The sequence below is a fragment of the Vibrio sp. SCSIO 43132 genome (assembly GCF_019904195.1).
Taxonomy (GTDB): domain Bacteria; phylum Pseudomonadota; class Gammaproteobacteria; order Enterobacterales; family Vibrionaceae; genus Vibrio; species Vibrio nigripulchritudo.
This window is the reverse complement of record NZ_CP063199.1, coordinates 1,153,429-1,211,099: the sequence shown is the minus strand read 5'-3', so window position 1 is coordinate 1,211,099 and position 57,671 is coordinate 1,153,429. Positions and strand designations below refer to the sequence as shown.

Sequence of the window (57,671 nt, the reverse complement as noted above, 5' to 3'; positions counted from 1 at the left end):
ATTGCTACAGGTGTCATTTATTACTTCTAATAAGTAAACCTGTAGAAACCACAATGGTGACGACATTCTGTCGTTGGTCTAGGGTTTGTTGCCCCCAAACAGGGCTTGCAAACCCAATTTTTAAGGAGGAAATCTATGCGTAAAATAACCATTTTGACCATCTTTGTGTCTCTGACACTGGTACTGACAGGTTGCAGCCGATTTCCTCAGGACAACATCTTAGATTTTCTGCCCGTATCCGCACCTTCTCTGGAAAAAGTTATTCCTGCGTTTCAGGGGGAATGGTTTGGAAACATGATGAAAAGCGAAGCGGGTGAAGACGAACATGTCACTTATCACATTTCATCGGGCAGTCTAGCAAAAGAAGTCACCAAAAACGTGGTGACCAAAGTAAGCGTATTTATGGTTACAGCGCGATTACCTGCACCACAGAAGCAGCAAGAGCGCATACAAATGCTTATTCACGAATTGCGCGAATAACTCGAGTCTTACTACGGAAAAGTTCGATACCCAAGTCTTCATAGAGGCTTGGGTATTTTTTATTTAGGTTCTTCCCTGCCAGACACTTTTTATTTATCGCTATTGCCGCTAAAATTTGCCCCCAATTTGCGTCTTTGAGTTTGACATGACATATCAGTGCCCCCTTTGCCAAAACGATTTGGAGTTGAATCAACGAACCTATCGCTGCGAGAACAACCACCAGTTTGATGTCGCGAAAGAAGGCTACGTTAACCTGATGCCAGCGCATCATAAACGCTCCAAAGATCCTGGTGATAACAAAGAAATGACGCAGGCACGCAGGCGCTTTCTTGATAGCGGGCACTATCAGGTTTTACGAGAGTCTGTCGCCCAAACGTGCAGCCACTGGGTAAACAGCTCACAAGGGCAACTATTGGATATAGGCTGCGGAGAGGGTTATTACACCGATTTAGTTGAAAAACATCTGGCGGATAAACTTTCTGAACCTCGTGTTTTCGGTTTAGACATTTCCAAAGTCGCCATTCGTTATGCTGCTAAACGTTATACAAATTGTCAGTTCAGTGTCGCTTCCAGCCACCGCCTTCCGTTTAGCGACGAGTCTTTAGATGCGGTGCTAAGAATCTATGCCCCATGTAAAGCAGAAGAGCTAAGCCGAGTTATCAGCGATAAAGGCGTGTTGATTACGGTTACTCCAGCAGCGCGGCATCTCTTTCAGTTGAGACAGGGGATTTACGAGGAAGTCAGGCTGCATGACGAATCACCCGAAATACTGGAAGGCTTTACCCTTGCCGACGAGAAAAAAATTCATTACACCATGCCTCTAAAGGGCGGTGACGCTCTGGATTTGCTGCAGATGACACCATTCGCGTGGAAAGCAACAGACGAATTCCGACAAACGCTGTCTGCCTCAGAGTGTTTTGACTGTGAAGCCGACTTTATGATTCGTGTTTATCAAAAAGGTTAAGGACTGCTGACCTTTTATTTATTACCCCTAATTCCCCGAATTTTGAAGGGTTAGAAAGTCAGCAATTTATGATAAAGTCTGAACATACTGTATATCGTCACTGAACATTATTTTGAGCGTAACGGACCCTTCACTCAATCGGATTGAGAAACTGCTTAGCTATATTCATAGCAATGTTGACCTGCCTTTGACCTTGGAAGATTTATCCAAACAAAGCTGCTGGTCTCGCTGGCAGTTACAAAGGGTTTTCCATTCAAAAACCGGGCTCAACGTAGCGCAATATGTGCGAGAAATTAAGCTCAGTCTGGCCGCAGAACAGGTATTGAGCTCTCAGGATCGAGTGGTCGATATTGCGTTAGCCTTTGGCTTCAATTCAGAAATCAGTTTCTCCCGCGCCTTTAAACAGCATTTTGGTCTCAGCCCCAGAGCCTACCGTCAACAAGGGAACCGTAATGGCATCAAGATCCCCTTGGTTCGACCCAGCGCCTCTGCTCCGAAGTTTCAACCTGATAGCGACTATTTCCAAATCCGGATTGAGCATCGACAAGCCTCTACCCTATATGGCATTAAGCAACCCATAAAAGGGCTGTTTGCTGAAACCCCAGATTTCAAGCAAAAGGTTCCTGAGATATGGGAAAACCTACACACGAATAACAAAGAAGTTCGTGGTTTATCTCCACAGCTCGGTGTCATTGATGTCACTCATAGCGTCTTGGGAGAAGAAGGGCTTGAATACTGGGCAGGGCTGGATTCCGAAACTCTTAGCCAGCGCACGAAAGACAAACTCACACCACTCCTTATTCCAGAACACGACTACGCCGTGCTTCCGGTGCATGGACCTATCGATAGACTGAGCGATTTAGTCGAGTGGTTTATTCTTTTCTGGTTACCCGATTCCGGGTATCAGGGTGTCGATGGGTATGAGATTGAACTTTACGATCACCGCTTTAATGCAATCAGTGACACATCTTATATGGAATACTGGTTCCCCATCCTTAAAGATTATTGAGCACTGACTCAATAAAATGAGAGTTGCACCAAATTGTTAATTTTCACTTCAGCGAAATCTATATGATTCTCACCTGATAATCATTATCATTTGTGTTCACAATAATAAGGCATACGTTTAGCGACTAACGTTAACGAACCCGAGCCCCCCTATTGTAGGGCTTCTCTCGCTCCTCCTTGATAAAACGACGTGGACACTTGGCTGATTTAAGGACATAGCTGAGGTATCAATGAACCGTACAACCCACAATCCGACGTTGCGCCGCTCTCTTATTGCGCTTGCTGTTGCTGCGACTTTTTCTTATACCCCCTTTGCCGTGGCGGACACTGAGGAAACTGAAACCATTGAAGTGTTTGGTAAAACGTATCGAAATACGGCAACTAAAACCGTATTAGAGCCAGAAGAAACGCCACAAACACTGAATGTGATTGAAAGCGAACAACTTGAACAACGCGGCAACAAGTCAGTGATGCAGGCTTTGCGTTACGCTCCAGGCGTTTCGACTGAAAACAAAGGTGGCGCTGTTGTGCTTTCTAACTGGGTCAACATCCGTGGTTTCAGCTCTTCTGACAACTACTACGATGGCTTGATGCTGCCAATGCTTCCGGGTTGGAACGTTCAGCCACAAATCGACCCTGCTGCTATTGAACGTTTAGAAATTTTCAAAGGACCTACTTCCGTTCTTTACGGAACGATGCCTCCAGGCGGTATGGTGAACGTGATCGCCAAAGCACCACAACTGGATAAGAGCACTAAAGTTAATCTGGCAACCGGCTCCAATAGCCTGATGGAAGCGTCTATCGATACAACAGGTGCGCTGGCAGACAACGTTGCTTACCGTCTTGTTGCCCTGGGCAGAAAATCTGATACACAAATCGATCATGTGAAAGAAGAGCGATACGTATTTGCCCCTTCCATTGACTGGTATGTTTCGGACAAAACCTTCATTAATTTCAACCTTTACTACCAGAACGATCCGGCACTGGGTCATAACGTCACGATTCCTTTGGAAGGGATTACCGCTACGGATTCAGAAAAGAAAATCGACCGTTCTACCTACGCTGGTGATGTAAATTACAACACCTTAAAACGCGATTTCTGGTTGGCAGGTTACAAGTTTAATCACGAATTCAATAACAACTGGACCTTCTTACAGAACTTCCGCTACATGGATGCGAAGCTATACCAAGAAGGGACGGCGAGTGGTGCATTTGATTCTGCTACAGGAAACCTAGCTCGTACCGCCTACAGCACAGATGAAAAGTCTAAAGGGCTAAGCATTGATAACCAGCTTGCTGGATTTGTCGATGTTGGTGATTCCCAGCATTACCTGCTGTTTGGCGTTGATTATCGCGAAGTTACAGGAACGGCTATCTACGAAGCATTTGGTGGCGTACCTGGTATTAACCTTTATTCGCCAAACAACAACCTGGCTAACCCGAGTTCATTTGTGAAAACATGGTCACAAACTCAGGATGTCACCATGAAACAGCTGGGTGGTTACTTCCAGGATCAAGTTCTCTGGAACAACTGGGTATTTATCGCCGGCGGACGCTTTGATGATGTGAAATCAGATACCAGCCTAACGACGATTATTGCGCCTAAACCAGTTGCTACAGAAAACAAAGCTTCCAAATTTTCCTATCGCGTGGGGGCAATGTATCAGTTTGATAATGGCATTTCGCCATTCCTAAACTTTGCAACAAGCTTTGAACCAAACGCAAAACAAGACAAAGACGGAGATTTCCTAGAACCAGAAACTGGCGAACAAGTGGAAGCTGGGCTTAAGTACTCTTCAGCAGATGGTTTAGCTACCGCTTCAGCAGCACTATTCGACATTAAGAAGAAAAACGTTGGTGTACGTAAAGACGGCGCATCACCTTACACGGCTATTGGTGAAGTACGTTCTCGTGGTCTTGAGTTAGAAGCCCGTACCATGCTGTCTGACAACCTAGATGTCATTGCTAACTACACCTACACAGACATTGAAACGACCAAAGACAACAACCCTGCTAACGTAGGTCAGGTACCTGTATTCGTACCAAAAGATGCCGCTAACCTATGGTCTAACTACTACGTTAACGAAGGCGCTATGCAAGGTCTGCGCGTAGGTGGTGGCGTTCGTTACGTGGGTGAAACTGTTCTGAACGATACCAACGACCGTAACACTGGCAAGGTAGCGGGTTACACCCTTGTTGATATGTCTCTGGGCTACGACCTAAGCCAGTTCAGCGATTCATTACAAGGCGCATCTGCAAACTTTGTCGCCAACAACCTGTTTAACACGGAATACTACACCTGTTGGAACGAGAGTTACTGCTGGTATGGGCAAGAAAGAACTGTGGAGTTGAATGTTAAATTCGAACTTTAATCTAACCCACTAAATAAAAGCAGGTGGTGCTTATGCATCTCCTGCTTTTGGTGTTTTTGAAAAGGACTGATAACTGGCGTGCAAGATACATTTCACCAACAACTGTTTAGTGCCTGCGAGCAAATTTCACCATACCTTGCAGGACACATACACCAACCAGATGAGAAAATGCTGCGTTACAAGCACAGTAATGAGGCATTTTTCGAACAGCTCTATTCCAGCCTAAAAACCGCACACCCTGAAGCCGGGAATGGCTACTGGCTGGCTCGCTGTTGGGATCTGGCAACCTGGCAACCTTTGTATATTGCGTTCATTAGTGTATACGGGTTCAAAACACTGCCTGATTTTCATGAATTTGGTCAATCGCAAATGGGCACTTTCATTGCTGGTTTCTGCTTCGCCTCCTCTTCTCACAGGCATGGTGAAATCACCGAGCTCGTGCCACACGCCGCAGAACAATTGAGCCAGCTTTTTGAATCCTATCGAGTTCAACTGGACGAACAGTACCGTTGCAGACCAGGGTTTGTGAAACACTTATTGGCTGATGCCATCATCAATTGCTGTCTGAAGCTCAAAGCCTTTGATCCTTCACTTTCTCTGGATGACGTTCGAAACAATGCGGCTATGTGGCTCAGCGCATTTCAGTTGCCCTTAGCTCAAATCGCCAATATTCGAGAAAGTAACAATCAAGAAGACAACGGCATGATTTCTTATGTCAGAAAAAGCTGCTGTCTGGTGTACAAAACAACGCAAGGCACCTTGTGTGAAGACTGCCCTAGACTCAAAAACTAACCGTTAACTCTATGTATAAACTTAACGAAATCAAAGTCATCAGAGATGACAAAATCATACTGGACATTGATAGCCTGACTATTGACCCCAAAGGTTTCACCGTAATTCTGGGTCACAATGGATCAGGAAAATCGACCTTGGTTAATTTGCTGGCAAAACAGTTTGCACCGGAGCATGGTGAAATTGAACTCAATGGTCAGCCAATTAGCACATTTTCAGCCAAAGCACTGGCAAAAGAAGTCGCCTATCTGCCTCAAAAGCTGCCTGAAGTGGCTGGCTTAAACGTCAAAGAGCTGGTTCGCTTGGGGCGCTACCCTTGGCGGGGTGTCTTTGGTCAATGGAACAGTGAAGACAACCAAATTATTGAATCTGCGATGATGCAGACGCAAGTGGATATTATGAGCTTTGAGCTCGCTGATCAGCTGTCTGGAGGTGAAAAGCAACGCGCCTGGATAGCCATGTTACTTGCCCAGCAATCCAACTTTCTGATTCTGGATGAGCCCACTTCAGCGCTAGATGTTCAGCATCAATATCAAGTGATGAGTCTGCTCAAGCAGCTAAATCAGGAGTCCGGCAAAGGGGTACTGGTTATCCTCCATGACCTCAATTTGGCGTTGCGATTCGCCAGCCATGTCATCGCCCTAAAGCAAGGAAAAGTGTTGTTTCAGGGGGAGCATTCACTTCTTTTGGATGAACAACGTTTGTCTGCACTTTACAACACCCCCGTATCACTTATCGATCACCCAAAACACAACCACAAGGTAGCCATCGTATGTTAAGGAATGCACTGATTGCCCTACTCTTTTTTACTGTTCAGGTCAGCGCTGAAATCAAAGTTCAGGATAGCCGTGGAGAACGAACCCTGCCGGAAGTACCTGTAAGAGTGGCAGCTCTCAACTGGGATATCGCTGAACAGGTCTTAGAACTGGGTGTCACCCCCGTCGCAATGCCAGATATCTCTGAGTACAACAATTGGGTAGTAAAGCCTGCTGTGCCTGAATCTGTCGAAGATATTGGCACGCGTATGGAGCCGAACATGGCGCGGCTTGAACAGCTTAAACCTGACGTCATCATTATTGGTTCACCGCAGGTCGATCTGACTGAGCGGCTCGAGAAAATTGCTCCCGTACTTTATTACCATACCTACAAGCAAGAGCCGGGTAATGTTGAACGCTCTATCAAGCATTTCCACCAAATGGGTCACGCGCTCGGTAAGGCTGATGTTGCCAAACAAAAAGTCGAGGCAATGTACACCAAAATAGAGGCAATGAAAGCCAAACTCGACAAGCACTACCCAGAGACAAAACCCAAAGTCGCTGCATTTAGGTTTGCCAGTACAACAACCATTTACCTTTACGGTGACAATTCCAGTACACAAGAAGCACTCAGCCTGCTTGGTTTTGAAATGGCACTCCCTCAGCCAAGCACACAATGGGGCGTAACACAGAAACGAGTGAAAGAACTGTATGGTATCGGGGATGGTCTGGCGCTGTATTTCAAACCCTTTAATCAAGAAGCGGAGCTGGAAAAGTCAGTAATGTGGAACGCGATGCCATTTGTAAAAAATAACAAAGTACACTCGGTGGAACCTGTTTGGAACTATGGTGGGGCGATGTCTCTGCTTCACGTAGCCGACGCTTTGACCAACAGCCTGCTTGAGCTTGCACCAGATTCAGGTGAATAAATGGCTGCAATACGCTTAAGTTTTTTATTCATCCCACTGATCGCAGTTTCAGGCTACGTTGGCAGTGAGCTGACTCTCGGTCATCAATGGGGGATTGTATTCCAGTTGATGACATCGGGATTTGAACCTGCTGAGTTTGAGGAAATTCTGTTTGCCGAGGCGCACCTTACCAGAATCCTGATTGCCTTAATGGTAGGCGGTGTTCTGGGGCTGGTGGGAAGCCTGTTGCAACAGCTCACTCAAAACCCACTGGTGTCTCCTCTCACATTGGGTACTTCTTCCGGTGCCTGGCTGGCTCTGATCATCGCTGGTGTCTGGCTTCCGCCTACCACTGCCTTTGCCTCGATCCTCATTCCATTTATCGGGGCCATGATCAGTCTGGGAGTGGTTATCGCCATCGTCGGCTTAAAAGATCTATCGGGGCTAAGGGTCGTACTGGCTGGTATGGCGGTGAATATCTTATTTGGCGCTATCGCAACAGGTATTGCTCTGTTCAACAACGAATACGCTAAAGATCTGTTTATATGGGGTGCGGGCGATCTGGCTCAAAATGGTTGGCAGCAAGTTGAGTGGCTGTACCCTCAACTCTTGTTGGCACTGGTTTTAATCGTCGTTTCCCCAAGGATTCTGGCATTACTGCGGCTGGGCCAAACTAACGCTGCTGCCAGAGGGCTTAGCCTGATTCCTGCGTTTGCATGTTTGCTTATTCTTGGTCTTTGGCTCGTTTCTTCTGCCATCGCAACGGTAGGAATCATCAGTTTTATTGGATTGATTGCCCCAAATATCGCCCGATATGCGGGGGCAAGAACACCTAAAGCCGAACTTTGGTCCAGTATGGTGATGGGAGCCTGCCTGCTGCTGGCGACTGATACATTAACGGTGGCCATCAATCAGGTCTCTATCAGTGTTATTCCATCAGGTACCGTCACCGCTTTCATTGGTGCTCCGGTCTTAATTTGGTTTGCTCGAAACAAATTGAAAGTTCAGGAGCAAATGAGCCTGTCGCTGCCAGAAACATCCCTAAACTTCCGTTCAAATACGTTAGTTATCGCGGCTCTCACGACTCTTATCATGGTTGTTTTAAGCGCGTTTGTTTATAACACTGGGCACGTTTCGGGCTGGACGATTCAAATGCCTACCGAATTTGTCTGGGAGCAACAATATCCAAGAATGCTGACAGCATTTAGCGCCGGATTTGGCTTGGCGATCGCTGGTGTCGTACTTCAGCGGATTATCTATAACCCGCTGGCAAGCCCTGACATTTTGGGTATTTCGGCAGGTGCCAGCCTGTTTCTGGTGGTTGGCATGATGTTGCTTGGTACGTCACTGTTTGAACTGCAGTTTTCTCTGGCTTTGGCTGGCTGTTTAGCTGTTCTGGCGGTACTGCTTTTATTGGGTCGACGACACCAATATTCACCGGGGATGCTGATACTCACAGGTATCGCTTTAACTGCACTGATTGAGTCACTTATCCACTTTATTCTTGCCCAAGGGAACGAAACCGCTTACCTGCTTCTGACCTGGCTGTCTGGCTCTACTTACCGAGTGGAAGCTAACTCTGCCATTGCTCTCTTTGGTTGTACTCTAGTGTTCTCTGGACTGGCTTTGTCGTTACACCGATGGTTAACCCTGATTTCTGGAGGAAGAGGTTTTGCACAAGCGCGAGGGCTTAATGTTCCTTCAAAGTTTAAGATTCTTTTGATCCTCGTTGCCATGCTTTGTGCTGCGGTAACCGCCACCATGGGTCCTGTATCCTTTATCGGGCTGCTTGCGCCACACGTTGCGGTAATGCTGGGAGCAAAGCGCGCCAAAGATCAAATGCTGGTAGCAGGCTTTACAGGCGCGTCATTGCTGATGTTTGCCGACTGGCTGGGTCAGAATGTGGTCTATCCCGGACAAGTATCAGCCGGTATTGTGGTCTCTATCATCGGCGGTTCTTATTTCTTAATTCTACTCATGCGGAGTAAAGTGTCCCGATAGCTCGAACTAGCCCTTAGTGAAAACAATTCTCATTCATTGAATTTCATTCAGGGCTAGAATACACTGCGAGCTCTTTCGGAGGACCCTATGAAAAAAACAATTCCACTCTCTATGCTTCTTCTTGCAGGCTGTTCTGCTGTGCCTTCTACAGAGAACTCATCGTCTGCAATAAATACCTTCTATGATTATCAAATTTACGCCTCCGGAAAATCCAAAGCGCTTCACGATCTTGTCGAGGAATTATCTTCTGCGGATGTGGTTCTGGTCGGTGAGTGGCATGGTCATTCTGCAACCCACCGTTTTCAGACAGACTTATTAGCTGCACTCAACCAATCGGGTCTGCCCACTGCTCTGGCGATGGAGCAGTTTTCACGAGATGTGCAACCAGTGGTCAATGATTACCTTAATGGAGAAATTGGTGAGCAAACCCTTATCAAACAAGGTAACGCATGGCCAAACTACACCAGCGACTACCGCCCTCTTGTCGAATTTGCGCACACTAATGATTTGGATGTGATTGCAGCCAACGCCCCGAAAAACACAGTGAAATGTATTGGTCGAAAAGGCTTATCCTGGACGGAGCACTTAAGCGAAGAAGACCGCGGTTTTATTGCCAAAAACATCGATACCAGCGATTCGCCATACAAGCAGAAATTTATGGCATCCATGCACCATGGAAAGCCTGAGCAAACCGCAAATCAGTACGCGGCACAAGTTACCTGGGATGAAACCATGGCAGAGAGTATTGTTCAGTACCTTGGTCAGAATCAGGGTAAAAAAGTACTGCTCACCGCGGGTAAATTTCACGTAACCGAAGGCTTAGGGACGGCACATTCTATCAAGCGTCGAAACCCAGACTTAAATGTAGTTGTCATCGACCCTGTGACTGAAATTTCAGAAAGTGCTATCGGATACCAAGTACTGGTCTCAGAGCTTCCGCCTCGTTACATCAAGCAAGAAAACCGCATGAAAGCTTACCACCAGTTAGGTAAGCGAAATGCTGGCTTGAATTGCGACATCAAGTAAATCCCTCTCCTCAGAACTGGACTGATTTTTGCTAGCTTCTTGACCATTGTGTACAAGAAGCTATCAAATTCGGCAGAAAAAACAGTCAAGGTTTTCTAACCTTTGCCGATAGAGTATTCAGGACATATTGAGGAGTACAATATGACTTCGATTGGATCAGAGCCAGTGCGAGTCACGCCAGCCACTGCAACCACCAGCAGCACGAATGCTAAAGCGACCGATGAAGCCGTCGCGAATTCTGCCGTCAAAGTGGAACAGAACAAAGTGACCTTGTCTGCTGAAGGCAAGGCTCTGCTGGCAGCATTACAACAAATCGAGAAAGAAGGCGTAGCTGTAGGCGATAAGAGCGTCGGTGATAAAGTCGAATCGTTCGCCCATGGCGCACTAGGGATGGATCACCCAGACAAGTTTAAAGAAGAAGACGATACCTCCTATTCCGCGGGGCAATATTTGTCCGCAGCGGCAACACTTGGCGGCATCATTGCGCTTTTGATTTAGCTTTTCGCCATAAACCTATAATCAAAACCCTATTTTTTAGTAATATTTTAACTTTTTGATTTTTAATAAGTTAATTAAATTCAAAAAAATAGGGTTTTTGCCGTAATCCTTGCATCACCCCTTTCCTATCAGTCGTTCCAGCGCTATGCTCTACCCTTTACTGCCGTATAGGCAGCTTAGAAATTTTTGATTTGCTACCGAAATAATGTTCATTTCTTTACTGCCGTATAGGCAGCTTAGAAATTGATTGAGTCGAACTCTCGCCAAAATAACGTCTTTACTGCCGTATAGGCAGCTTAGAAACACAATTACGCGGGGTTTGTGGCGGGCAAAATCTTTACTGCCGTATAGGCAGCTTAGAAAAACAAAGAAGAGAAAATAATGGATACTTTAGGCTTTACTGCCGTATAGGCAGCTTAGAAAAATTTATCCAGACGCTCATTGGTCGCGCGCATCTTTACTGCCGTATAGGCAGCTTAGAAACGTATCGAGCAGCTTTGGAACGCTGAACCAAACTTTACTGCCGTATAGGCAGCTTAGAAATAATGCTTGTGTTGAGCTTAAGTGTTCCCCCGCTTTACTGCCGTATAGGCAGCTTAGAAAATGTATTTATTGGCTTCGCCATTGTCTGTATTCTTTACTGCCGTATAGGCAGCTTAGAAAATCAAGTTTCAGAGAACGTAGGGCGCAATGAGCTTTACTGCCGTATAGGCAGCTTAGAAACTAGAATCAAAAGTCCCCGTCCTTGGCGATATCTTTACTGCCGTACAGGCAGCTTAGAAATGTTCGTGTTTTAAGATGAGCGAGCCGTAAATCTTTACTGCCGTACAGGCAGCTTAGAAAGGAGCGTGTGAACGAGTAACAGCAACACTTTCCTTTACTGCCGTACAGGCAGCTTAGAAAACCGATATTCGTGGGTAATGGTACCGCTTTGTCTTTACTGCCGCACAGGCAGCTTAGAAATACCGTTTATGAGCCGGATGCTCTAACCCACTTTGACTACCGTACAGGTAGCAGCCATCAACATGGCATTATGCAATCGATATCACCAATTCAACTTTAAAAGGACGGTAATATAGCTGCTTCAATAATGAGACAGAATCATTTAGCAAGAGAGAAAAGTGGCTGACGAATTCAAACCCAGTGAACTCAAAACAATACTGCACTCTAAACGCGCCAACCTCTATTACCTTCAGCATTGTCGGGTTCTCGTCAATGCGGGAAGGGTCGAATACGTGACAGATCAAGGGAAAGAAAGCCTTTACTGGAATATCCCCATTGCCAATACCACTTCTATCATGCTTGGTACGGGTACATCCATCACTCAAGCGGCGATGCGAGAGCTAGCAAAAGCAGGGGTTTTAGTCGGTTTTTGCGGCGGTGGCGGAACACCGCTGTTCTCTGCAAATGAAGTGCAGGTTGACGTATCTTGGCTACTCCCCCAATCGGAGTACAGACCCATCGAATACTTGCAACAATGGGTCAGCTTTTGGTTCGAGGAAGCCGAACGGTTAAATGCCGCAAAGCACTTTCAAGTAGAGCGCATCAAACAAATTAGAAAACATTGGCATGCCCATCAAAAACGCACTGACAAATTTGCTCTTTCATCAGAAAAGTTAGAAAGCGCACTCAACAGATTTGAAGAAAAGATAGCCACCTGCACAACAACCCAAGACCTCCTATCACTAGAGGCGACGACAACCAAAGCCCTGTATAAGTTGGCATGTGATGCGACCCAATACGGTGAATTCTCTCGCTCAGAGAAAGGCAACAGTACCGACATCGCCAATCGTTTTTTAGATCACGGCAATTATCTGGCTTATGGGCTGGCAGCGACAGCATGTTGGGTTATAGGTTTACCCCACGGTTTGGCTGTTCTTCATGGCAAAACCCGACGCGGCGGGCTGGTATTTGATGTCGCGGATATTGTAAAAGACGCACTTATTCTCCCTCAGGCGTTCATTGCCGCAATGAACGGCGACGACGAACAAGAATTCCGACAACGCTGTTTGCAACAATTCCGCTCATCCAGTGCGCTCGATACCATGATCGATACATTACAAAACACGGCGTCTGCCCTATCTAAAGTTACCAAGAGTGAGGCAAGCCGTTGAATATTTTGCTTGTGTCTGAATGCAGTAAACGCGCTTTACCAGAAACCAGGCGAATTTTGGACCAGTTTGCAGAACGCAAAGGAAGCCGAACCTGGCAAACGCCCATTACTCACGAAGGTTTAAAAACGCTCAGACAACTCCTTAAAAAGTCGGCAAGAAGAAACACGGCGGTAGCCTGCCACTGGATTAGGGGGAAAAACCATACCGATCTATTGTGGATTGTGGGTCAACGCAAAAAATTTAACCTCGATGGTACGGTGCCCACAAACACCACTCAAAGAAATGTCTTGCGTAGCGAAGACGAAAGTCAGATGAACAGCATCCAAGCATCGGCGTTAATGGCAGGGATTGCGGGGCTGTTTCATGACTTTGGCAAAGCTAACACCTTGTTTCAGGCAAAGCTGAAAAAGACCAGTGGCTATGAGCCCTATCGACACGAATGGCTTTCCAGCCTGATGTTCATCAAATTTGTCGCCGGCAGAACCGATAAACAATGGTTAGAACATTTAAGGAACATTACTTCAGTTGATGATAAAAGCCTCGTAAACCATTGTGACCCAACGCAAGTCATCAATTTAACGGCTCTTTCCAACTCCCCTCTTGCACAATGTATTGCCTGGCTGATTTTGTCGCATCATCGTTTGCCAGCAAACCTTATAAGACCTCAACAATTGGGTGATTCAGAGCAATGGCTGGAAGGGATTGGAGCAGAGTGGAACTCAAAAAACCACACAAAAAAAGATGGGGGCATTACCCAAACTCAATTACAAGACAACGTCACCTTCCCTTTCGGTACGCCCATCCGCAGCCATCGCTGGCGCAGCAAAGCCGCTGAACTGGCAAAGCGGGCACTGAATCAAACCAATTTGGCTGAATATGCAACGCTCGATAATGCATTCCCAATGCACACCGCGAGAATGGCTTTGATGCTCGCTGATCACGCGTATTCCTCTGGTTTGCCGAATGCCTATTGGCAGGACGATGACTACGCAGCGATTGCCAACACCGACAGAACAACAGGGAAGGAAAAGCAAAAGCTCGATGAGCATTGCTGCGGTGTCGCACATAATGCTTATCTTTTGGCTCGTACCTTACCCAAATTAAGAGCATCGATGCCCGCTATCACTCGGCACAAAGGGTTTAAACGCCGGAGTTCCATTGCTAAATTTCGCTGGCAAGATAAAGCCTACGACTGCGCTTATAGTGTTGCGAAAAAAGCCGAGCAAAACGGATTCTTTGGCGTCAATATGGCATCGACCGGAAAAGGCAAAACCTTCGCCAATGCGCGAATTATGTATGGGCTTGCCAACCCTGAATTAGGTTGCCGATTTAGCGTGGCATTAGGGCTACGAACGTTAACCTTACAAACGGGTGACGCCTTGCAACAACGCCTCAATCTAGATAGCGATGATCTGGCGGTGCATATTGGTTCACAAGTATTCAAAGACCTGTTTGATGATAAAAAGGAAGCGGGAAAAGAACCGGAAAATCCAACGGGCAGTGAGTCGGAAGACTTATTCCCAGAACACGAATACGTGCGCTACGATGGAGAAGTAGACAATCACCATTTGAGCAAATGGCTCAAAGAGCGAGGAAATACGCACAACTTGGTGAGCGCCCCCATTTCTGTTAGTACCATTGACCATATCATGCCAGTATCAGAAGGCACACGAGGTGGTCAGCAGATAGCACCCATGCTGCGTTTGCTAACCAGTGATCTGGTTTTGGATGAACCCGACGACTTTTCATTAGACGACAACCCAGCCCTTGCGCGGCTGGTCTATTTTGCAGGGTTACTTGGCTCGCGGGTGCTGCTCTCTTCAGCAACATTACCGCCCGATTTCGTCAAAACACTGTTTTCGTGTTACCAGCGTGGTCGTGAACAATACAACCGCGTTATAGGGCAGCAGACGAAGCACCCAGTAACGTGTGCATGGTTTGACGAGTTCCACACCCAATCGCATGACCTTAATAGCCCTTCTGAGTTTTTAGATGCCCACCAAAGCTTTACACATGCCAGGCACAGAAAAATCAACAAAAACACCCTGAATTTGCACCTAGGTAACTGGCTAAATATCGATACAGCACTTGCCCACAGTGAGGGCACCATCGCACACTTTTCTGACATCGTATTGAAAGGCATTCAAACGTTATCAAGCCGCCACCGCACAGTGTCATTGCAACCGGAAACCAAAGGGAAAACGCTGTCCACTGGCGTTGTGCGCATGGCTAATATAGAGCCTTTGGTCGCGGTGGCAAATCAGCTGTTCACCATGCCAGCGCCGCCCGATACACGCATTCACTACTGCGTGTACCACAGCCAGCACCCGTTGGCGGTGCGATCGGCTTTGGAGCAGGAACTCGACAAGCTTTTACAGCGAGATGCGAAAGACGATCAAACCCCGTTTAGCCACGAAACCGTTCGCAATGCGCTTCATGCCTACCCAGAAACTCACCATGTCTTTGTGGTGTTAGCTACGCCTGTTGCCGAAGTTGGGCGTGACCACGATTACGACTGGGCGGTTGTGGAGCCAAGCTCAATGCGCTCCATTATTCAACTTGCAGGACGGGTGCAACGGCACAGGCAAAACCCACCAGATGAGACCAATATTCTTGTATTAAACCAAAATACAAAAGCTTTAGCAGGCAACGGAAAACCCGCCTACATCAACCCCGGTTATGAGAGCGGTCAAGCCTTTAAGGTGTATAAAAATGCCTCTAATAAGAATTGCTTACGCCTGTCATCCACCGATTTGCGTAGCCAACTCGCGCAGGAACATCTTCACACCATCTGCTCCAGCCCGCGTTTTCTGGCACCAGACAACAAAACACTGCTGACCGATGAGCAAGCCAGCGGCTTTATCGAACTGGAGCATTTAGCCATAAAGCTCAAACTTCATGAAACCGTGGCGCCTTGGTGCAAGTCGCCTTATGCGCACCTTTTTGCTGAATTTCAAAAGCAAACACCTTTTAGGCGAAGTACCCCCAATATCGAATACGTTTGTTTGATTAGCGAAAATCACAGCGAGCCGACTTTCCACCAGTGGGATAATGCTTCAAAAACACTGATTCAAACCGAGGTCATAACGCCATTTAAAGCCTTGAGTATGAATCCTTCCGTCTCGGTTTGGGGAACATTCGATTTAGCGACAGAGATAGAATCTCTCGCATCAAAACACGACATGAGCCTTACACAGGCATCAATCAAATTCGGCACGTTAAGTTTACGCGCACCTAATAAAGAAGAAATGGGATCCGTTTGGTTTTATCACCCCATTTTAGGGGTTTTTAGAGGAACTGAGATCAGTGCATTCAGGCTAGGAAATAATTGTAAGGAGGAGAAGTGACAGAATCACTCACACAGTCCATTGAGCAGTACATCCAAGACCGTTATGCTTCAAAAAAAGAACTGCTAGAAAAAGAGTTCGAGAAGGCTCGGCAAAAAGCCACTACGGCAGAAGGCATCGCAGAGGAAGAAGAAAAATTTGCCGCTAAGCGAGAAAAGCTCTCTTACGACTTTATTATTCAGAATTGGTTAGACAATGCCGCCAAAAGGGCTTCGCAGATAAGTATGGCGACGCATGCCATCAAATTTACGCACAGCGCGGCGAAAGGCACCAACATTTTAGCCGCGGATTTAGGATCGGATCCTAGGTATCTTGACACCGCCTCTATAGAGCATCCGGCTGTTGATGCGGTAGGAAACGCAGCAGCACTCGATGTCGCGCGACTGCTTCAATTACGGGATGATAATCAACGGTCTTTGCTCGATTACCTGAAAGAAGATGACGCTTCACCACTCTCCTCTTTTGCCAAAAGTGATGAGCAGCTCCAAACGTGGTTGACTGGTCTCAAACAAGCGTTGGAAGACAGCAAACCCAGCAGCCATACACTGAGCAAACAGGTTTATTTCCCCGTTGCTGATGGAAAGTATCACCTACTCGCCCCTTTGCACTCTTCATCGCTTTCACAAGCTATTTACGAAAACATCCAGTTCGCACGTTTTAGCAAAGAGATGGTTGAAGCAAGAGAGGCAAGAAAAAAGCAACTGCCCCACCACCGCCACACCATTGCTTACCCAAATCTTGCTGTAACGATAGCGGGTGGTTCAAAACCTCAAAACGTATCCCAGCTTAATAGCGGAAGAGGTGGTAGAAACTACCTGTTTTCGTGCCAGCCGCCAACGTGGGAAAGTCAGGTAAAAGCCCCTATTCACAGCAACAACATTTTCACTCATCACGACATTTACCGTCATACACAAAACACCATCAAAAAGCTGACACGCTTTTTGGTGCAGGTAAATGCGCATTCAACAGACAGCAACGAGCGAATCCGGGCATACATTGCAAAGCAAGTCGACGAAATTGCAGACACAGTGCTGTCAGAAGTCAGAAAATGGCAAAGCTTACCCGCCAATTGGAGCGACGAAGCAATAGCATTGCCCTTAGCACAGCGACAATGGCTAGACCCAAACCACACGCAATGGGACAAACACGATGACGACTGGCAAGAACAGATGGCTCAAACCTTTGCGCTCTGGGTAGTAGAGAGCATTAACCACTGCGCCAATTCCGCATTCAGCTTAGGAAGTACCGAAGTACTCGTATGGCAGAACCTGTTTAAACAAGCCCTTAGGGAGGCAGCGGTATGACACATCAATACCTGATTTTAAAAAACATTCGCATCGCCAATGCGAATGCCATTGCAGGCTCCACTTACGGCTTCCCCTCTGTGACGCACTTTTTAGGGTATGTTCACGCGCTTTCTAGAAAACTGTCGGTGAGCGATGGCATAGCACTCGAAGATGTGGGCATTGTGTGTCACGACCATCAGGTACACGCCTACAGAGAGTCCAGTTACGAACCTTACTCTTTTGCCCTAACCCGTAACCCGTTAACCAAAGAAGGCAAAACCGCGCCAATTAATGAAGAAGGCAGAATGCACCTGACCGTTTCTTTGGTTATCAGAACCAGAGGGTTCAATATTACCTCAGAGGATAAGGTAAAGAGCCAGTGCTCAGCGGTGAAAACCTTGGCGGAATCTCATAAGCTGGCTGGGGGTCGTATTCTCTCCATACAGAATTGCTATCTGGCGAAATCTGACTGCCATAAAGCAATACTCCGCCCTTTGCTTCCCGGATTTGTACTGACGGATCAATCCTCTTTATTGGCAGAGCATCAAACCGAGAAGGTGCAACCGCTAGACGCTTGGCTCAACTTTACCTCAATCAAATTTGAGCCAACCACCACACCACTTTCAGAAGGCAGCGAACAGGTTAAATGGCAACCAACAAGTAAACCCAAAGGGTATCTCGTACCTCTTCACGTTGGATACAAAGCCATTGCGCCGACTTACCCTGCAGGAGAAGTGGCCAATGTTCGGGATGCACAAACTCCTGTCAGCTTTGTAGAGCCAGTCCACAGTATTGGTGAGTGGGTTGGTGCGCCTAGCAGGCTTGACTCACTGCAGGATATGCTCTGGCACTACCACTACAACTTTCCATTTTATGTCGCCCATACACAGCCGACACAACCAGACAACGTCGACTTTAACGAACTCGAATTGGTCTTCGAAGATTAAGGACAAATCCATGACAAAACTAACAACCCCTTCAGTATTGGCTTTTGAATCCAAATTGGCGTGCTCAGACGCGGTCATGTTTTCCGGTAGCTGGGATAACAGAAGCCACAGTGCAGACTGGCTGGCGATTCCAGTAAAGGAAAAATCGGTAAGAGGCACCATTTCAAACCGTTTGAAAGGGGCAAAAGCAAGTAAAATTGATGCTGAAATCGAAAAAGCTAACCCACAAACTGTCGACAATGCTGCCCTACCATTTGATGCGGATACTCTAAAAGTCTCCTTTACACTACGAGTACTCGGTAACCTTGCCACCCCTTCAACCTGCAACAATCCAGAATACCAAGCGGCATTGGCTGACAAGGTCACTGAATATGTTCAAGAAGATGGATTTCAGGATCTTGCCGTCCGTTATGCCTCTAATATTGCTAATGGTCGCTTTTTATGGAGGAATCAGGTAGGTGCAGAGCAAGTGGAAATTCGAGTCACATGTGGCGAAAATAGCTGGATTTTCGATGCACAGGAGTACTCGCTGAAGCACTTTGATCACCAAACTGATGAGTTATTGGCGCTGGCGTCTAAGATCAACTTAGGTCTTCTCGGCGAACAAACCACCCCAATAAAGATTGAAGCCTTTGTGCAGTTAGGTGAAGCCCAGACCGTATTTCCTTCACAAGAACTGGTGATGAACTCTGGCGATAAAAAGAGCAAGTATTTATACCAGCTAAATGACCAAGCAGCGATGCATTCACAAAAAATCGGCAATGCGCTGAGAACCATAGATACCTGGTATCCACAAAGTGAAGAGTGCGGCCCTATTGCTATTGAACCATATGGTAGCGTAACCAACCGAGGTATCGCGTACCGAAAGCCTAAGGAAAAAACCGACTTTTATACCTTGCTCGATGGTTGGATGCTGAAAGACCAAACACCAGATATCAACGAACAGCATTATATTATGGCGATGCTTATTCGCGGTGGTGTATTCGGGGAATAACTATGGATCACTACTTAGACATTCAAGTGGAGCCAGACATAGAGTTGTCTGCTCCTGCACTATTGAACAACTTGTTTGCCAAGTTTCACCGAACGGTCGCTCAAACGTGCAAAGGTCAGATTGCTGTAAGCTTTCCAAAGCAACAAAAAACGCTTGGAAACACCCTAAGGCTTCATGGTTCCTACCATCATTTGTCGATACTCATGGAGCAACCTTGGTTAAAAGGCTTAAGGGATTACACACAAGTAGGCTCTATTTCGCCCGTGCCGGAAAGCATCTTGGGTTATAGAACGGTTTCAAGAGTTCAGAAGAAAAGCCCTCAGAATATGCGTAAGCGATCCATTAAAAAAGGGTGGCTGTCGGCTGGAGAAGCCATTCACCGGATTCCAGATACGGCGCAATCTCTGCTGGCGTTGCCTTACTTGCAGCTAAGAAGCCTATCAAATAAAAACGTTATGCGGATATACATCAAACTGGGAGAAGTCAGCCAAACTCAAACGGCTGGAGAATTCTCTAGCTACGGGCTAAGCCGGACTGCCACCATTCCTTGGTTCTAATTTAAACCCTATTTTTTTCACTATATGCAAGTCATTGATTTTTAATGGCTTGCAAAACAACTTCAAAAAAGGGTTTTTCGCACTCATTTCTTACCCGCTCTTTAACAACCTACGTTCCCGCTCTATACTCTACCCTTCACTGCCGCATAGGCAGCTTAGAAAAAAACCCATCGCGGACCGAACAATAGTTCGACCTTCACTGCCGCATAGGCAGCTTAGAAATAACCTATCTCTAACAACTTTGAATGCAATTCCTTCACTGTCGCATAGGCAGCTTAGAAATCAAATAAAACCGTTGCGTAGTTGTGGAGTCGCTTCACTGCCGCATAGGCAGCTTAGAAACTATGCAGTAGCGCTAAAAAATCGTCGGTTGGCTTCACTGCCGTATAGGCAGCTTAGAAATTATCGTCAAAGAGCGCACCAAAGCCCGCTATCTTCACTGCCGTATAGGCAGCTTAGAAATCCGGTCTCGAAAGAGAATGTGGATAAGAGTGCTTCACTGCCGTATAGGCAGCTTAGAAATCAAGATAATCAACGTCAAACGTTGCTAAGTACTTCACTGCCGTATAGGCAGCTTAGAAAATGCTCCAAGCCTTCAGCAACATCGGCGCCGACTTCACTACCGTATAGGCAGCTTAGAAATTGATGGGTTTTCCTTCGCGTTCGGCTTCCATCTTCACTGCCGTATAGGCAGCTTAGAAAGATAAGAGTAGAGAAATTGCTGATAAGTGCTTCTTCACTGCCGCACAGGCAGCTTAGAAACTTGATGTGGTACAAACCCGCACGGTTTGTAACTTCACTGCCGCATAGGCAGCTTAGAAACTAATAAAAAACAAACGGGTGGTGCTATAACGCTTCACTGCCGCACAGGCAGTTTAGAAATGACTACTCTGCGCAGCATTATTAATTGTTGCTTACCAAGAGTATACAATCACATGTGACTAGGACAATTATGCGGTACTCTATTTACGATAGGTGTAATGTTTGTATTTATCAGTGCATCAATTCTCTTGTTTAACCAGATTGATGCACTTTTATTTGTCCTCAGGACAAATATCTTTGTTTGTCTGCAAGTTAACGTCAAATCCATAATAAGCCACATTTTTGTTATGGAATACCTTTGTGGACAAGCCCTTTTCATTAATCGATAAACCCACGTTTTTCGGTGCCCTCTTCTTACTTACCTTAGTTACGATTCCTCTTATCGCATTTCCTGCCGAAGGTGCCCATTGGATAGCGATAGCCAAATCCTTTATGACCGACAAGCTGGGCTTCCTGTACCTGACGCTGGGGATGACCGCATTCTTCTTTATGATTTATGTTGTGTTCAGCGACATGGGGCAAATCAAATTAGGTGACACAGATGAGAAACCCGAGTTTGCGACTGCCTCATGGGCAGCCATGTTGTTTTGCGGCGGAATCGGAGCCAGCATTCTGTATTGGGGTTGTATCGAATGGGCATATTACTATCAATCCCCACCTTTCCAGCTCGAACCGGGAAGTGAAGAAGCAATTCGCTGGGCAGCCACTTACGGCATTTTTCACTGGGGACCCATTGCGTGGGCGATTTACCTGATTCCAGCCTTACCCATCGCCTATTTCTTTTATGTGCGCAAACAGCCAGTACTGAAAGTGTCCAGTGCACTGATGCCCGTACTCGGTGAGGAACGTACACAAAAAGCGCCAGGTAAAATCGTTGATGTGCTGTTCATCTTTGGTTTACTAGGCGGTGCAGCGACCACACTTGGATTGGCCGCTCCCCTTATCGGCGAAGGGTTGTATCAGCTATTTGGTATTCCCCAAACTACATACAGCCAGATTGGTGTTCTTTTGGTTTGTACTGCGATTTTTGCCTACTCCTCTTATGCTGGCATGGAGAAAGGCATTAAGGTTCTCAGTAACATCAATTTCTGGGGTGCCATGGGCTTGCTCGCGTTTGTGCTGATGGTGGGACCCACCATCTTTATGCTGGAAACGGGCTTAGATTCAATAGGCAGAATGCTTTCGAATTTCTTCACCATGGCAACATGGGCTGAACCTTTTGGTGGATACGGCAGCTTTGACAACACTCACTTCCCGCAGGACTGGACCATATTTTACTGGGCATGGTGGCTGGTTTTTGCACCGAGTATGGGGTTATTTATTGCCCGTATTTCCAGAGGAAGAACCATCAAGCAGATGGTCACAGGTTCTATTTTCTTTGGTTCCCTTGGCTGCTTTCTGTTCTTTATGGTTTTGGGAAACTACGGTCTTTCTTTGCAACTTTCTGGCGAGCTGGATGTTGTCGCAATCCTGAACGCAGAGGGAGCGACCAAAGCCATTTTTTCTATGCTTGGTGCCCTTCCTTTCAGCAAAATTGTTATCGCTGTATTCACTCTGCTGTGTGTGATTTTTACGGCAACAACCTTTGACTCCATTTCCTACATACTGGCATCGGTTGTGCAAAACAATGTGTCCGAAGAGCCAATGCGCTGGAACCGTATGTTCTGGGCATTTACCCTGTCTTTACTGCCAACGGTATTGATGTTCCTTGGCGGGCTGAGCACATTACAAACCGCTGCGATTGTGGGTGGTCTTCCTTTGCTGGCGATCTCTGTCATGTTGATGGTATCTGCGGTCAGAGCCACCAGCCTGGATATTCGCCACCAAGAAGATTATGTGGAACCGACCATTAATATCGAAGACTTGCCCGATATGGATCCTTGGTCGTCTGAAGGGATGGCTCTTGCGAGATTTGAACGCAGTAGAGACGCAGCCCAAGAAGCTGCCGAACAAGAGCGTGAGGCACTCGCCCAGCTACTCGCAATGCGAAAACGAATCCGAGCCTATGTGCTTGAACACAGTGAAGAGGAAAGTCTGACGGATCATGAATTACCTGCTGAAATGCAAGCAGAGCTCCAATCACTGCAAGATTTAGTCGCCCAGACTAAAGAACACAAAGAGCAACTCTCTCAGCAGGCACAAGAAGCAAGGATGGAGTTTAATCGACAGATAAGTTGATTTTAGATTGGCAGCTTCGGCTGCCAATTGTAATCAAACCACGCTCGTTGTATCTCGTAGAGTAGGATAAATAGGCTAGTATTTGTTGCTCCAGAGAAGGTTCAAAGTGCTTTACAAGATTGATGTTCAAAGAGCCTCAAAATGCACAAAAATGCATATAATCCTACACTTAGGATTCCCATAAATGGTATCCTACGTGTATAAGTTTATGTAGGTGTGGAATGTGAGATATGAAACATTAAAAACCACAAACGACGCAGTAGCAGATCGTATCGAAAGCATAGAATTCTCATGATCCGCACCTCATTTGAATAAGTTGTTCGAACGCACTTAACAACTGGCACATCCGTAAAGTACATGGCACTGGGTGAAGGTGAACCTTTCGAAAGTGAAAAGGCTGATTCTGCATCAAATGAAACTATGCAAATATTCAAATTGTTAGATGGCGTGTTGGTAGAAAGTGGCAAGATGGCGTTAGACCACCTCACTTTAGAGCGGTTTGGCTTAAAAGCATCACTGACTCAAGCCGTCGAAGATGATGCCGGTATCTATTACATCAACCAAGAATCAACCGACCCTGTAACAGGCGACTATCTGATTGATGTTGATGGACGCTTGTCGATCAACTCCCTACAACGTTTACCAGGTAAAAAACTGGCTATCGCATTCGGTGAATCGACTATTGAAGTTGCAGAAGAAGATATAAAAGGTTCTAGACCGTGTGGCTATGGAAATGAAGAAGAAGTAACCGTGTTCCACTACATCTAATAAAAAAGTTACTGTAACAAGATAAATTAAACCTAGGCCACCATTTTTTGGTGTATTTAGCGTTTTGATAAAATGGCTAGGAATATTATGGCAGAGCACATCACACTACCCTCGGAAATCTATAAAAAATTAAAAGATATATACGTATTTTGGCAAAATTCAGTCGATAACAAAACTCTTATAGCTAAAGAGTTTTTTGATAGCCTATCCCATTTGCTAGAAGAAACGGATGTTCATAGAAATACTGTAGGACCTAGTAAAGATAGAATCGACGAAAATACTATTTGGTATTCATCTAATGTAAATTCCCTTTTGAAATTCCACCTAAAGCTTAAAGACCTTATTGAAAAAGGACCTTATATAATAAAAAACAGCGATCTATCTTTAGTTAAACTACATAAATTAAAAGCAGAAATCGAATCATTACAACTCTTTAGTCACTCTCAACCATTGACTAAAAACCATACAGGTGATAAGCGCATCATAGGCTTGATACAGCAACTCGAAAAAAACCAGAACGAAATTGTTACTAGAGTAAAAGACGCAAACAGTGAAGTTAGAAACGCTACTGATAGTGGAATATCCCAGATTTCAAGGCATTATAATAAGCACACGAATAATCTTGAAAACAAGAGTAAAGAATTACTTAGCTCCTCTATCAGTGAGTTAGAATCAAAAACTGCCGATTCAGTTTCTTATCTTAAAGAGCAATCCATCAAGTTACAGCACGATCTAACAGAAGAGGTTAAGAAACGTGTAGAGCGAGAATTAGCTAGCGCAATTCTTCAGATGGATAATCGCGAAGAGGAGATTAACGGGGGTTTAGACCGCACTTTAGTTCATGCGAAAAATCAAGCAGATGAAGTCATAGCACATACGCGTGGTTTGGTATCTGAGCTTGATAACAAAGTTTCTGAACAAGTCGATGAATTCGTTAAGCTCAATAATTCTCTCAGAAAGACATTGAGTTTCGTCGCTTCTGACGCCTTGGCGGACTCATCCATCAAGCAGGCTCAAGAAGAAAGAAAAACGGCAGATAGCTTGAGATTATATGGGGTTATTTGGCTAATTGCATCTATCGGACTGTTTCTTCTAACGTTCGACTATGAGGCACTTATTGATAAAGAAGGAACCCCTCAGTATACCCTTATTTTTCTCCGTTCATTCTTTTTGATTGTAGGTATTACTCCGGGATTCTATCTACTACGAGAGTCTGCGAGGCACCGAACCGACGAACGCCGCTATCGCCAAAAAGGTATTCAGTTAGCAACTATCGATGGTTACTTCTCGGAATTTGAAAGCGAACAGCGCAATACAGTTAAACGCGACCTTTGTAAACACTACTTCCACGGCGATGATCACTACGTCGACTCGAGCTCAGTTGATAATGTTCAATCTACCTACTCCAAGGTTTTTGACTCAGTTTTAAGCAATGCCAATAAAAAGACTGTTAAACGATAACTAGGACGGAAACTCGGGAAATGCGACACGCAGCTGAAAGTTTCATTTGGATACATATGCATTCTCTACATCAATGATGGCAATGCAATCCTAATACCACAACACAGCAAGTTCTCGGAGCTGAACTGTGATTACTTGCTTCTAATTAGTCATAGATAGGTGCGAATTGAAAACGGCAAATTAAGTCTGCACGGAAGCTTGAAGACGGAAAAATCATTGACCCTCCGAATATTATCCCAATAGACGTGGAACTGAGTGCAAAATAACAATTAATACTATAAAACATGGAGACTTCTTAAGTGGTCGTGAACCCAATTGACACATATACAGAGCCTACATTCACTAATTCAGCAAAAGGGCTTTTATCGCTTTTTGCTATTGGCTTCATACACCAAACTATTGGATTTACTTTAGTTGGCAACACAATAGAAATACCTGGGTTACCCAAGGTCGAGTTACAACACCTTGATAATTGGTCCTACGTATACATCACAGCTTTGATCTACGCTACATATCGCTATTTCTTGTACAATAAAGCTCAGATATCCCTCCTCCTTGGTAAAGCCCTAAGTGAGGGACTACGTAACGGTTGGATAGGCAAACTATTTGTGAGACTAACACTGCTAAAAATCCGAAAACCTTACCACGTTACTCATGTTCCCTTTAATGAGAAAAAAAATACATCTAACGAACCTCCAAATTCCATACGAATTACTAGCTATAGTGGAGACGACTACGCTAGTGAATGGCTATATATATGTCTAGGCGATTCTTTGTTACCACAAGCTATTGTATCGATTGTTAACTTGCATGATGGAGTATCGCAAAAAGCTCTCGGTCCAATACCGTCATTTTTATTGTGGGGCAAATTTCGTCATGAAGAGCAGTCGCACGATGAAATGCTAAAAACAGAACGCTTGGCAAGTTATAATTTGCGGTGGACGAAAGTTGTTTGCTTTTTACCTCTAGGGATTTTTTATTGCATTAAGCTTTTGACTTATAGTCCAAGAGCATTCGATGTTTTTTTGCCTTTAGTACTAAGCTTGGGAATGCTTCTCCATTTATTTATCCCAATTCCAACCTTAATAGAAGCCTTGAATATCTACATCATAAACTTATTGGAGTAACCCTCTAATTTTCGGCCAGAAACCTTAAAGACGGCTCAAAAAACCACCGCTCTGTGAACGTTACCCACTGGGTAATAATGGCAAACGGATTCAAAACACTTCGCTACGAAAGGCGAAGCACTAGCTTTTGAAAAATTCACCATGCAAGAAATGGATTACAAGCCATGGCTTGGGTATCAAGTTGAACGCATTAGTTTGCGGGGCATGATTGACCTGTAGCAAGGACACCACATTCAGTCACTAGTACATTCCAAATACGGTTATAACAAGTTGAAGACTAAATGCCTTTCAGTGAGTGCCCCATTTATCATAAAGTCACACTGCCATGTTCACTAATTACAAAAATTCACAGAGAATTCGCCGAATTGAACAGGCGAAAATTATTAGAATATTATCGCCCTACAACGAATCTCTAGTTACAGCGATATAACACAGACCATGCGCTACGCCCACTTAGCTCCCGACCACCTAGAAGATATGGTGAGTAAAAACCCTCTTTCTAACATCTAAGTGTCGCCACAAAAATGGCGGCATATTTTCGTAATAAGGGTAATTATTGATGATTGATTGCTGGCAAGCCTTTGAAAAGCCTTGGTGTAGCTAGCTATTGCTAGGATGATTCAAAATGTGATCTTCCCAGTCCACTACATCTATTTCATATACCACTTTGTTGCGTACGCTTTCACCTGCTGCATGCATGGCAGATTTAGAACCAGTGATCAGTGGGTGCCACTCTGGTAGGTTTTGACCTTCAGCCAGTACCCGGTAGGAACAGGTTTCTGGTAGCCAATGGAATTCATCGATTTTGTCGCGAGTCAGTTTTAGACACTCTTCGCCAGATTGGAAACGATTAGGGTAGTCCTTGCAGCCGCAGGTTTTGTCGTTCAGCCAACTGCATGCCACATTGGTGTAATAAACCTCATCGGTATCTTCGTCCATCAGCTTATGTAGGCAGCACTTTCCGCAACCGTCGCAAAGAGATTCCCACTCTTTTTCTGTCATTGCTTCCAGCGATTTTGTTTCCCAAAAATGTGCCATGATGAACCACCTATCAATGTTACGTCTTAGCGGTTTCGCTAAGGAGGCGAATTTATATCGGTTCAGTACCGAAAGTGCAAGTTAAAGTCTCCTGTGGGCAAATGAATTTGTTGATCGCGCAGTGTTGTTATAGAGTAATAATAATTCAGTGATGTACCTTCACCAATCTTTTCTGGTACTATCCCGCTCCTGTTTTCACTGAGGGGTTTTCTGATGGACTGTCGACTGGGCTGCGGGGCATGTTGCATTGCGCCGAGTATTTCTTCACGGATTCCGGGAATGGAAAACGGGAAACCAGCGGGCGTGCGTTGCATTCAGCTTAATGAAAACAATCTTTGTAAGTTGTTTGGTAAACCCGAACGCCCAAAAGTCTGCCATCAGTTTAAGCCTTGCCCCATCGTGTGTGGTTCAACAAACCAAGAAGCCATCACTAATATTACTGAGCTGGAAAGATTAACCTAATCCAACTTCATAAATTCACCTCTGTTCATTATTCATCCGGCCAGTTCTGAATGTTCTAATTCATTGAAACAAAAACAGAACTTTATAAATATCTAAATGTCATTAATATAATCTATTAATCGTGGAATCCGTCTCAAGAATACGGGACTGGACAAATACCGGAGAACACATGACAAAACCCAGCCTCTTCATTTCTATTTTGTTGTCTTTAGTTGTACTTTCTGGGTGCGCTTCGATGTCAGCAGAAGAATGTCAAACCACTCACTGGGGAGATCTTGGTTATCAGGAAGGTCAAAGTGGCGCGAATCCTACTGTGATCAGTGATTATGCGAAGGATTGTGGTGAAAACGGCATCAGTGTAGACAAAGCTGCATGGCAGAAAGGATACAACCAAGGGTTGATTCTGTACTGTTCACCTGCCAATGGTTACCGTGAAGGAGCAAGTGGAAGAACCTACCATGGCGTTTGTGACAACCAGCAGTTTGTCGCGCAATACCAACTAGGACGTCAACAATATCTAAAAGAGCAAAGGTTAGAAAAAATCGAGCGTGAGATTTCAGACATTGATTTGAAGCTTAGCAACAAACAAGGTCTGGATGAAGACGAAAGAAAGCGCCTGAACCGCGTACGTGATAGCTTAGTCAGTGAACGTGGTCAACTGCTTAGCACTCAATATCGATTTGAACTCAATTTGTAATAGAAAACCCCAATAGCCAGTAAACCAACTATTGGGGTTTGTTTTAACTGCGGTAAGAAATTTAAAGCTTTTGTCGACCCATTAGTGAATGAGACAGAGTAGTCCCATCAACCAGATCCAGCTCGCCTCCCATCGGGACGCCGTGAGCAATACGAGTCACATCCACATCATGAGCATGACAAAGCTCTGCAATGTAATGTGCTGTGGCTTCGCCCTCTACCGTCGGGTTAGTGGCGAGTATCACTTCCGTAATGTCTTTCCGTCTTAATCGAAAGTCGAGAACATCCAATCCGATGTCGCTAGGCCCGATACCATCCAGAGGGGATAGATGCCCCATAAGAACGAAGTAACGTCCGGAATACTGACCTGTTGCCTCTACAGCAGCAATGTCAGATGGGCTCTCGACTACGCAAAGCTGACCATTTTCCTGGCGCTTTGGATTTAAGCAAATATGACAGGTTTCTTCTTCGGTGAACGTTCGGCATTCACTGCAATGACCAATCTCTGTCATTGCCTGAGACAACACTTCCGCTAACTGAAGACCGCCTTTTCTGTCTCGCTGTAACAAATGAAAAGCCATACGCTGAGCCGACTTGGGACCCACCCCAGGCAGACAACGTAAGGCTTCCATCAGTTGTTCCAGCAAATGGCTGGTACGCATATATGTATTCTTCTATGAAGATTTAGAAAGGCATTTTCATGCCTGGTGGCATTTGCATTCCACCAGTGATCGACGCCATTTTCTCTTTTTGAGTTTCTTCAACACGGCGAGATGCGTCGTTGAATGCTGCTGCAATCAAATCTTCCAACATCTCTTTGTCGTCTTCCATCAGGCTGTCGTCGATGTCTACACGACGTACGCTGTGACTACCAGTAATAGTAACTTTAACTAAACCAGCACCGGATTCACCGGTTACTTCCATGTTCGCAATTTCTTCTTGAAGCTTTTGCATGCGTTCTTGCATTTGTTGGGCTTGCTTCATCAAACCGCCCATACCGCCTTTACCAAACATTTCTTTTCTCTCTGGTTTATCTAGGTTGTGGTTTCTTGATGGGGTCAAAAGTCAGTACTTTCAATCCCAGCATCTGTGTGTTCTCTGGAAATCAGATTGGTCTCACGCTATCACAGTCTATTTCTGCGGCAAATCGAGCCTGAATAAACTGAACATGAGGATCCTCGGCTAAACTTTCATGCGCTTGCTGAAGCTTGCCCTGATAAAGTTTGTCTCTGATTTCGAGTGGAGATTCCCCGTCCTCGCCAATTTTGACAATAAGCTCACACGGCTCTCCAAGCGCTGTTGCCAACGCATCTGATAAATCTTTCTGCGCCTTTTCTGTGTTGAGGTGCGCTTGCGAAGCCCTCAAGGTCAGATGAATGGTATTGCCTTCTTTCATGTAAGACGAGTTGAGTGCTAACTGCTCAACCAGTTTTGCCGTATCCAGCTTTTGGATCAGGGCAGACCATTCGTCTGCATCTACAGACTCTTCTACCAGCTTAGCTGCCATTTCAGGGGTTTTGGTGTGTTCCAGCGCTTTTTTAATTTGCGTCGGTGTCAGTTCGGTTCTCTGCGGCTTAACCTGAGGCTTGGATGGTTTCCACTGATAAGGCTCATTGGACACTTCCTTTTTCTCGGCGGTGGCTGCCGCTGAACTTGCTGGCGACACCTGCCCAGCCGGCGCGAACTGAGCGATGCGCTCTGCTGCTGACTGTTTTTTCGCTGCGGGTGCCGCGTTAACCTTTTTTGGCGAACTGCTTGTTGGCTTCGAGTTCTGTCCACCAGGATTACGTTTGCTCCGAAGTTGATGTCGAAGACCCGAAAGTGGGCTTGCTGACGATTGAGGAGCTGGTTCTGAAAGCTGCTGAGCCGCGCTTTGTTGAGCTGGTGCACTAGGTGCTGGCTCGGAAGAAACAGGTTGTGAGTAAGCAGGATCATCGTATTGCGGGGGCATTGAATCCTGTTCAATATCTCCGTAATTCGGCATATCACTGTAATCCGGCATTGGCTCACTGTGAGACTGAGGTGCTACTGGCTGTTGCTGTTGCTGTTGCTGTTGCTGTTGCTGTTGCTGTTGCTGTTGCTGTTGCTGTTGCTGTTGCTGTGCAGTATTTTGTCGCGCTGCTTCCAGTTTCTCACGTGCTGTTTCTGCAGGAGAAACAGGGGGATGAGATGCTTCTGGTTGGACAGCAGACGGTTGAGGCACTGCAGATGCCGCAGGCTTCACTTCAGCGGGTTGTACTGATGCTTTTGCACTTAGCGCAGATGCCGTTGCAGGCTGCGCATTCAGTGGTACAGCCTGAATGGATGCTGGTCTGAAGGCGATTAACCGCAACACAATCATCTCCGCTCCCATCTTAGGAGTCGGTGCGATGGCGAGATCTTCACGACCTTTAATCACCATTTGATAATACAGCTGTACTTCTTCTGGCGTCAGAGCTCGTGATAGCAACTCAATCTTTTCAGCATCTGGCTGAGCTTTATCGAGTGTGGCAGGCAGTGCCTGATACATCGCTATTCGATGAAGCTGAGTAGCGAGCTCTTGCAGCAAACCATCCCAGTCCACGCCAATCTGTGCAAGGTGATCAAGTGCATTCAGAGCAGCCTGTGCCTGATGAGAACTGATGGCTTCAAGTAAATGAATTGCCTGATCAGTATCCAGTGTACCCAGCATATTCGCGACGGTTGCGGTATCAATTGAACCGTTACCAAGCGCAATAGCCTGATCGGTGAGGCTGAGTGCATCACGCATACTTCCATCTGCTGCATGGGAAATCATCCCAACTGCGCGCGCTTCAGCAGTAACTTGCTCATGAGCCAGAATATGGTCGAGCTGCTGATGGATATTATCAACGCTGATCGGTTTGAGATGGAACTGCAAACAGCGTGAAAGAATAGTTACTGGCAGCTTTTGCGGATCGGTCGTCGCCAATAGAAACTTCACGTATTCCGGTGGCTCTTCCAGCGTTTTAAGCAACGCATTGAAGCTGTGGCGAGACAGCATATGAACTTCGTCTATCAGGTAGACTTTGAATCGACCGCGCGCCGGTTTGTACTGAACGTTGTCCAGTATCTCTCGCGTGTCTTCTACCTTAGTTCGGGATGCGGCATCTATCTCTAGCAGATCAACGAATCGTCCTTCGTCGATTTCCTTACAGGTAGAACATTCCCCACAAGGGGTTGCTGTAATGCCTGTTTCGCAGTTTAGCCCTTTGGCAAACAAACGACCAATCGTTGTTTTACCAACACCACGCGTACCGCTAAATAGATAAGCGTGATGAAGACGATTCTGATTTAAGGCATTTTCCAGTGCCGTCAGCACATGGCTTTGCCCCACGACTTCATTAAACTTTTGCGGACGCCACTTACGTGCTAACGCTAAATAACTCATTCACACTTTCCAATTACGAATGAATGTGAAGAAGGGCTTAGTGCCCTTCAAATTCACAGATGCTGTAAACATTCAGACCAAATTCTTTCAGGCGAGTTTCACCGCCAATTTCTGGAAGATTGATAACGAATGCTGCATGTTCTACTTCACCACCAAGCTGACGGATCAGTTTTACGGTTGCTTCAATTGTACCGCCTGTTGCAAGTAGGTCATCAACGACCAGTACTTTGTCACCTTCAGAAATCGCATCAGTATGGATTTCCAGAGTGTCGGTTCCGTACTCAAGTTCGTAAGACTGAGCCACCGTTTCACGTGGCAGTTTGCCCGGTTTGCGAACAGGCACAAAGCCCACTCCCATTTCCAAAGCCAAAGGAGCACCAAAAAGGAAACCACGTGCTTCCGTACCCACAATCTTGGTGAATCCCATGTCTTTGTACTTTTCTACCAAAAGCGCAATCGTTGCACGGTAGGCATCAGCATCTTCCATCAAGCTAGTTACGTCGCGGAAAAGGATTCCCGGTTTTGGGTAATCTGGAATGCTTTTGATGCTCGCTTTGATCTGGGCGATGGTTTCAGTAGTCATAGTGTTAATCTTTAATCTCTGGCGTTTTCACAACAAACGCACATTGTAATACCCCAGTTAACATGTTTCTGCGAACTGGAAAAAGAAAATGAAATCCGCTTTGAGAGCGGCGCTTAATGTTAGTGATTTTCTTCTTTATCAGCAACAGGCTCAAGAACTGGGATCCGAGAAAACCAGGCTAACAGAACACAAAGCAATACTAACAGCATAGCTTTTACCCAGATTATTGGGGCAACGATAATAGAGACAGTAAAGCTGATCACGATAAACACATAGGCTCTTCGTTTCACTTTAGGCTTGAGAGCGCGATGCTGCTGCCAGTCATTCAGAATAGGACCAAGCTTGGGATGCGTATGAAGCCAGTTGTAAAACTTGGGGCTACCACGTAAAAAACACGCACTGGCAAGCAGTATAAAAGGTGTAGTAGGAAGCAAGGGAAGCACGATACCAATCACTCCCAAGACGAGAGCAACAATCCCCAAAGCGTTCCACGCGGTACGACGAATACTGATAGCAAAAACACCCAGTTAACGAATTTCTTTCCCATCATACCGCGCATCACACGGATGCCAAAAACAAAAACGGTTTCCAGAGCGGAAACCGTTTTACAGTTCAAGATTCATAAAAATCTAATATCCATTGAATACTCGAATCCAAGTCAGTGTTGCGGGCAGCGTTGGGATCAGTAGCACAGCGATAAAACCTAAGAAATATAAAAAATTGTATGGATCTTTGTAATTTTCGTGTTCCGACATGGCTCCGTTTTTCTCCTCGTTTTATAAGACGAATGACTATATAAAATGCGCCAGCCAGAAAAAACATACAAACTGAAAGGTTATTTCACCTTCGCAACAACGATCTCACTTTTCTCTTACATTTCGTAACAGGTATCGCTATTGAACGTTGCCCTGGTAAATATCCAGACAGAAACTGCTGGAGCCCACCTTACTGAGTGTTAACTGACCACCGCTATGCACTTGCAAGTTGGAATGGGCTTTGTGGCGAGTGTTCCCCTCTCCCAGTTTGATGCCATCCAGCAAGTGAATATTTTGACCTCCACTTGACCACACACTTTCCAAGCCTGCGGAGACCACTTCTAACGAGCTGTCCGTCATATCGACAACACCGAACAGTGCATTGATAGAAGACGCATATTCAGAGCACGCTATACCTTTCTCTACCGCCTCTATCAGGTGATTGAGATCGATGGTGTCGCTCTTGTTGTTTCGGAGATGGTCATTGAACAACGCCCTGACCAGTAAGGTCGTCGCGACAGATTGGGAGCCCCCAGAAGCTGCATCAACCAGATAGAAGACAAAGTGACCGTCCATAACCCAGGCGTAATCAAATACCAGAGGTAAGGATTCAGAAGACTGAAGTAAACGGTAAGAACACTTCCATCCCCCTACTTTTGTATCCCTTTCGGGCAGGAGGGCCTCCAGCAAGTCGCGCGCCATATTTGGGTTGCTTTGCAGGTGCTCAAGATGCCAGTGAAGTTCTTGCTCTTCAGGTAAATCACCCGACTCATCGACCCGGAACCACTGGCTCGCAAAATCGCGCTGCTCCGAGTCGTTATCTTCGGCGTCTTCTAATGTGTTGCTGATCGCTTTTTCCAGATGATTCATATCAGCAATAGGTTTGGACAGAAAGTCTTTAATGCCGAAACGCAAAGCTCTAGCTACGTCGGACATTTCTTCGGTCGCAGATACAACTATCATTGGAAGCGAAGGGTACTCCCAGCATACTTCCTCAACAAATTCGATTCCGTTCAAAACGGGCATAGAGATATCACAAATAACCAAGTCAGGCACTTCGGTACGCAGTTGCTTGAGACCGTCGAGACCGTCCTCTGCCTCCATAACTCGGTAACCGTTGGACTCCAGATAGCTGGTAATCAATCGGCGAAAGATAGTGTCATCATCAACGACCATGACAGTGGGTTTGTCTAACGCAACCCCCTTTGCCACCTGATGTTGCAATACGCTTGATTTAATCATGGATCTAACCTCAAAAAATAAAGAAAGCTTCCTAAATGAGTCTTATTATTTTTTTACTCATTAACATAAAAAGTAGTCAGTAAAGTGCGTTTCTACAACTTTCCAAATGTTATCCGTGCCGCAAATTGCGTTAAGCGATGGGCTATCTACGACACAAAATCGTTGACTTAAAACAACCTTCTTCTGAAAAGATGCGTTACACTAATTCTCTTGCATTTTTTGTGTGTCTTATAAATGAAACTTGATGATCTCAACCTTTTCCGGCAGGTAGTCGAGAATGGCAGCTACACTGCAACGTCGCGTAAAACCATGATTCCGGTCGCGACCATCACCCGTCGTATTCAGGCGCTGGAAGACTCCCTGAACCTGCGATTGCTTAACCGCCACGCAAGGAAGCTAACCCTTACCGAAGCTGGCGAGCGCTTCTATATCGAATGTTCCCCGTTGCTCAAACAACTGGCTTCAAAAGCCGAAAATATTTCCGATGATTGTCGGGGAGCGGCAGGAAAACTGAAGATATCTGCCCCCGCCAATATCACCAAAAGAATGATCATGCCGTTGCTGAATCAGTTTATGGCGGAGTACCCTGAAATTCGCATTGAGCTGACAACAACAAATCAGGCTGACCAGCTTGACCCAACAGAATGGGACGTGATTTTCAGAGTCGGCCCACAACGTGACTCTAGTCTCATTGTGCGCAAAATCAGTTCAGTGAAAGACATTCTGGTGGCCAGTCCGGACTACCTGAAACTGCATCGACCTCTGCAACATGCGGAAGATTTACGCGAACACGCTCTGCTGAAAGGCCACCCTTTAATGCGCTGGCAGTTAAGCAACAGCGAAGGCGAAACGGTGATCATTAATGAACGTGGTCGACTAGAAGCCAGCGAGCTTAATGTTGTAAGGCGCGCCTGCTCTGCCGGGCTTGGTATTACTCTTATGCCCAACGTAATGCTGGAAACCTACATCAAAGACGGAAGTCTGGTTCGAGTGTTAGATGGCTGGAGTGCCAACCCAAGGGAAGTGTACATGCTTTATAATCACAAGGATCACCAACCTGAAAAGGTTCGTCTGCTGATTGATTTCTTCAGCCAACATTCCATGACTTAAAGACAAGAAAAAGCCAGAGCAGTGCTCTGGCTTAGTTATTCTTAGCTAGTCTAAAAGTGCTTACGCGCCTTCGTTGTGCAGCTCTAGGTTGGCAAGATCCTGCTGGATTTCGCGCTGAATTTTGGCGTCGTCATTGCGAAGACCATCCAAGAAGTCCAGGTACTGCTGGTCTACATCGCCCGTCACGTATTCGCCGTTGAATACTGAGCTTTCAAAGCGTGCGATGTCTTGATTGCCTGTACCAACAGCCGAAACCAAATCTTCCAAGGTTTGGAAAATCAGAGCGTCAGCACCAATCATCTTACAGATTTCTTCGTTGTCGCGACCGTGTGCAATCAGCTCATTAGCACTTGGCATGTCGATACCGTAAACGTTCGGGAAGCGTACTTCTGGAGCCGCTGAAACCATGTATACATTCTTCGCACCAGAATCGCGAGCCATCTCAATGATTTGCTCTGATGTGGTACCACGTACAATGGAATCGTCTACTAACAGGACGTTCTTACCCTTGAACTCAGAACGGATAGCATTCAGCTTACGACGCACTGATTTCTTACGTTGTTGCTGACCCGGCATGATGAAGGTACGACCTACGTAGCGGTTTTTCACAAACCCCTGTCGGTATGGTTTGTCGATAATCTGAGCGATTTCCAGTGCAATATCGCAAGACGTTTCTGGAATCGGGATAACCACGTCGATATCCAGGTCGTCCCACTCTTTCTTGATCTTGTCACCCAGTCTCTTACCCATCTCAACACGGGCACTGTAAACGGAGATCTTGTCGATGAATGAATCAGGACGAGCAAAGTAAACGAACTCGAAAATACAAGGATTAGACTGAGGATTTTCCGCGCACTGCTGAGTGAAGAGCTCACCGTCAAAGGTGGCGTAAATGGCTTCGCCTGGCGCTACGTCACGAACAAAATCAAAGCCGACTGCGTCTAGTGCTACAGATTCTGAGGCCACCATGTACTCGGTGCGACCGCTTTCCAGTTCGCGCTTGCCCAGACAAAGTGGACGAATGCCGTTAGGGTCGCGAAATGCAACCATACCATGACCGATGATCATTGCCGCTACTGCGTAAGCGCCGCGGATTTGTTTATGAACGTTCGCTACTGCGCTGAATACGCTGTCTTTGGTCACTTCTTTCGTCAGGTCAACTTCATGAGCAAGAATGTTAAGAAGCACTTCAGAGTCAGACGTTGTGTTTACGTGACGGCGCGCTGTTTCGAAAAGGCGGTCACGCAACTCGTGAGCGTTGGTTAGGTTACCGTTGTGGGCAAGTGTAATGCCGTATGGAGAGTTTACGTAGAAAGGCTGGGCTTCTGATGCGCTTGAACTACCCGCAGTTGGGTAGCGAACGTGACCGATACCTACAGTACCTTGCAGGCGTTGCATGTGTTTGGCTTCAAATACATCTTTAACTAGACCGTTCGCTTTTCTCAAACGAAAACGATTGCTTTCTATGGTAATAATACCAGCGGCATCCTGGCCACGATGCTGTAGTACAGTCAATGCGTCATAAATTGACTGATTTACAGGTGTTGTACCCACGATTCCAACAATACCACACATGTCATAATCCTCGGTTTTTGACAGTAGCTGGCACTACACAGTGCCAGACAAAAAGCTTGAAGTTTCTTTTAAGTGCTCGAAAAACGGCGCTATGATTCGGCTGAATTCAGGAATCAATTGCGAGTTGATCCACCACTCTGAATTTGGTAATGCAGTGAATGCATCAATAAAAAACAGCACAGCTGAAACAATCAGAATCCCTCGTAATCCGCCAAAGACGATACCCAAGATTCTGTCGGTTCCAGACAGACCCGTTTTTTGCACCAGTTGTCCAATAACATAGTTGACTAACGAGCCAACAACCAATGTAGCGATGAACAAAGCTGCGATGGCGGCTCCGTTTCGAAACATATCATCTTGAATATTGGTAAAGTACACCGCCAATTTGGCGTAATAGTGACTGGCGACAAAAAATGCGCCAAACCAAATCACAAGAGACAATGCTTCTTTCACAAAGCCACGGATCAGGCTGATCACAGCAGATAGCCCGATTACCCCTAAAATGACAAAATCTATCCAGTTCATTCTGTTCTACATCTTAAGTTGGCGCGCATTTTAACAGAAAAAAACGCGACGCAAACGTTTTCTTATGGATTTAGTGGTTTAAATTTCAACAGTTGACCTTTGGCTCCGGTGATTTTTTCTAATTCCTTGATTTGCTTTTCCAATTTCGGTTTAGAAACATCCGGTCCAATGATAACTCGTGAAAATTCGTTTTCTTGCTTGATATGAGCCTGATAACCCCGTTTCTGAAGGTCTTTGACCAGCTTTTTGGCGTTTTCGACGTTTTTAAGTGCCATCAGCTGTATGATCCAAGCGCTATCTGCATAGTCGTTCTTCTCAGCGACAGGTCTTGGTGTCACTTCTATTTCTTCTGGCTCAGATTCGGTTGATGCAATGGTAACGGACACTGGGCTATCTGGAAGTACCAGATCATCCTCAACAGGTTCCAGCACTTCAAAGACTTCCACCTCTCCTTCCAATTCAGGTTTGATTGGTATGGGGGCAAGTTCTTCTTTGTAGTGCTGCTTTTTCCCGTCCAGCAGGTCTGGCAAAACAATCACGCCAACAGAGACCAGCAAAATGGTCCCCACTAGCCTGCTTTGAAACTTACTCGCCATTCTGGCTCCTTTCTTTCTCCCAGTATTCCAGTACAGCACCTACCGTATGGAATGAACCGACAACGACAACAACGTCGTCTGGTTTTGCCTGCGCCTGAGCGTTTACAAATGCATCTACTGGGTTGTCAAACTTGCCTGAATATGAAGGCAAATGTGTAATTAATTCGTCAACTTTTGCGGCTCTTGGTCCTTCAAGTGATGCCGGATACCATTTTGTTGCAACAGGCACTAAAACTTTGAGTGTTTCCTCAATGTCCTTGTCATGCAACATGGCAACCACCATGTGAATCTTCTTGTTTGGGTGCAGTTTCGTGAGCTGCTCAACCAAGTAGCCCGCCGAGTGGGGGTTGTGCGCGACATCCAGCAAAGTGAGAGGCGAAGAAGACAAGGTTTGCATTCTGCCTGCCAGTTTTGCGCCTTCTAGCCCTTTTACAATGTTAACGTCCGATATATCTAAATCTGCACAACCGAGTGCCATCAGCGCGGTAGCGGCATTTGGCAAAGGTAAACCTGGTAGTGGAAGGTCATCTAAAATGAACTGCCCTGAGCGCCATTTCCAGCGGTCGCCTTCAACAGAATAGTTGAATTGAATTTCCACCTGATGAAGTTTGGCACCGATATCATCGGCATGCGCAGCAACGGTCGCTGGCGCTTTTGGCTGACCACACACCGCAGGTTTATTACTGCGGAAAATCCCTGCCTTTTCGTAGCCAATAACATTGATGTCATCACCCAACCAGTCCACATGGTCTAGAGCCAGACTGGTAATAACGGATACATCATGGTCTACCACATTGGTTGCATCGAGACGACCACCAAGTCCGACTTCTAAAAGCACCACTTCGACTTTTTCAGTCTGGAACAGGCGAAGTGCAGCCAGAGTCCCGTATTCAAAGAAGCTTAAGCTGATCTCTCCACGTTGCTTCTCGATAAAATCGAACGCTTCAGCGTGTTTTTCTTCTTCCAGTTCAGTGCCATTAATGCGGACACGTTCTGTATAGCGAATAAGATGAGGAGAGCTGTAAACACCGACTGAATAGCCAGCATCCAGCAAAATGGCTTCCATCAGTGCGCAGGTGGAGCCTTTGCCGTTGGTTCCTGCAACAGTGATGATTGTCGGAGCGGGTTTGGTAAGGTCAGCTTTTTCTGCGACGGCTTGGACACGATCCAAACCAAGGTCGATAGCACTGGTATGGATGTTTTCTAAATAATCAAGCCACATCGACAGAGGTGATGTGGCTTGTGGTACTTGATTTTGACTCATTAAACTCTTAACTGATTCTTAAGCGGCTGTTTAATGAATACTTTACTCTTTTTCGTCAGGAACTGGTACTTCGTATTGCTCTTCATTTGGAGAATCGTTAACCGATACCACCAATGGAGACGTCTGGTTAGTCAGTTTTGCCAACAAACCACCGATACGTTGACGCATTTCACGACGATCGACAATCATATCGATCGCACCATGCTCCAGTAAGAATTCACTGCGTTGGAAACCTTCTGGCAGATCTTCACGAACAGTCTGTTCGATTACACGGCGACCAGCAAAACCAATCAGAGCTTTCGGCTCACCGATGTTAATGTCACCCAGCATCGCCAAACTTGCTGATACACCGCCCATTGTCGGGTCGGTCATCACAGAGAAGAAAGGCAAACCTTTAGCAGAAAGACGCTCTAGTGCTGCACTGGTTTTCGCCATTTGCATCAGAGACATCAAAGCCTCCTGCATACGCGCACCACCACTGGCAGAGAAACAAACCAGACCGCAGTTGTTCTCGATAGCGGCTTCTACTGCACGAACAAAACGCGCACCAACCACAGAGCCCATGGAACCACCCATGAACTTAAATTCGAATGCACAAGCGACAACAGGCAAACCCAACAACTCACCTTTCATTACAACAAGTGCGTCTTTCTCACCACTGTTTTTCTGAGCAGCAGAAATACGCTCTTTGTAACGCTTGGAGTCTTTAAATTTCAGCTTATCTTGAGGCTCTAACTCAGTCGCCAGCTCTTCACGTTCACCTTCATCAAGGAAAGTTTCCAAACGACGGCGAGCGCCCATACGCATGTGATGGTCACATTTCGGACACACTTCTAAGTTACGCTCTAGTTCTGCATAGTACAGAACCTGCTCACAGGCGGTACATTTGGTCCAAATCCCCTCTGGAATGGATACTCTACGTGAGCTTACGATACTGCTTTTGTTTAAAATTTTTTCAAGCCAACTCATGGAAGACCTTTTCTATTAACTCTTCCGCCTCAATGCGAAAGATACAAATTCTGAATGATGCGTGAGGATTAAAACACAATATTCTCACACTGTGGATCAAAAACTGGTTGTACCTATTTTAAAGCAACAACAAAGTGCGATAACTCACAACTTTTCAATGCGTTTGGTGACCATAAAAACACCAATTCTCATTCGTTCTGTTTAGAGGTTATCTGGCAGAAATATCGGTCCAATCGGTTCCCTAGGCAACTCAAACTCTTCAGGGTAATCTACATCAACTAAGTAGAGCCCTTCCGCTTTCGCTGTTGCCCCGGCAAGCCTTCTGTCCTTAGCTTCCAGCAACCATTTGACCCATTCTGGTTCTTGGTTACCGCGCCCAACCTCGATCAGGCTGCCAGTGATATTTCTCACCATATGATGGACAAACGCATTCGCTTTAATGTCTATGACAACGTAATTGCCGTGTCTACTCACATTTAAATGCATGATATTTCGCCACGGGCTTCGGGACTGGCACTGAACCGCCCGAAAAGACGTAAAGTCATTTTCACCCAGCAGATACTGCCCGGCTAAATGCATTTTCTTTTCATCTAATTCGCCATGATAATGGCTGATGCCCGAGGATAAAATTCCTGGTCGATAGGCGTGGTTGTAGATCACATAACGATAGCGTCTTGCGGTAGCAGAGAACCGGGCATGAAATTCATCCGGCACCTCTTTTGCCCAGCGCACAGCAATGTCTTTAGGCATGTTGGCGTTAACCCCCATGGTCCATGCCACCATTTTTCTTACTGCGGTTGTTTCAAAGTGAACGACTTGACCTGTTCCATGCACGCCTGCATCTGTTCTGCCTGCGCACTGCACTTCGACAGGATGGTTTGCCACAATAGACAGAGATTTTTCGAGTTTTTCCTGAACACTGGCTACTTCTCTTTGGCGTTGCCAACCAAAGTATTTAGCACCGTCGTATTCGATGCCTAACGCAATTCGCATAGTCGTTTACTTCTCAATTTCACGGGGTCGGAGAGTATATACCCAAGTTACCTAAAGATGCTAGGTATGCTGGGCACTCACAATATGACCAATAAAAAACAGGCAGCGAGTCGCTGCCTGTCTGGTTTTACAAAGTAGCTTAGTTTTCGTTTAACTTATCGATAAGTGACTTAGCTTCTCTTCTTACTTCGTCATCACCGTAGACGATGGCTTCCTCAAGAAGCTTGATAGCGCCATCGGTGTCATTCATTTCGACGTAAATCTTCGCTAAGTCCAGCTTGCCTGCCGCTTCACTGTTGCTGTCTACATCGAATGGTTCAACGTTACCTAAAACATCTGGGAATTCATCAAGACCGACATCCAGCTCTAGCGCTTCCGCGTCAGGGTCTGGCTTGTCTCCCGACTCGGCTTCTTCACGCTCAACCTGAGCCATCAGCTCATCGACACTCATGAATTTCTGATCAGCGTCTCCTTCATTTGACAGATCAGGCTGATCTGCCCAGTCCTCTTCATCAACTTTAGGTTCTTCAAGCGTTTCAGCCGCTCCCCAGACTTCTTTCTCTTCATCTGGTACATCTTCAGAAATGGATGCCTGCTGCTCTGGTGTCAGGTTAAAGCCGTTCCAGTCTTCACCCGTTTCCAGCATGGCATCGATATCCATACCTGCGCTGTCGACTACTTTGCTGTCTAGTGGCTCATCAAACCCACCTATTGCTCCCTCATCAGGTTCTGAAAGCAACGTAGCCATGGTCGCAGATTCATCAAACTGGCTTAGGTCGTCTTCTGTAACTGGCGCTGTTGGCGTGTCTTCAGACAAGGAGAATGCGTCTTGCAGCGCAGTGGCTTCGTCATATTCGCCTAAATCGGAATCATCAAGCTGAATGGATTCTGGTTCATTCTCTTCATCATCCGAAATTTCTGATACCAAATCTTCGGCAAGAGGAGCTGGCTCGTCTGCCATTGCATCTAGGGCAGCGGATTCATCGAACTCACCAAGGTCAGCATCATCCAGTTCAATGGACTCTGGTTCTTCTAAAACAGGCTCTTCTGAAACAGCTTCTTCCGAAACTGATGCTTCAAGTTCTGGCTCTAAATCTTCAACTAAAGGAGCAGACTCATCTGTCAATGCATCCAGCGCAGCCGCTTCATCGAATTCACCGAGGTCTGTATCGTCCAGTTCAATGGGCTCTGGTTCTTCTAAAACAGGCTCTTCTGAAGCAACTTCTTCTGAAACTGATGCTTCAACTTCTGGTTCTAGATCTTCAGCTAATGGAGCGGGTTCATCTGCCATTGCATCCAACGCAGCCGCTTCATCGAACTCACCGAGGTCAGCATCATCTAGTTCAATAGATTCTGGCTCTTCTGAAACCGACTCCTCTGAAACTGGCGCTTCAACTTCTGGTTCTAGATCTTCTGCCAGAGGAGCTGGCTCGTCTGCCATTGCATCCAAGGCAGCGGCTTCATCGAATTCACCCAGGTCGGCATCGTCCAGTTCAATGGGCTCTGGTTCTTCTATAACAGGCTCTTCTGAAACAACTTCTTCCGAAACTGATGCTTCAATTTCTGGCTCTAAATCTTCAACTAATGGAGCAGACTCATCTGTCAATGCATCCAACGCAGCCGCTTCATCGAATTCACCGAGGTCTGCATCGTCCAGTTCAATGGGCTCTGGTTCTTCTAAAACAGGCTCTTCTGAAGCAACTTCTTCTGAAACTGGTGCTTCAACTTCTGGCTCTAGATCTTCTGCCAGTGGAGCTGGCTCATCTGCCATTGCATCCAACGCAGCCGCTTCATCGAACTCTCCCAGGTCTGCATCGTCCAGTTCAATGGATTCTGGCTCATCTGAAGCAACTTCTTCTGAAACTGGCGCTTCAACTTCTGGCTCTAGATCTTCTGCTAATGAAGCAGGCTCGTCTGCCATTGCATCCAACGCTGCCGTTTCATCGAACTCACCGAGGTCAGCATCATCCAGTTCAACGGACTCTAGCTCTTCTGAAACAACTTCTTCTGAAACTGGCGCTTCAACTTCTGGTTCTAGATCTTCCGCTAATGGAGCAGGCTCGTCTGCCATTGCATCCAAGGCGGCATCTTCATCGAACTCGCCCAGGTCTGCATCGTCCAGTTCAATGGGCTCTGGTTCTTCTAAAACAGGCTCTTCTGCAACAGCTTCTTCCGAAACAGGCGTTTCGACTTCTGGCTCTAGATCTTCCGCTAGTGGAGCTGGCTCATCTGCCATTGCATCCGACGCAGCATCTTCATCAAATTCACCGAGGTCGGCATCGTCCAACTCAATGGATTCTGGCTCTTCTGGTACAACGTCTTCTGAAACTGGCGCTTCAACTTCTGATGCTAGATCTTCCGCTAGTGGAGCTGGCTCGTCTGCCATTGCATCCAACGCAGCCGCTTCATCGAATTCGCCTAAGTCGGCATCATCGAGCTCAACAGTCTCTGGCTCTTCTGAAGCAACTTCTTCTGAAACTGGTGCTTCAATTTCTGGTGATGTTTCAGCTAAGTCAGCCGCTAGCTCTTGGTCTAGCTCGTTCAGCCCCATTTCGTCTGAGTTGTCGGCTTCTGCCTGAACTTCTTCCAGACCGCTTAGATCTGAATCTTCGAAGTCCCAGTCTTCGTCCTGTGGCGTGCCAAATTCATTTGGCACAGCTTCAGGCATAACTAATTCTGGCTCTGGCTCTGGCTCTGGCTCTGGCTCTGGCTCTGGCTCTGGCTCTGGCTCTGGCTCTGGCTCTGGCTCTGGCTCTGGCTCTGGCTCTGGCTCTGGCTCTGGCTCTGGCTCTGGCTCTGGCTCTGGCTCTGGCTCTGGCTCTTCAGATGGTGTGTCGAAGCTGTAGTTGTCAACGTCTTCTTCACTTATCTCTTCAATTTCTTCTTGTGGTGACTCATCTAAATCAGGTTGAAGCTCGGCTTCCAGTTCAGCTTCGTCGATTTCAAAGCCATCTTCTGCCTCAACAGAAAGTTCTGGCTCCGAGACAACTTCCAGTTCAGTTTCTTCTTGCGGTGGCGCTTCTAAATCGATGTTATCCAGTTCGGATTCGTCTTCTTCCTCAACAGCGTCGACCAAACTTTCGGTTTCTTCTGCTTCTGGAAGTTCTCCGATCTCTGGAAGTTCAGGGGCATCTTCTTCATCGGTGACTTCACCAGAGAAGGCTTCAGCCTGCCAATCTTCTACCGATTCTTCTTCGTCGGATATCGCATCAGAATCGGATTTCAGACCACTTTCGTCCAGGTTTCCGATTTCGGCATCGGTAAATTCTGGCTCTTCTCTGGTCTCCCCCATCAGGACATCTAATGGTTCATCATCGTGCCCTTTTAGAGAGAAAGCGGTTTCAGCATCTTCAATAGGCTGCGCTGCGAACTCGTCAGACTCATTAACGGAGTCAGCGTCTTCTTCGATTTCAGGCGCATCAAGGTCAAGTTCAGGTGTATCAATCTCAGGCGTGTCTTCAACGTCTTGAGATGCTTCAACTTCTGGTTGTTCTGATTGAGTTTCTTCTTGTTCCAGATCTACTTCATCTGAAACTTCAGGTTCCTCAATCTCGGGTTCCGGCCCTGTTGTTTCCTGCTCTTCAATCTCTACGCTTTCTTCTGGCGCATCTTCTGAGACCGGCGCTTCTGTAACCTGTTCTTCTGGTTGAGTTTCTTCCGCTTCCGGTTCAATTGCGGGGGATTCCTCAAGGCTTTCAGGCACTTCTTCACTTACGTCTTGTGAAAAGGCATCCTCAAGCTCTTGGGCAAAGTCACTACCAGATTGATCTTCGGCAGTTTCCGTATCTAATTCAGCGGTTTCTGGTTCAGGTGTGTCTAGCTCATCATCAAGATGACTTTCCGATTCGAATTCAAAGTCCAATCCATCGTCTTGCGATGCGTTTTGGTCTGGTTCAAATTCGTCCAGGGTATCCGCACCTAAATCAAACTCTGCTGGGTCAAAGTCTTCTTCTAAATCAGTGGAATTCTCATCAACCAATTCATCCAGTAAATCGGTACTTTCAGGGTCGACCGCGGTTTTTGAATCTTCCAGCACATCGTCAAGTAAATCCGTACTGTCTTCTGCCAATGAATCCGGCATATCCAGAGCAAGATCGTCCTCGGTAACATCATCAAGAACGCTGTCTAGGAGGTCGGTACTGTCTGGGTCAATGGAAGATTTGGATTCGTCATCAACCAGGTCATCCAGTAAATCTGTGTTGCTTTCATCCAGAGACTCTGGGCTGTCGTCAGATTCTTCAAGTAAGCTGTCTAACAAGTCTGTTGAGTCTGGGTCGAAGGAAGGTTCATCCGGATCCGAAGATTCACTTTCATCCAGAACATCGTCTAACAGATCTGTGCTGTCATCGCTTAAGTCAAATTCATCTAACAAATCATCTTCTGAAGGAGTGCTGCTTTCTTGTTCCAGAGCTTCTTCCAGAAGCGCATCTGGATCTAATGAGATATCGCCGTCATCAGCATCAATCACATCATCCAGTAAATCAGTGCTGTCTGAATCTAAATCCGTGCCAGCTTCGAGCATGTCATCAAGCAAATCCGAATCGCTGCTGTCTTCTGGCTCCGATAGCAGTTCATCAAAGGCGCTTTCATCCATACCTGCGTCGAGGTCAATGCTCTCGTCAGTACCACCCTCTTCTGCGTCACCTTCTTCATTAGACAGCAGCGTGTCGAAATCCAGATCGTCATCCGTTTCCGTGTCATCAATACCGGCAAACAGATCGTCGAGAGTCGACTGGTCTAGCTCGTCTGCACCTAAGTCTTCAGTAGGCTCATCAGTATCAAACAGCGCGTCAATGTCGTCATTTGACAGGTCATCGCCTTCAGACAGGTCGAACTCTTCTGTTTCGTCTGATGGACCTTCTTCGATCTCTGGTTCTATTTCATCCAGAGCACGTTCCATTTCTTCCAGACCAAGTGCCTGCTCGTCCGCATCGACGCTAATGCCATTTGCACTTGCATCCAGATCCGCAATCTCGGCATCCAAATCACCATCGTCACCAATGCTTGCGAATGGGTCGTCACCGTCTTCGTCCAGATTGAAGTCCAGATCTTCATCATTCAAATCACCGAAGACGTCGTCTACGTCTTCCGATTTTTCGCCGCCTTCTTCGGATTCATCAGAGAATGCGGTTTCGGATTCATCTCCGAACAGTTCATCATCGAGAGACAACTCTTCTTCTTCGATGTCGCCAATCAGGTCATCATCGAGGTTAATCTCGTCGATTTCTTCATCTTCGTTCGCCTGCACTGGCGGAATTTCTGGCTGTGGCTGCTCTTCTGTTTGTTCTTCTGGCTCTGGTTCTTTACGGCGATTTAGCAGCAAGACTATCAACAGACCAATCAGAAGACCCGGAATCAGAGCAAGCGCTCCAAGCAGCAGAGGGTTAGCAACGATACGCTCCATGAGCGTTGGCGCGTTTTGCTGGCTTTCCAGCTGCTTGAGTTTCTCCGCTTCCAGCAGTTTTTCTACTTCATTTTTAATTCTGTCTTCGTCGCTGAGTTCTTCTTTCAGCGTTTCGACTTCCCCTTGCACTTCTGAAAGCATGAGGCGCAGTTGGTGGTTTTTCTCTTCCAGAGTCGAGAGCTCACTCTCGGACATATCCAGCTGTTCTTTAAGACGAACGACCTGCCCATCATCCTTCATTTCTGGTTTGGATTCAGGTTTAGGCTCTGGCTTTGCTTCAGCTTTTGGCTCTTCCTGCATCATTTCTGGCTTAGGCTGAGCATTCACCTCAGTTACTGGATCGTTGGCTTTTGGCTCAACAACAGGTTTTGGTGGTTCAACTGGGCGAGGTCTGACGGCGGGTCGCGTGGTCGCAACCTGATTCTGAGAGTCTAATCGTGCTTGATGCGCAGCCATGATACGGACGGCATCGGCTGTTGATTCTGACTGAACTTGCTGAAGAGATGGGATTCTTAATGTACTGCCCGGCACAAGACCGTGAATATTCTGGTCTTCAAATGCTTGAGGGTTAAGTCGGTAAATAGCCAGCAGGGTTTGTTGAACGGTCAGACTGTTTGCTGGTCTTAATGCAGAAGCGATGCTCCAGAGTGTTTCATTACCCCTTGTAGGACCGTAAAACAAAGACGGTTGCCCCTGAGCGACGGGTTGACGAATTTGCTCAGAAAAGCGTGGGGAGTCTGAAATCTCTCCGTTGGAACCAATAACTCTGATGGTGTCAGCGCTAGCCACTGGAATTTGAGTCGAGACCATCAGAAGCAAGGGCGTTAAACAACGCTTGAAAAAATGATGCATATAAGGCTCAGCTTTCTTGCTTTCTTATCTTGAATAATAATGTGATCTGCTAAATATATCGGATAAATGTCGTAAAACTATAGCGCCCGCACGAAAAAATGTGTGTCCGAGTTGATATTCGTACCATTCTTACCCAAATTTGCATTATTTGAACAAAATAGCGCCATAAAAAAAGCCCCACTAAGTGAGGCTTTTCAAACAATTTTATTCAGAAATAATCGCGAATTAGCACTTCTGCAATCTGGACTGCGTTTGTAGCGGCACCTTTTCTAACATTGTCTGCTACCACCCATAGGTTGACGCCCGAGTGGTGGCTGATGTCGTTGCGAATACGCCCAACCAAAACATGATCTTTTCCACCAGCATCACGAACCTGAGTTGGGAAGTCCTCACCGTGGAAAACTTCAACACCGTCCGTTTGCTCAAGAAGCTGAGTAACCTGATCCGCATCGATAGGGGTACGTGTTTCAATGTGAACTGCTTCAGCGTGACCATAGAAAACCGGCACTCGCACACAGGTCGGGTTAACCATAATTGACGAGTCGTTGAAGATTTTTTGGGTTTCCCACACCATCTTCATCTCCTCTTTGGTGTAACCGTTGTCCATAAATTTGTCGATTTGTGGAATACAGTTAAACGCAATTTGCTGACTGAACGCTTTTTCTTCAATCGGCTTAGCGTTAAGAAGATGCGCTGTTTGACCCGCTAACTCATCAATGCCTGCTTTGCCTGCACCAGAAACCGACTGGTAAGTAGAAACATTAATTCGCTCAATGCCCGCCGCATCGTGGATAGGCTTAAGCGCAACCAGCATCTGAATGGTAGAACAGTTCGGGTTTGCAATAATGTTACGGTTACGAAACTCTGCGATGGCTTCTGGGTTAACTTCTGGCACAACAAGTGGAACGTCGTAGTCGTAACGGAACTGGGAAGTGTTGTCGATAACAACCACACCTTCATCGGCGGCAACTGGTGCCCACTTTTCTGACAGTTCACCACCAGCAGAGAAGAGCGCAATGTGTACCTGTGACCAGTCGAAACTTTCGACATTCTGAACTCGAATCGTTTTGCCGTTGAAGCGATACGTCTTACCTTCACTGCGTTCGCTTGCCAATAAGTGTAACTCGCCTACTGGAAATTCTCGCTCTTGCAGAACTTCTAGAATGGTTTCACCTACGGCACCGGTTGCACCTAAAATTGCAACGTTAAATTCTTGGCTCATCTGTTACCTCAATTTGAAAACCTAGTTTAGCGAGCGGCTCAAGATTGCAGTTTGCATCGCCCACTAAAGTGACGGCACTGTATTCGCGTCTGTCCCAGTAATTTTTGCGCATTTCATCAAATGCTCCAGGACGCGCAATATTGCGACGGAATATGGCGTCATCGTGGCGCACATCATAAATCAATTGTGTGAGATTGTGCAGTGTTGCGTTATCCCAAGCGCGATCCAGTTGCACACGCGGGACCGGAGCGATTGGCAGTAACTCAGACGCATACACTCGGTCTTCACGCCCTAAGAACTCACAGAATGAGTTGAAAATCATGGTTGTGCCACGCGCTTTGCCTTCTAAGCCATAACCCGCAACATGAGGCGTCGCGAAGGCAAGAAGCGGCAACAGTTCCATGTCCACTTCCGGTTCGAACTCAAACACATCTAGTGCGGCAATGAAGCCGTCATTTTTTTGCAGGCGTTTTTTCAGAGCTGAATTATCAACCACTGGTCCACGAGCCGCGTTGATCAGAATTTGATCCGCACGCATGGCTTCTAAGCGGGTTTCATTAATGATGTGATGAGTCGGATGCTCGCCATCACGAGTAATTGGGGTGTGCAGCGTAATAATGTCAGACTGCTCTAGTAGCGTGTCTAGCTCTGTAAATTGGCGACTGTCGCCTTCTGCCTGCTTGATCGGGTCATTGAGCAATACTTTAATGCCCATGCCTTCCAGACAGTTGGCAAGATAAGAACCCACCTGACCAGCACCGATAATTCCAACGGTTTTATCAAACACTGAGAAACCCTGTTGCTGGCCAAGAATCATCATCACGCTAAACGCATATTCCGCCACGCCCACTTTATTACAACCGGGTGCTGCGGTGAAGAAGATGCCTCTTTCTTTCAGTAGAGCCTGATCGACATGGTCCATCCCTGCTGTTGCCGTGCCAACAAACTTCAACTTGTTGGCTTTAGAAATCAACTCTGCATTCACTTTGGTGACCGAGCGAATCATTAAACCATCCACATCGACTAAATCATCGGCAGTCATGGTACGTCCTGGTTTCAAAACCACGTCGCCTAGTTGGCTGAAAAGTTTTTCAGCGTAAGGCATGTTTTCATCAATAAGGATTTTCATTTCAATTGGGGAGAATGGGTTAAATAGGTTGCACTGATTCTGCCCCAATCTCAGCGGAGTTAAAAGCTTTCAATGATGAGTGCCAGTTAAAAACTCAATCTGGGCGCAGAACTTCCTGAGGGGCTGGAGCACGCCAGATCTCCTGATAGCGAGTGACCACATTGCTCTGGGTAACTTCCAGCCCGGGTAGCGCAATCCAACGAGGAACCATTTGCCCCAGCATTGCCAGAACCGCCGTTTGTGCTGTGGTGACCCCAAGAAGATAGGGTTGCTGAGCAGCAATACCAATCAGTGGTGTTCCCTTCGCGAGTTCCAGTGAAATTTCCTGACCGAGATCCACCGTTGTCATATAGATATCATTCTGCGTATTTTTAAAGCTTTTTAGTACGTCCAGTGCTGGGGTATCCCACACAACAAACAGACCTGCCACGTCTTGATGATTTTCGATTAAAACCTGTGCCTGTTGCCCAGCGGTTTCCGGTGAATCAAAGCTCTCCGTTACGATGGTCAGGTCGGGGCGGTGCATTTTCACCCACCTTCGAAAGGCAATTTCACGCTCATTAATGGCGTAAAAGTCCTGATTGTAAGTAAGTATGCCAATAGTTCCGTTTGAACCGATCTTCTCTGAAAGAAGCTGCGCACCGATCAAACCAAGACCAAAATTATCTGAAGAAATGAGCGACACGTAATCATTTCCGGGCAGTAAGCCAGTTGGTACATTGTCCAGTAATACAAGATGGATACCGGCTCTTGAGACTTTTCGATGCGCCTCAGCAACATCGGTGTTAGCCACCGGGAAAGATATGATGGCATCAAGTGGCTGCTGACTTAACGTTTCCAGCGCGGAGATTTGTGTCTGAGCATCGAAATGGCAGTCGACGACTTCTGAAACCGTGCATCCGGTATCACCCAAGGTGCCAACAATTCCGGCTAGTTGCAGACGAGACCAGTCACTATCAAGGGTATGCATAACAATTGCCACGCGATACTGCTTGCGTCTCGCAGCCGCAACTTCGCTTTCAGCAAGAGAAACAGCTCCCGCTCTTTCCGCACGCTCTCCGTGAGGTCCTAGTCCGTTAATTGATGCCATCTTGGTCTCCCTGCTAATGACAGTTTAAGCTTTCACCTACCCTTTAACTGGGTGGATGAACAAGGTGCTCTTCTTCCGGAATCACTGAGTGGTTTCTTGCCTCTGATGCTATGCCCAGAAAAGCTTCGCTAGCGATCGGTGAGCCATAAAAAATCCAGTTCTGTAAGAGGCTGGGAGCAAACAAAGCGTCAACCACAACCATTGCCGCCCCAACTAGCGAAGCTGAACTGTCCAGTTGAGAACGTACAATCTGAAGATCGCGAGTCACAAGTGGGTGAGAAGCGCCATAAATGCCCTCTCTAAATGCAGCCAGCAAGGTGTCATTGGTTTGTACCAATGACCCGCCAAGTACGACCAGAGAGGGGTTTAACATGGTCACAATCGGTGCGACTATCTGCCCTACCAGTCTTCCGGTATTGAGTAGAATATTCATACTGGCCGGATCGCCCATCTGCGCTGCCTGCCCGACATCAATCGCAGACAACTGCCCTTGCCTTACGTAGACATCTTTAAGTACGGAACTTTCACCATTTTTTGCGGCATCCGCCCCCATATTGACGATGGCGTCATTTCCAGCAAGGCTTTCAAGCGAAGCAACCCCCTGTTCACGAGTAACAGGTAACTGACCTATCAGCCCTGTGACACCATGTGCACCTCGGTAAAGTTCACCATTGAGCATCATACTGGCATTGATACGCTGCCCTATTTTAATGAACATCATGTCCTGAGTTGCTGCTTCGGCACCTGCGTAATATTCACCAACCGCCATCGCTTCCACGCTGCTTCGAAGCCATACTGGTGCTTCAAAATGCGCGATCAGTGTTTCTACCAATGGGAATCCAGACCAAGAAGGCAAAAAGTCAGGAGTACGAGACCAGAATTCATTCCCTTGCAGAGTATTGACCGGACCGGGAACCGCAAGCCCGATTCCCCAGATGGCGTTTTCAGCTTTCTTCTTTTCTATCACCCACTCAAACAAAGCAATCAATCGGCTGGTGGTTTCTTCAGGCGACTCATTTAAGTCACACTCTTCGTGGTGCTCAACCAGCAGGTTGCCGGACAGATCAGATAATCCAACACCCAGAGCGGAACTGTCTAGCCGAGCAACCAATATGTAACCCGCATTCTGGTTAAACTGAACCAATCTGGGAGCTCTTCCTCCCGAGGCAATGCCGCGCTGATTTTCGTGAACCAGATTCATGTCCGCCAATGCCGCCAGTCTGTCTGCTACTATCGCTCTGCCAAGCTCGCTTTCACGCTCAATCGCCTGACGTGTGTCAGCCTTCTGAGTACGAATCAAATTCAATATGGTTGAAACACTTCGGATACCACTGGCTTTCAACTTCGCTGACGATCCTTTCTTCGTTTCATTTTTTTTCTCTGTCATCTGATTCCTGAAGCTCACCCTAAATAACAGTTAACACAATTGAAACAAAATACCGTTTTCAATTGCAAATGTCACCTTGCATATTCTTATTCCATTTATACTTTTGCATTTTTTCTGCAAAAGATTCCGTTCTTATGTTGATAATTGAATCAATAAATGTATTATTGTTAACGGCTGGTTAAATTTCAACCAATCATTAACGAATGATCGAGTCATCGTTCAAAACAAAGGAGTGGATTATGTCTGCATGGAAGCTGGCTTATCAGGCGAATTGCTGGGGGCCACTAGGAGGAAACGCCGTTGGCGTCACTTCAATTAACCAACTCACCTACCGAACCTTTGCCGATATGGCTATGGCTTTCAAAGAGATTGCGAAAGCTGGATATGAAGGGGTGGAGCTGTTTGATGGCAACTTGCTCGACTACAGTGCTGCTGACTTTAAGCGCTTACTTTCCGACAACCAGCTCTCTTTTGTCGCGGCCTATTCCGGCGGGAACTTTATTTATCAAGAAATACTTGATGAAGAGTTAGACCGCATTCGAATGGTTGCAGACCGCGCAGCTGAACTGGGAGCCCCTCATCTTGTTGTAGGAGGCGGAGCACAGAGGTACAGCGGCATTCAAGAAGATGATTATGAAAAGTTGGCAGAAGCTCTGACACAAGTGGATACCATTGCCAAAGAAAGAGGCTTACAGGGGCATTATCACCCTCACCTCACCACAATAGTGGAAAGCCCGGATCAGGTTGAGAAGATTTTCAACCTGACGCCAATCCACTTTTGCCCCGACACCGCTCACCTTGCAGCAGCAGGGGGAGACCCGGCTAAGCTGATACGCGAACACGCGTCTCGCATCAGTTATGTCCACCTAAAAGGCTGGCAAAAAGAACCCTTTGCTTTCACCCCAATTGATCGGGGAGATATAGACACCAAACCTATCATTGAAGCGCTAAAAGCCAATCAGTATCAAGGATGGGTAACGGTAGAACTCGACGCGTGGGAAGACCCTTATCAGGGAGCACTTGTCAGCAAGCAGTATTTAGACAAAGAAAAGACAGACAAATAAAGAGTTAGATTAAGCCTAAGGTTAAGACATGCCTTAGATACATCGTTGAATGAGGAAAGGAAACCACATCATGATGAAGAATATAGTAATCGCAACCGCGGCATCCCTATCTTTGATGCTTAGCGCCTCCACGTTTGCAAACGATCCTACTCAGGCTTTGCAAGAATTGGAAAAAACCGTGTTGTCCAAAGGTCCGAATGGAGAAAACCCCAGCCCAGCAAGCTCACTGACACTCAGTTCAAGCGAGCTGGCGAAGATCAAAAGCATGAATGCGACCGCTGCCATCGTTATGCACTACGGTGGTAACGACTGGTCCCGAGCCCAAATCGAAGGGCTTAAACACCAGTTTGGCGAAATGGGCATAAAAGTTATCGCCGTCACTGATGCGGGCTTCAAACCGGAAAAGCAAGTTTCTGACATTGAAACCGTCATGGCGCAGAAACCCAACATCATTGTTTCTGTTCCCACCGATCCTGCGGCAACAGCATCCGCTTATAAAGCCGCCGCAGATGCCGGGGTGAAAATCGTGTTTATGGAAAATACACCGCCGGGAATGGAGGTCGGGAAAGATTACGTTTCTGTAGTCTCGGCAGACAATTATGGTAATGGTGTCGCTGCCGCTCATCTAATGGCTAAAGCCCTCGACGGTAAAGGCAAAATCGGGCTGATTTATCACGCGGCAGACTTCTTTGTAACCCGTCAGCGTTACGACGCATTCAAAGCCACCATCAGTGAAAATTACAGTGATATCAAGATTGTGGAAGAGCAAGGTATTGGTGGTCCCGATTTCTCCGGGGATGCGGAGAAAGTGGCATCGGCCATGCTCATTGCCAATCCGGGTCTGGATGGTATCTGGGCAGTATGGGATGTTCCTGCAGAAGGCGTTATATCAGCAGCACGAATCGCAGGAAGAAGTGACCTGGTAATTACGACCATCGACCTTGGTGAAAACGTTGCAATCAATATGGCTCAGGGGAGCTATGTGAAAGGGCTGGGGGCGCAACGTCCGTTTGATCAAGGTGTCGCGGAAGCCATGCTTGCTGGGTACGGTCTTCTGAACAAGAAAGCACCTGAGTTTGTTGCCCTCCCCGCTCTGCCCGTTACGAAGGATAACTTGCTTGAAGCCTGGAAGACGGTGTACAGAACCGATGCAACCAAAAACATCCAGAAAAGCATGAAGTAGGGGACGAGTCATGACTAAAAAAATCAATGTTGCCATGATTGGTGGCGGATTTATGGGCAAAGCTCATGCTATGGCCTACGCCTCCATGCCTATGTTTTTCTGGCCAGCACCTGCCATTCCTGTTCGGAAAGTGGTGGTAGACGTAACTGATGAGATGGCAAAAGAAGCGCAGGAGCGATTCGGATTTGAAGAGTACAGTTCCGACTGGCAAAGCATAATCAACCGACCAGATATCGATGTTGTCGATATCTGTACGCCCAACAATGCTCATGCTGAAATTGCTATCGCAGCGGCAAAAGCAGGTAAACATATCATTTGCGAAAAACCACTTGCCAGAGGTGCAAGCGAAGCCAAAACCATGCTGGATGCTGTGCAACAAGCAGGCGTAACTAACATGGTGGCATTTAACTACCGCCGCACACCTGCTGTCGCATTGGCAAAAAGATATATCGAAGAAGGTCGCATAGGAAGAATTCTTAACTTCCGCGGCACCTATCTTCAGGACTGGTCGGCAGATCCTGATGGTCCACTTTCGTGGCGTTTTCAGAAAAAAATTGCTGGCTCAGGCGCGGTGGGTGACATCGGCACTCATGTCGTCGATATGGCGCATTACCTGGTTGGTAATATTGCAGAAGTTATGGCGCTGACGCCCACCTACCACAAAACCCGCCCGTTACAGCAGGGAGGATTCGACAAGCTTGGCGCTTCCGATAAAGACTCTTCTGCCCCAAGGGGTGAAGTGGATGTCGATGATGAACTGGTGTCCATGCTCAAATTTGAAAATGGTGCCATTGGTTCACTCGAAGCCACCCGAAACGCATACGGCAGAAATAACTTTATTACGCTCGAAATTCACGGGACTGAAGGCTCTATTCAGTTCAACTATGAACGTCGCGACGAACTCAAAGTCATGTTCAACAGCGACCCTTCAGACTCTAGGGGATTCAGGACTGTCTACACCGGACCGGCTCACCCCTACGGGGATGGACTATGGCCCATTCCGGCTTTAGGTATCGGCTATTCTGAAACTAAGATTGTTGAGTGTTACGACTTTTTCAAAGCAGTTGCAGAAGGAACACGTCCATCGCCCGATTTTGCCGAAGGCTATCAGGTTGAACGTGTTGCAGATGCTTTATTGAAATCCGGTGAAACTCAGAAATGGGAAACCGTATAAGTCTGTCGTTTTAGGTTCTGTCGAGCTAATAAGGAGTGCGTGTGGTAAGCGATACCAATACAGATAATCCCCCTCAACACGATGAGGGGCTAGCTGTTGAAATGCAGGGAATCAGCAAATTCTTTGGTGGAGTAAAAGCGCTGGTCGACGTTGACTTTGAACTCAAATCAGGCGAGATACATGCCTTGCTCGGAGGAAACGGGGCGGGTAAATCCACAATCTTAAAGATTCTGAACGGGGTCCACACGCCAGATAAAGGAAGTGTAAAAGTTCATGGCATGCCTGTATCGAGCTTCTCTCCTCAGACTGCGCGAGATGCTGGTATCGCCATGATTTATCAGGAAATGAGTTTGGTCCCGACCTTAACGGTGGCTCAGAACGTCTTTTTAAATAGAGAGATAAAAGGGGCAACTGGTTTGGTAGATGATGAGTCAGCCGAAAAAGAAACTCGAAAACTGTTTGATTTGCTTGAAGTGGATATCGATCCGACCGCGTTGGTTGAGGATTTGGGCGCAGGGCAAAAGCAGTTAACGGAAATCGTGAAAGCCATTTCTCAGAACGCCAGAATACTGATTCTTGACGAGCCTTCTACTGCACTTTCTGTCGAAGACGTTGAACGCCTGTTTTCGTTTCTGAATAAGCTGCAACAGGATGGCGTTTCAATCATCTATGTTTCACACCGGATGGACGAAATTTCTCGTATCGCAGACAGAGCCACAATTTTCCGAGATGGCAGGCATATTATCAGTGCGCCTATCTCAGAACTTCCGATCGACACCATTATTGAACACATTGTGGGTCAGAAATCTTTTGGTTTATCCGACATTAGCTATGAAAAGCAGCAAACTGGCGAAACCTTGTTAGAGCTGAACAAGGTATCCGGAAAAATCAAACCTCGTAATGTCACCCTTAAACTGGCGAAAGGGGAAGTCGTCGGGTTGGCGGGCTTATTGGGTTCCGGGCGCTCTTCTCTTGCCAGACTGCTGTTTGGGTTAGAATCCACTTACAACGGAGAAATGAAGATCAAAGAACGTCCTACTAAGATTTCCAGCCCGGAAGAAGCAATAGCATCTGGTATTGCTTTGGTGCCGGAGGCGAGAGCAACACAGGGGATCATTGCCTCGCATTCGGTCAAAACTAATCTCACTTTGGCAACGTTAAATGAAATCGCTCGTCGGTCTTTTATTAGTGATGTGCAGGAAAGCACTTATTCAAATGAACAAATCACCGGTCTGTCGATAAAAACTGAATCCGAAAACAGCTTGGTATCTACTCTTTCTGGAGGAAATCAGCAAAAGGTCGTGATAGGGAAATGGCTGGCAACCGACCCAGATCTGTTGATTCTGGATGAGCCAACTGCTGGCATCGACATAGGTTCAAAATCCGAGATCATTCTTCTGATTCGCCAACTGGCGAAAGCTGGCAAAACGATATTGATGATTTCATCGGAGCTGAGTGAATTGCTGTCTGCCTGCGACCGATTTGTCGTCATGTCAGAAGGAGAAATCACAGGTGACTACCCAAGAGACACCATTTTTAACGATGAATTATCGAAGTCAAATACC

General features: G+C 46.5%; 46 protein-coding genes and 2 CRISPR repeat arrays (2 of these 48 only partly in view). Of the genes, 28 read left to right on the top strand and 18 right to left on the bottom strand.

Going from position 1 to position 57,671, the window contains the following annotated elements:
- The 21 genes from INR79_RS05470 to INR79_RS05370 all read left to right on the top strand — a co-directional run.
- Positions 1-30: the end of a DUF2860 family protein gene (locus INR79_RS05470; protein WP_223096306.1), read on the top strand. The gene continues 972 nt to the left of window position 1, outside the view; 30 of the gene's 1,002 nt are visible here — the last part of the coding sequence; its start codon lies off the left edge, out of view; it ends in the stop codon at positions 28-30.
- Positions 31-135: 105 nt separating this feature from the next.
- A complete protein-coding gene (locus INR79_RS05465) occupies positions 136-480 on the top strand; it encodes a hypothetical protein (RefSeq protein WP_223096304.1) in 345 nt (114 codons plus the stop codon).
- A 145-nt stretch (positions 481-625) separates the two neighbouring features.
- Positions 626-1,444 carry a 23S rRNA (guanine(745)-N(1))-methyltransferase gene (rlmA, locus tag INR79_RS05460; RefSeq protein ID WP_223096302.1) on the top strand — a complete coding sequence of 273 codons (819 nt, stop codon included), beginning with the start codon at positions 626-628 and terminating at the stop codon, positions 1,442-1,444.
- 112 nt (positions 1,445-1,556) lie between these two features.
- Positions 1,557-2,453: an AraC family transcriptional regulator gene (locus INR79_RS05455; RefSeq protein WP_262415384.1), complete on the top strand. Its 897-nt coding sequence runs from the start codon at positions 1,557-1,559 to the stop codon at positions 2,451-2,453.
- Between the two features lie 229 nt (positions 2,454-2,682).
- On the top strand, positions 2,683-4,824 hold the full coding sequence (locus tag INR79_RS05450) for a TonB-dependent siderophore receptor (protein WP_223096300.1): 2,142 nt from the start codon (positions 2,683-2,685) through the stop codon (positions 4,822-4,824).
- Between the two features lie 78 nt (positions 4,825-4,902).
- Positions 4,903-5,616, top strand: a complete 714-nt coding sequence (locus tag INR79_RS05445; RefSeq protein ID WP_223096299.1) for a siderophore ferric iron reductase — start codon at positions 4,903-4,905, stop codon at positions 5,614-5,616.
- Between the two features lie 11 nt (positions 5,617-5,627).
- Complete coding sequence (locus INR79_RS05440; RefSeq protein WP_223096298.1) at positions 5,628-6,395, top strand: ABC transporter ATP-binding protein; 768 nt, start codon at positions 5,628-5,630, stop codon at positions 6,393-6,395.
- The gene (locus INR79_RS05435) at positions 6,389-7,300 is read left to right on the top strand and encodes an iron-siderophore ABC transporter substrate-binding protein (RefSeq protein WP_223096297.1); all 912 of its coding nucleotides are present in this window, start codon (positions 6,389-6,391) and stop codon (positions 7,298-7,300) included. Before INR79_RS05440 ends, INR79_RS05435 begins: the two co-directional genes overlap by 7 nt.
- Positions 7,301-9,280, top strand: a complete 1,980-nt coding sequence (gene fhuB / locus INR79_RS05430; RefSeq protein ID WP_223096296.1) for a Fe(3+)-hydroxamate ABC transporter permease FhuB — start codon at positions 7,301-7,303, stop codon at positions 9,278-9,280. It abuts the gene before it with no gap.
- Positions 9,281-9,367: 87 nt separating this feature from the next.
- A complete protein-coding gene (locus INR79_RS05425; RefSeq protein WP_223096295.1) occupies positions 9,368-10,306 on the top strand; it encodes a ChaN family lipoprotein in 939 nt (312 codons plus the stop codon).
- A gap of 141 nt (positions 10,307-10,447) precedes the next feature.
- Positions 10,448-10,804, top strand: coding sequence for a hypothetical protein (locus tag INR79_RS05420; RefSeq protein WP_004405999.1), 357 nt, complete (start codon positions 10,448-10,450; stop codon positions 10,802-10,804).
- 155 nt (positions 10,805-10,959) lie between these two features.
- A CRISPR array of direct repeats spans positions 10,960-11,767; the repeat unit is 28 nt; unit sequence CTTTACTGCCGTATAGGCAGCTTAGAAA.
- A gap of 158 nt (positions 11,768-11,925) precedes the next feature.
- Complete coding sequence (gene cas1f, locus INR79_RS05415) at positions 11,926-12,918, top strand: type I-F CRISPR-associated endonuclease Cas1f (RefSeq protein ID WP_223096294.1); 993 nt, start codon at positions 11,926-11,928, stop codon at positions 12,916-12,918.
- A complete protein-coding gene (gene cas3f / locus INR79_RS05410) occupies positions 12,915-16,265 on the top strand; it encodes a type I-F CRISPR-associated helicase Cas3f (RefSeq protein WP_223096293.1) in 3,351 nt (1,116 codons plus the stop codon). The genes cas1f and cas3f overlap by 4 nt, the downstream gene beginning before the upstream one ends.
- The gene (gene csy1, locus INR79_RS05405; RefSeq protein ID WP_223096292.1) at positions 16,262-17,569 is read left to right on the top strand and encodes a type I-F CRISPR-associated protein Csy1; all 1,308 of its coding nucleotides are present in this window, start codon (positions 16,262-16,264) and stop codon (positions 17,567-17,569) included. Before cas3f ends, csy1 begins: the two co-directional genes overlap by 4 nt.
- Positions 17,566-18,498, top strand: a complete 933-nt coding sequence (gene csy2, locus INR79_RS05400) for a type I-F CRISPR-associated protein Csy2 (protein WP_223096291.1) — start codon at positions 17,566-17,568, stop codon at positions 18,496-18,498. Before csy1 ends, csy2 begins: the two co-directional genes overlap by 4 nt.
- Positions 18,499-18,508: 10 nt before the next feature.
- Positions 18,509-19,492, top strand: a complete 984-nt coding sequence (gene csy3, locus INR79_RS05395; RefSeq protein ID WP_223096290.1) for a type I-F CRISPR-associated protein Csy3 — start codon at positions 18,509-18,511, stop codon at positions 19,490-19,492.
- A gap of 2 nt (positions 19,493-19,494) precedes the next feature.
- Positions 19,495-20,049: a type I-F CRISPR-associated endoribonuclease Cas6/Csy4 gene (cas6f, locus tag INR79_RS05390; RefSeq protein ID WP_223096289.1), complete on the top strand. Its 555-nt coding sequence runs from the start codon at positions 19,495-19,497 to the stop codon at positions 20,047-20,049.
- Positions 20,050-20,183: 134 nt separating this feature from the next.
- Positions 20,184-20,931: direct repeats of the CRISPR family, unit length 28 nt; unit sequence CTTCACTGCCGTATAGGCAGCTTAGAAA.
- Between the two features lie 240 nt (positions 20,932-21,171).
- Positions 21,172-23,049, top strand: coding sequence for a BCCT family transporter (locus tag INR79_RS05385; protein ID WP_223096287.1), 1,878 nt, complete (start codon positions 21,172-21,174; stop codon positions 23,047-23,049).
- A gap of 420 nt (positions 23,050-23,469) precedes the next feature.
- Positions 23,470-23,817 carry a hypothetical protein gene (locus tag INR79_RS05380; protein ID WP_262415383.1) on the top strand — a complete coding sequence of 116 codons (348 nt, stop codon included), beginning with the start codon at positions 23,470-23,472 and terminating at the stop codon, positions 23,815-23,817.
- Positions 23,818-23,904: 87 nt separating this feature from the next.
- Positions 23,905-25,278 carry a hypothetical protein gene (locus tag INR79_RS05375; protein WP_223096285.1) on the top strand — a complete coding sequence of 458 codons (1,374 nt, stop codon included), beginning with the start codon at positions 23,905-23,907 and terminating at the stop codon, positions 25,276-25,278.
- 299 nt (positions 25,279-25,577) lie between these two features.
- The gene (locus tag INR79_RS05370; RefSeq protein WP_223096283.1) at positions 25,578-26,405 is read left to right on the top strand and encodes a hypothetical protein; all 828 of its coding nucleotides are present in this window, start codon (positions 25,578-25,580) and stop codon (positions 26,403-26,405) included.
- Positions 26,406-27,005: 600 nt separating this feature from the next.
- On the opposite strand, the gene INR79_RS05365 is transcribed toward INR79_RS05370, so the two are convergent.
- Positions 27,006-27,443, bottom strand: coding sequence for a YcgN family cysteine cluster protein (locus INR79_RS05365; RefSeq protein WP_223096281.1), 438 nt, complete (start codon positions 27,441-27,443; stop codon positions 27,006-27,008).
- A gap of 213 nt (positions 27,444-27,656) precedes the next feature.
- Here INR79_RS05365 and INR79_RS05360 point away from each other — a divergent pair, with 213 nt between their 5' ends.
- Together INR79_RS05360 and INR79_RS05355 are read left to right on the top strand one after the other, a co-directional pair.
- Complete coding sequence (locus INR79_RS05360; protein ID WP_223096279.1) at positions 27,657-27,905, top strand: YkgJ family cysteine cluster protein; 249 nt, start codon at positions 27,657-27,659, stop codon at positions 27,903-27,905.
- Positions 27,906-28,074: 169 nt separating this feature from the next.
- Positions 28,075-28,602: a DUF2799 domain-containing protein gene (locus INR79_RS05355; protein ID WP_223096278.1), complete on the top strand. Its 528-nt coding sequence runs from the start codon at positions 28,075-28,077 to the stop codon at positions 28,600-28,602.
- 61 nt (positions 28,603-28,663) lie between these two features.
- Here INR79_RS05355 and recR read toward each other — a convergent pair whose 3' ends face one another.
- From recR to INR79_RS05325, 6 genes are all read right to left on the bottom strand, one after another.
- Entirely contained in the window at positions 28,664-29,263 is a 600-nt protein-coding gene (gene recR / locus INR79_RS05350; RefSeq protein WP_004405978.1) for a recombination mediator RecR, read from the bottom strand.
- 22 nt (positions 29,264-29,285) lie between these two features.
- Entirely contained in the window at positions 29,286-29,615 is a 330-nt protein-coding gene (locus tag INR79_RS05345) for a YbaB/EbfC family nucleoid-associated protein (protein ID WP_004405977.1), read from the bottom strand.
- Between the two features lie 91 nt (positions 29,616-29,706).
- Positions 29,707-31,989 carry a DNA polymerase III subunit gamma/tau gene (gene dnaX / locus INR79_RS05340; RefSeq protein WP_223096277.1) on the bottom strand — a complete coding sequence of 761 codons (2,283 nt, stop codon included), beginning with the start codon at positions 31,987-31,989 and terminating at the stop codon, positions 29,707-29,709.
- Between the two features lie 37 nt (positions 31,990-32,026).
- Positions 32,027-32,572 carry an adenine phosphoribosyltransferase gene (gene apt / locus INR79_RS05335; protein ID WP_004405975.1) on the bottom strand — a complete coding sequence of 182 codons (546 nt, stop codon included), beginning with the start codon at positions 32,570-32,572 and terminating at the stop codon, positions 32,027-32,029.
- Positions 32,573-32,691: 119 nt separating this feature from the next.
- Positions 32,692-33,084, bottom strand: coding sequence for a YbaN family protein (locus tag INR79_RS05330; protein WP_410482894.1), 393 nt, complete (start codon positions 33,082-33,084; stop codon positions 32,692-32,694).
- Positions 33,085-33,465: 381 nt separating this feature from the next.
- Positions 33,466-34,569: a response regulator gene (locus tag INR79_RS05325; RefSeq protein WP_004405972.1), complete on the bottom strand. Its 1,104-nt coding sequence runs from the start codon at positions 34,567-34,569 to the stop codon at positions 33,466-33,468.
- Between the two features lie 234 nt (positions 34,570-34,803).
- On the opposite strand from INR79_RS05325, the gene INR79_RS05320 reads away from it, so the two are divergent.
- Positions 34,804-35,679, top strand: coding sequence for a LysR family transcriptional regulator (locus INR79_RS05320; RefSeq protein ID WP_223096276.1), 876 nt, complete (start codon positions 34,804-34,806; stop codon positions 35,677-35,679).
- A 60-nt stretch (positions 35,680-35,739) separates the two neighbouring features.
- On the opposite strand, the gene purF is transcribed toward INR79_RS05320, so the two are convergent.
- From purF to INR79_RS05265, 11 genes are all read right to left on the bottom strand, one after another.
- Positions 35,740-37,254 (bottom strand): amidophosphoribosyltransferase, encoded by a 1,515-nt coding sequence (purF, locus tag INR79_RS05315; RefSeq protein ID WP_022590752.1) that lies wholly within the window; start codon positions 37,252-37,254, stop codon positions 35,740-35,742.
- Positions 37,255-37,287: 33 nt separating this feature from the next.
- The gene (locus tag INR79_RS05310) at positions 37,288-37,779 is read right to left on the bottom strand and encodes a CvpA family protein (protein WP_004405969.1); all 492 of its coding nucleotides are present in this window, start codon (positions 37,777-37,779) and stop codon (positions 37,288-37,290) included.
- Positions 37,780-37,841: 62 nt separating this feature from the next.
- Positions 37,842-38,375, bottom strand: a complete 534-nt coding sequence (locus tag INR79_RS05305; protein ID WP_022590753.1) for an SPOR domain-containing protein — start codon at positions 38,373-38,375, stop codon at positions 37,842-37,844.
- Complete coding sequence (gene folC / locus INR79_RS05300) at positions 38,365-39,639, bottom strand: bifunctional tetrahydrofolate synthase/dihydrofolate synthase (RefSeq protein WP_223096275.1); 1,275 nt, start codon at positions 39,637-39,639, stop codon at positions 38,365-38,367. The genes INR79_RS05305 and folC overlap by 11 nt, the downstream gene beginning before the upstream one ends.
- Before the next feature lie 42 nt (positions 39,640-39,681).
- Positions 39,682-40,608 (bottom strand): acetyl-CoA carboxylase, carboxyltransferase subunit beta, encoded by a 927-nt coding sequence (accD, locus tag INR79_RS05295; protein ID WP_004405965.1) that lies wholly within the window; start codon positions 40,606-40,608, stop codon positions 39,682-39,684.
- Between the two features lie 201 nt (positions 40,609-40,809).
- On the bottom strand, positions 40,810-41,601 hold the full coding sequence (truA, locus tag INR79_RS05290) for a tRNA pseudouridine(38-40) synthase TruA (protein WP_223096274.1): 792 nt from the start codon (positions 41,599-41,601) through the stop codon (positions 40,810-40,812).
- A 139-nt stretch (positions 41,602-41,740) separates the two neighbouring features.
- On the bottom strand, positions 41,741-47,857 hold the full coding sequence (locus INR79_RS05285) for a FimV/HubP family polar landmark protein (RefSeq protein ID WP_223096273.1): 6,117 nt from the start codon (positions 47,855-47,857) through the stop codon (positions 41,741-41,743).
- A 208-nt stretch (positions 47,858-48,065) separates the two neighbouring features.
- Positions 48,066-49,079, bottom strand: a complete 1,014-nt coding sequence (locus tag INR79_RS05280; protein WP_223096272.1) for an aspartate-semialdehyde dehydrogenase — start codon at positions 49,077-49,079, stop codon at positions 48,066-48,068.
- Positions 49,063-50,208: a 4-phosphoerythronate dehydrogenase gene (locus INR79_RS05275; RefSeq protein WP_223096271.1), complete on the bottom strand. Its 1,146-nt coding sequence runs from the start codon at positions 50,206-50,208 to the stop codon at positions 49,063-49,065. The genes INR79_RS05280 and INR79_RS05275 overlap by 17 nt, the downstream gene beginning before the upstream one ends.
- Before the next feature lie 94 nt (positions 50,209-50,302).
- Positions 50,303-51,298, bottom strand: coding sequence for a substrate-binding domain-containing protein (locus INR79_RS05270; RefSeq protein WP_223096270.1), 996 nt, complete (start codon positions 51,296-51,298; stop codon positions 50,303-50,305).
- Positions 51,299-51,341: 43 nt separating this feature from the next.
- Positions 51,342-52,685, bottom strand: a complete 1,344-nt coding sequence (locus tag INR79_RS05265) for an ROK family protein (RefSeq protein ID WP_223096268.1) — start codon at positions 52,683-52,685, stop codon at positions 51,342-51,344.
- A 239-nt stretch (positions 52,686-52,924) separates the two neighbouring features.
- Here INR79_RS05265 and INR79_RS05260 point away from each other — a divergent pair, with 239 nt between their 5' ends.
- The 4 genes from INR79_RS05260 to INR79_RS05245 form a co-directional block, all read left to right on the top strand.
- Positions 52,925-53,749, top strand: a complete 825-nt coding sequence (locus INR79_RS05260) for a sugar phosphate isomerase/epimerase family protein (RefSeq protein ID WP_223096266.1) — start codon at positions 52,925-52,927, stop codon at positions 53,747-53,749.
- A gap of 70 nt (positions 53,750-53,819) precedes the next feature.
- Complete coding sequence (locus INR79_RS05255; RefSeq protein WP_223096264.1) at positions 53,820-54,932, top strand: substrate-binding domain-containing protein; 1,113 nt, start codon at positions 53,820-53,822, stop codon at positions 54,930-54,932.
- 10 nt (positions 54,933-54,942) lie between these two features.
- Positions 54,943-56,106: a Gfo/Idh/MocA family protein gene (locus INR79_RS05250; RefSeq protein ID WP_022589759.1), complete on the top strand. Its 1,164-nt coding sequence runs from the start codon at positions 54,943-54,945 to the stop codon at positions 56,104-56,106.
- 41 nt (positions 56,107-56,147) lie between these two features.
- Positions 56,148-57,671, top strand: the 5' portion of a protein-coding gene (locus INR79_RS05245) for a sugar ABC transporter ATP-binding protein (protein ID WP_223096262.1). 87 nt of this gene lie beyond the right edge of the window; the window shows 1,524 of its 1,611 coding nt (coding positions 1-1,524); its start codon is at positions 56,148-56,150; its stop codon lies off the right edge, out of view.

Bases quoted from the DNA above. Each gene is read 5' to 3' on its own strand.
- INR79_RS05465 (WP_223096304.1), top strand. From the start codon at position 136: ATGCGTAAAATAACCATTTTGACCATCTTTGTGTCTCTGACACTGGTA.
- rlmA (WP_223096302.1), top strand. From the start codon at position 626: ATGACATATCAGTGCCCCCTTTGCCAAAACGATTTGGAGTTGAATCAA.
- INR79_RS05450 (WP_223096300.1), top strand. From the start codon at position 2,683: ATGAACCGTACAACCCACAATCCGACGTTGCGCCGCTCTCTTATTGCG.
- INR79_RS05440 (WP_223096298.1), top strand. From the start codon at position 5,628: ATGTATAAACTTAACGAAATCAAAGTCATCAGAGATGACAAAATCATA.
- INR79_RS05435 (WP_223096297.1), top strand. From the start codon at position 6,389: ATGTTAAGGAATGCACTGATTGCCCTACTCTTTTTTACTGTTCAGGTC.
- fhuB (WP_223096296.1), top strand. From the start codon at position 7,301: ATGGCTGCAATACGCTTAAGTTTTTTATTCATCCCACTGATCGCAGTT.
- INR79_RS05425 (WP_223096295.1), top strand. From the start codon at position 9,368: ATGAAAAAAACAATTCCACTCTCTATGCTTCTTCTTGCAGGCTGTTCT.
- INR79_RS05420 (WP_004405999.1), top strand. From the start codon at position 10,448: ATGACTTCGATTGGATCAGAGCCAGTGCGAGTCACGCCAGCCACTGCA.
- csy2 (WP_223096291.1), top strand. From the start codon at position 17,566: ATGACACATCAATACCTGATTTTAAAAAACATTCGCATCGCCAATGCG.
- csy3 (WP_223096290.1), top strand. From the start codon at position 18,509: ATGACAAAACTAACAACCCCTTCAGTATTGGCTTTTGAATCCAAATTG.
- cas6f (WP_223096289.1), top strand. From the start codon at position 19,495: ATGGATCACTACTTAGACATTCAAGTGGAGCCAGACATAGAGTTGTCT.
- INR79_RS05380 (WP_262415383.1), top strand. From the start codon at position 23,470: ATGCAAATATTCAAATTGTTAGATGGCGTGTTGGTAGAAAGTGGCAAG.
- INR79_RS05375 (WP_223096285.1), top strand. From the start codon at position 23,905: ATGGCAGAGCACATCACACTACCCTCGGAAATCTATAAAAAATTAAAA.
- INR79_RS05365 (WP_223096281.1), bottom strand. From the start codon at position 27,443: ATGGCACATTTTTGGGAAACAAAATCGCTGGAAGCAATGACAGAAAAA.
- INR79_RS05360 (WP_223096279.1), top strand. From the start codon at position 27,657: ATGGACTGTCGACTGGGCTGCGGGGCATGTTGCATTGCGCCGAGTATT.
- INR79_RS05355 (WP_223096278.1), top strand. From the start codon at position 28,075: ATGACAAAACCCAGCCTCTTCATTTCTATTTTGTTGTCTTTAGTTGTA.
- recR (WP_004405978.1), bottom strand. From the start codon at position 29,263: ATGCGTACCAGCCATTTGCTGGAACAACTGATGGAAGCCTTACGTTGT.
- INR79_RS05345 (WP_004405977.1), bottom strand. From the start codon at position 29,615: ATGTTTGGTAAAGGCGGTATGGGCGGTTTGATGAAGCAAGCCCAACAA.
- dnaX (WP_223096277.1), bottom strand. From the start codon at position 31,989: ATGAGTTATTTAGCGTTAGCACGTAAGTGGCGTCCGCAAAAGTTTAAT.
- apt (WP_004405975.1), bottom strand. From the start codon at position 32,572: ATGACTACTGAAACCATCGCCCAGATCAAAGCGAGCATCAAAAGCATT.
- INR79_RS05325 (WP_004405972.1), bottom strand. From the start codon at position 34,569: ATGATTAAATCAAGCGTATTGCAACATCAGGTGGCAAAGGGGGTTGCG.
- INR79_RS05320 (WP_223096276.1), top strand. From the start codon at position 34,804: ATGAAACTTGATGATCTCAACCTTTTCCGGCAGGTAGTCGAGAATGGC.
- purF (WP_022590752.1), bottom strand. From the start codon at position 37,254: ATGTGTGGTATTGTTGGAATCGTGGGTACAACACCTGTAAATCAGTCA.
- INR79_RS05310 (WP_004405969.1), bottom strand. From the start codon at position 37,779: ATGAACTGGATAGATTTTGTCATTTTAGGGGTAATCGGGCTATCTGCT.
- INR79_RS05305 (WP_022590753.1), bottom strand. From the start codon at position 38,375: ATGGCGAGTAAGTTTCAAAGCAGGCTAGTGGGGACCATTTTGCTGGTC.
- folC (WP_223096275.1), bottom strand. From the start codon at position 39,639: ATGAGTCAAAATCAAGTACCACAAGCCACATCACCTCTGTCGATGTGG.
- accD (WP_004405965.1), bottom strand. From the start codon at position 40,608: ATGAGTTGGCTTGAAAAAATTTTAAACAAAAGCAGTATCGTAAGCTCA.
- truA (WP_223096274.1), bottom strand. From the start codon at position 41,601: ATGCGAATTGCGTTAGGCATCGAATACGACGGTGCTAAATACTTTGGT.
- INR79_RS05285 (WP_223096273.1), bottom strand. From the start codon at position 47,857: ATGCATCATTTTTTCAAGCGTTGTTTAACGCCCTTGCTTCTGATGGTC.
- INR79_RS05280 (WP_223096272.1), bottom strand. From the start codon at position 49,079: ATGAGCCAAGAATTTAACGTTGCAATTTTAGGTGCAACCGGTGCCGTA.
- INR79_RS05275 (WP_223096271.1), bottom strand. From the start codon at position 50,208: ATGAAAATCCTTATTGATGAAAACATGCCTTACGCTGAAAAACTTTTC.
- INR79_RS05270 (WP_223096270.1), bottom strand. From the start codon at position 51,298: ATGGCATCAATTAACGGACTAGGACCTCACGGAGAGCGTGCGGAAAGA.
- INR79_RS05265 (WP_223096268.1), bottom strand. From the start codon at position 52,685: ATGACAGAGAAAAAAAATGAAACGAAGAAAGGATCGTCAGCGAAGTTG.
- INR79_RS05260 (WP_223096266.1), top strand. From the start codon at position 52,925: ATGTCTGCATGGAAGCTGGCTTATCAGGCGAATTGCTGGGGGCCACTA.
- INR79_RS05255 (WP_223096264.1), top strand. From the start codon at position 53,820: ATGATGAAGAATATAGTAATCGCAACCGCGGCATCCCTATCTTTGATG.
- INR79_RS05250 (WP_022589759.1), top strand. From the start codon at position 54,943: ATGACTAAAAAAATCAATGTTGCCATGATTGGTGGCGGATTTATGGGC.